The 57671-nt window shown below is 70.7% G+C and carries 49 protein-coding genes and 3 pseudogenes (1 of these 52 running past the window's edge); 22 read left to right on the top strand and 30 right to left on the bottom strand.

Annotation, left to right across the window (positions count from 1 at the left end; genetic code table 11):
- On the bottom strand, positions 1–497 hold the 5' portion of the coding sequence (locus tag Manayef4_RS06420) for a hypothetical protein (RefSeq protein WP_070130973.1). 499 nt of this gene lie to the left of the window's left edge; the window shows 497 of its 996 coding nt (coding positions 1–497); it begins with the start codon at positions 495–497; its stop codon lies off the left edge, out of view.
- Positions 498–647: 150 nt separating this feature from the next.
- Between Manayef4_RS06420 and Manayef4_RS26575 the strand changes: the two are divergent.
- A pseudogene (locus Manayef4_RS26575) lies at positions 648–844 on the top strand (transposase); the annotation flags it as partial.
- A gap of 202 nt (positions 845–1046) precedes the next feature.
- The gene (locus Manayef4_RS06415) at positions 1047–1499 is read left to right on the top strand and encodes a hypothetical protein (protein ID WP_083282302.1); all 453 of its coding nucleotides are present in this window, start codon (positions 1047–1049) and stop codon (positions 1497–1499) included.
- Between the two features lie 117 nt (positions 1500–1616).
- On the opposite strand, the gene speB is transcribed toward Manayef4_RS06415, so the two are convergent.
- Entirely contained in the window at positions 1617–2639 is a 1023-nt protein-coding gene (speB, locus tag Manayef4_RS06410; RefSeq protein ID WP_070130971.1) for an agmatinase, read from the bottom strand.
- A 170-nt stretch (positions 2640–2809) separates the two neighbouring features.
- Between speB and Manayef4_RS06405 the strand changes: the two genes are divergently transcribed.
- A complete protein-coding gene (locus Manayef4_RS06405) occupies positions 2810–3295 on the top strand; it encodes a DUF2752 domain-containing protein (RefSeq protein ID WP_083282307.1) in 486 nt (161 codons plus the stop codon).
- Positions 3296–3305: 10 nt separating this feature from the next.
- On the opposite strand, the gene Manayef4_RS06400 is transcribed toward Manayef4_RS06405, so the two are convergent.
- Positions 3306–4163, bottom strand: coding sequence for an RNA methyltransferase (locus tag Manayef4_RS06400; RefSeq protein ID WP_070130996.1), 858 nt, complete (start codon positions 4161–4163; stop codon positions 3306–3308).
- A gap of 197 nt (positions 4164–4360) precedes the next feature.
- On the opposite strand from Manayef4_RS06400, the gene Manayef4_RS06395 reads away from it, so the two are divergent.
- Together Manayef4_RS06395 and Manayef4_RS06390 are read left to right on the top strand one after the other, a co-directional pair.
- A complete protein-coding gene (locus Manayef4_RS06395; RefSeq protein WP_070130995.1) occupies positions 4361–5872 on the top strand; it encodes an 8-oxoguanine deaminase in 1512 nt (503 codons plus the stop codon).
- Between the two features lie 350 nt (positions 5873–6222).
- On the top strand, positions 6223–7602 hold the full coding sequence (locus tag Manayef4_RS06390) for an aldolase/citrate lyase family protein (protein ID WP_070130970.1): 1380 nt from the start codon (positions 6223–6225) through the stop codon (positions 7600–7602).
- Between the two features lie 23 nt (positions 7603–7625).
- On the opposite strand, the gene uraH is transcribed toward Manayef4_RS06390, so the two are convergent.
- Complete coding sequence (uraH, locus tag Manayef4_RS06385; protein ID WP_023841201.1) at positions 7626–7952, bottom strand: hydroxyisourate hydrolase; 327 nt, start codon at positions 7950–7952, stop codon at positions 7626–7628.
- 122 nt (positions 7953–8074) lie between these two features.
- On the opposite strand from uraH, the pseudogene Manayef4_RS06380 reads away from it, so the two are divergent.
- Positions 8075–8359: pseudogene (locus Manayef4_RS06380) on the top strand (hypothetical protein); the annotation flags it as partial.
- 40 nt (positions 8360–8399) lie between these two features.
- Here the strand turns inward: Manayef4_RS06380 and Manayef4_RS06375 are convergent.
- The 7 genes and pseudogenes from Manayef4_RS06375 to Manayef4_RS23965 all read right to left on the bottom strand — a co-directional run.
- A complete protein-coding gene (locus tag Manayef4_RS06375) occupies positions 8400–9950 on the bottom strand; it encodes an allantoicase (RefSeq protein WP_070130969.1) in 1551 nt (516 codons plus the stop codon).
- A gap of 246 nt (positions 9951–10196) precedes the next feature.
- Positions 10197–11558: an allantoinase AllB gene (gene allB / locus Manayef4_RS06370; RefSeq protein ID WP_070130968.1), complete on the bottom strand. Its 1362-nt coding sequence runs from the start codon at positions 11556–11558 to the stop codon at positions 10197–10199.
- Entirely contained in the window at positions 11555–13915 is a 2361-nt protein-coding gene (gene pucD / locus Manayef4_RS06365; protein ID WP_070130967.1) for a xanthine dehydrogenase subunit D, read from the bottom strand. Before pucD ends, allB begins: the two co-directional genes overlap by 4 nt.
- Positions 13912–14514, bottom strand: coding sequence for a (2Fe-2S)-binding protein (locus Manayef4_RS06360; protein ID WP_011435290.1), 603 nt, complete (start codon positions 14512–14514; stop codon positions 13912–13914). The genes pucD and Manayef4_RS06360 overlap by 4 nt, the downstream gene beginning before the upstream one ends.
- Positions 14511–15398, bottom strand: a complete 888-nt coding sequence (locus Manayef4_RS06355) for an FAD binding domain-containing protein (RefSeq protein ID WP_049761047.1) — start codon at positions 15396–15398, stop codon at positions 14511–14513. Before Manayef4_RS06355 ends, Manayef4_RS06360 begins: the two co-directional genes overlap by 4 nt.
- Before the next feature lie 536 nt (positions 15399–15934).
- Positions 15935–17725: an adenine deaminase C-terminal domain-containing protein gene (locus Manayef4_RS06350; RefSeq protein WP_254665491.1), complete on the bottom strand. Its 1791-nt coding sequence runs from the start codon at positions 17723–17725 to the stop codon at positions 15935–15937.
- A gap of 238 nt (positions 17726–17963) precedes the next feature.
- Positions 17964–18056, bottom strand: a pseudogene (locus Manayef4_RS23965) (ABC transporter permease); the annotation flags it as partial.
- A 381-nt stretch (positions 18057–18437) separates the two neighbouring features.
- Here Manayef4_RS23965 and Manayef4_RS06345 point away from each other — a divergent pair.
- From Manayef4_RS06345 to Manayef4_RS06325, 5 genes are all read left to right on the top strand, one after another.
- Positions 18438–18740 carry an urease subunit gamma gene (locus tag Manayef4_RS06345; RefSeq protein WP_035732629.1) on the top strand — a complete coding sequence of 101 codons (303 nt, stop codon included), beginning with the start codon at positions 18438–18440 and terminating at the stop codon, positions 18738–18740.
- Positions 18737–19117 (top strand): urease subunit beta, encoded by a 381-nt coding sequence (locus tag Manayef4_RS06340; RefSeq protein ID WP_011435286.1) that lies wholly within the window; start codon positions 18737–18739, stop codon positions 19115–19117. The genes Manayef4_RS06345 and Manayef4_RS06340 overlap by 4 nt, the downstream gene beginning before the upstream one ends.
- The gene (locus tag Manayef4_RS06335) at positions 19114–20841 is read left to right on the top strand and encodes an urease subunit alpha (RefSeq protein ID WP_070130965.1); all 1728 of its coding nucleotides are present in this window, start codon (positions 19114–19116) and stop codon (positions 20839–20841) included. Before Manayef4_RS06340 ends, Manayef4_RS06335 begins: the two co-directional genes overlap by 4 nt.
- A 235-nt stretch (positions 20842–21076) precedes the next feature.
- Entirely contained in the window at positions 21077–21766 is a 690-nt protein-coding gene (locus Manayef4_RS06330; RefSeq protein WP_070130994.1) for an urease accessory UreF family protein, read from the top strand.
- 142 nt (positions 21767–21908) lie between these two features.
- The gene (locus Manayef4_RS06325; protein WP_070130964.1) at positions 21909–22868 is read left to right on the top strand and encodes an urease accessory protein UreD; all 960 of its coding nucleotides are present in this window, start codon (positions 21909–21911) and stop codon (positions 22866–22868) included.
- Positions 22869–23147: 279 nt separating this feature from the next.
- Here the strand turns inward: Manayef4_RS06325 and Manayef4_RS06320 are convergent, their stop codons facing one another.
- Positions 23148–24620, bottom strand: a complete 1473-nt coding sequence (locus Manayef4_RS06320) for a glycosyltransferase (protein ID WP_254665490.1) — start codon at positions 24618–24620, stop codon at positions 23148–23150.
- Between the two features lie 466 nt (positions 24621–25086).
- Between Manayef4_RS06320 and Manayef4_RS06315 the strand changes: the two genes are divergently transcribed.
- Positions 25087–25764: a TetR family transcriptional regulator gene (locus tag Manayef4_RS06315; protein ID WP_070130962.1), complete on the top strand. Its 678-nt coding sequence runs from the start codon at positions 25087–25089 to the stop codon at positions 25762–25764.
- A gap of 194 nt (positions 25765–25958) precedes the next feature.
- Here Manayef4_RS06315 and hpnH read toward each other — a convergent pair whose 3' ends face one another.
- Positions 25959–26963, bottom strand: coding sequence for an adenosyl-hopene transferase HpnH (hpnH, locus tag Manayef4_RS06310; protein ID WP_070130961.1), 1005 nt, complete (start codon positions 26961–26963; stop codon positions 25959–25961).
- A gap of 313 nt (positions 26964–27276) precedes the next feature.
- Entirely contained in the window at positions 27277–27852 is a 576-nt protein-coding gene (locus Manayef4_RS06305) for a PaaI family thioesterase (RefSeq protein WP_011435279.1), read from the bottom strand.
- Between the two features lie 59 nt (positions 27853–27911).
- On the opposite strand from Manayef4_RS06305, the gene Manayef4_RS06300 reads away from it, so the two are divergent.
- A complete protein-coding gene (locus Manayef4_RS06300) occupies positions 27912–28277 on the top strand; it encodes a helix-turn-helix domain-containing protein (protein WP_070130960.1) in 366 nt (121 codons plus the stop codon).
- 86 nt (positions 28278–28363) lie between these two features.
- Here the strand turns inward: Manayef4_RS06300 and ispH are convergent, their stop codons facing one another.
- The 8 genes from ispH to Manayef4_RS06260 form a co-directional block, all read right to left on the bottom strand.
- Complete coding sequence (gene ispH, locus Manayef4_RS06295; RefSeq protein WP_023841192.1) at positions 28364–30190, bottom strand: 4-hydroxy-3-methylbut-2-enyl diphosphate reductase; 1827 nt, start codon at positions 30188–30190, stop codon at positions 28364–28366.
- Positions 30187–32412: a terpene cyclase/mutase family protein gene (locus Manayef4_RS06290; RefSeq protein WP_070130959.1), complete on the bottom strand. Its 2226-nt coding sequence runs from the start codon at positions 32410–32412 to the stop codon at positions 30187–30189. Before Manayef4_RS06290 ends, ispH begins: the two co-directional genes overlap by 4 nt.
- Positions 32413–32512: 100 nt before the next feature.
- The gene (locus Manayef4_RS06285; RefSeq protein WP_070130958.1) at positions 32513–33529 is read right to left on the bottom strand and encodes a polyprenyl synthetase family protein; all 1017 of its coding nucleotides are present in this window, start codon (positions 33527–33529) and stop codon (positions 32513–32515) included.
- Positions 33526–35235, bottom strand: coding sequence for a hydroxysqualene dehydroxylase HpnE (gene hpnE / locus Manayef4_RS06280; RefSeq protein WP_011435274.1), 1710 nt, complete (start codon positions 35233–35235; stop codon positions 33526–33528). Before hpnE ends, Manayef4_RS06285 begins: the two co-directional genes overlap by 4 nt.
- Positions 35232–36146 carry a presqualene diphosphate synthase HpnD gene (hpnD, locus tag Manayef4_RS06275; RefSeq protein ID WP_070130957.1) on the bottom strand — a complete coding sequence of 305 codons (915 nt, stop codon included), beginning with the start codon at positions 36144–36146 and terminating at the stop codon, positions 35232–35234. The genes hpnE and hpnD overlap by 4 nt, the downstream gene beginning before the upstream one ends.
- Positions 36143–37234: a squalene synthase HpnC gene (gene hpnC / locus Manayef4_RS06270; protein WP_070130956.1), complete on the bottom strand. Its 1092-nt coding sequence runs from the start codon at positions 37232–37234 to the stop codon at positions 36143–36145. The genes hpnD and hpnC overlap by 4 nt, the downstream gene beginning before the upstream one ends.
- A gap of 439 nt (positions 37235–37673) precedes the next feature.
- The gene (locus Manayef4_RS06265) at positions 37674–38453 is read right to left on the bottom strand and encodes an SDR family NAD(P)-dependent oxidoreductase (protein WP_083282306.1); all 780 of its coding nucleotides are present in this window, start codon (positions 38451–38453) and stop codon (positions 37674–37676) included.
- Between the two features lie 994 nt (positions 38454–39447).
- Positions 39448–40392 (bottom strand): TetR/AcrR family transcriptional regulator, encoded by a 945-nt coding sequence (locus tag Manayef4_RS06260; RefSeq protein WP_082456726.1) that lies wholly within the window; start codon positions 40390–40392, stop codon positions 39448–39450.
- Positions 40393–40550: 158 nt separating this feature from the next.
- Between Manayef4_RS06260 and Manayef4_RS06255 the strand changes: the two genes are divergently transcribed.
- Positions 40551–42827: an MMPL family transporter gene (locus Manayef4_RS06255; protein WP_070130954.1), complete on the top strand. Its 2277-nt coding sequence runs from the start codon at positions 40551–40553 to the stop codon at positions 42825–42827.
- 281 nt (positions 42828–43108) lie between these two features.
- Here the strand turns inward: Manayef4_RS06255 and Manayef4_RS06250 are convergent, their stop codons facing one another.
- Positions 43109–43711 carry an NUDIX hydrolase gene (locus tag Manayef4_RS06250; RefSeq protein ID WP_254665488.1) on the bottom strand — a complete coding sequence of 201 codons (603 nt, stop codon included), beginning with the start codon at positions 43709–43711 and terminating at the stop codon, positions 43109–43111.
- A gap of 398 nt (positions 43712–44109) precedes the next feature.
- Between Manayef4_RS06250 and Manayef4_RS06245 the strand changes: the two genes are divergently transcribed.
- A complete protein-coding gene (locus tag Manayef4_RS06245) occupies positions 44110–44313 on the top strand; it encodes a hypothetical protein (protein ID WP_023841186.1) in 204 nt (67 codons plus the stop codon).
- 131 nt (positions 44314–44444) lie between these two features.
- Positions 44445–45542: an NAD-dependent epimerase/dehydratase family protein gene (locus tag Manayef4_RS06240; RefSeq protein ID WP_070130992.1), complete on the top strand. Its 1098-nt coding sequence runs from the start codon at positions 44445–44447 to the stop codon at positions 45540–45542.
- 449 nt (positions 45543–45991) lie between these two features.
- Here the strand turns inward: Manayef4_RS06240 and Manayef4_RS06235 are convergent, their stop codons facing one another.
- From Manayef4_RS06235 to Manayef4_RS06225, 3 genes are read right to left on the bottom strand one after another with little or no spacing between them, the layout of a single operon-like run.
- On the bottom strand, positions 45992–48220 hold the full coding sequence (locus Manayef4_RS06235; protein ID WP_011435266.1) for an FtsX-like permease family protein: 2229 nt from the start codon (positions 48218–48220) through the stop codon (positions 45992–45994).
- Positions 48217–48903 carry an ABC transporter ATP-binding protein gene (locus Manayef4_RS06230; protein ID WP_011435265.1) on the bottom strand — a complete coding sequence of 229 codons (687 nt, stop codon included), beginning with the start codon at positions 48901–48903 and terminating at the stop codon, positions 48217–48219. Before Manayef4_RS06230 ends, Manayef4_RS06235 begins: the two co-directional genes overlap by 4 nt.
- Entirely contained in the window at positions 48900–49424 is a 525-nt protein-coding gene (locus Manayef4_RS06225; RefSeq protein ID WP_070130953.1) for a PadR family transcriptional regulator, read from the bottom strand. Before Manayef4_RS06225 ends, Manayef4_RS06230 begins: the two co-directional genes overlap by 4 nt.
- Positions 49425–50063: 639 nt before the next feature.
- Here Manayef4_RS06225 and Manayef4_RS06220 point away from each other — a divergent pair.
- From Manayef4_RS06220 to Manayef4_RS26570, 3 genes are all read left to right on the top strand, one after another.
- Entirely contained in the window at positions 50064–50243 is a 180-nt protein-coding gene (locus tag Manayef4_RS06220; RefSeq protein WP_035732570.1) for a helix-turn-helix domain-containing protein, read from the top strand.
- Positions 50244–50326: 83 nt separating this feature from the next.
- Positions 50327–51268 carry a hypothetical protein gene (locus Manayef4_RS06215; protein ID WP_023841184.1) on the top strand — a complete coding sequence of 314 codons (942 nt, stop codon included), beginning with the start codon at positions 50327–50329 and terminating at the stop codon, positions 51266–51268.
- Positions 51269–51289: 21 nt separating this feature from the next.
- Complete coding sequence (locus tag Manayef4_RS26570) at positions 51290–51760, top strand: antirestriction protein ArdA (RefSeq protein ID WP_070130952.1); 471 nt, start codon at positions 51290–51292, stop codon at positions 51758–51760.
- Here the strand turns inward: Manayef4_RS26570 and Manayef4_RS06205 are convergent.
- The 3 genes from Manayef4_RS06205 to Manayef4_RS06195 form a co-directional block, all read right to left on the bottom strand.
- Entirely contained in the window at positions 51739–52356 is a 618-nt protein-coding gene (locus Manayef4_RS06205; protein ID WP_157902412.1) for a nucleotidyl transferase AbiEii/AbiGii toxin family protein, read from the bottom strand. The genes Manayef4_RS26570 and Manayef4_RS06205 overlap by 22 nt on opposite strands.
- An 8-nt stretch (positions 52357–52364) precedes the next feature.
- Positions 52365–52874, bottom strand: a complete 510-nt coding sequence (locus Manayef4_RS06200) for a helix-turn-helix transcriptional regulator (protein WP_070130951.1) — start codon at positions 52872–52874, stop codon at positions 52365–52367.
- Positions 52875–52973: 99 nt separating this feature from the next.
- Positions 52974–53900: a DUF4037 domain-containing protein gene (locus Manayef4_RS06195; RefSeq protein WP_023841181.1), complete on the bottom strand. Its 927-nt coding sequence runs from the start codon at positions 53898–53900 to the stop codon at positions 52974–52976.
- 656 nt (positions 53901–54556) lie between these two features.
- On the opposite strand from Manayef4_RS06195, the gene Manayef4_RS06185 reads away from it, so the two are divergent.
- Positions 54557–55498, top strand: coding sequence for a hypothetical protein (locus Manayef4_RS06185; protein WP_070130949.1), 942 nt, complete (start codon positions 54557–54559; stop codon positions 55496–55498).
- Positions 55499–55519: 21 nt separating this feature from the next.
- A complete protein-coding gene (locus Manayef4_RS06180) occupies positions 55520–56050 on the top strand; it encodes an antirestriction protein ArdA (protein WP_070130948.1) in 531 nt (176 codons plus the stop codon).
- A gap of 38 nt (positions 56051–56088) precedes the next feature.
- Here the strand turns inward: Manayef4_RS06180 and Manayef4_RS06175 are convergent, their stop codons facing one another.
- Positions 56089–56805 carry a hypothetical protein gene (locus Manayef4_RS06175; RefSeq protein WP_139140020.1) on the bottom strand — a complete coding sequence of 239 codons (717 nt, stop codon included), beginning with the start codon at positions 56803–56805 and terminating at the stop codon, positions 56089–56091.
- Between the two features lie 232 nt (positions 56806–57037).
- On the opposite strand from Manayef4_RS06175, the gene Manayef4_RS06170 reads away from it, so the two are divergent.
- Positions 57038–57529, top strand: coding sequence for a hypothetical protein (locus Manayef4_RS06170; RefSeq protein ID WP_070130946.1), 492 nt, complete (start codon positions 57038–57040; stop codon positions 57527–57529).
- Positions 57530–57671 lie beyond the last annotated feature (142 nt).

Below are 57671 nucleotides of genomic sequence, written 5' to 3'. Positions count from 1 at the left end.
ACCTCGGCGGCCGGCTCGGCGGGCACGTCCACCGGCTCGCCATCGACCGCCTGCTCATCGGCGCCTGTGGCCGTGACCGCCTCGGCTGCGGCGACGGCAGGCTCAGACCCCGCAGAAGCACGTTCAACCGACGCGGAGACGTCGGGAACAGGCTGGGCCGACGGGAACTCGACCGACGCGGACGCATCGGGAACAGGCTCGGCCACGGCGGGAGAAGTGACCTCCTCGACGAGCGCTGAGGGGACGACATCGGCCGAGGGGACGACATCGGCGGATTCCGACTCCTCGGGCGGCGAGGTCGCCGCGAGCGTCAGACGGTTGAGAATCAGGCCGTCGGGACCCTGCCCCCGGTCCAGCCGCCCCGCCTGCGCGAGCTTCCGGCAGACCTGGTTCACCGTGCCCCGGCTCGCCCCGATCGCCGCCGCCAACCTGCCGTCGTCCAAACCCGCGGGAACTTTGGCAAGCTGGTCGAGTATCCGGTCAGCAACAGTAGCCACAAAGCGGGACGGTATACGCCATCTCCTATTCGCCGACAAGCGGGGTCACCCCACGCGGTAACCGTGTCCGTCCCGCTGCCGATGGCACTCGCAATGCCACTCTCGGCGGGCGCCCGGTCCGCGGCGGCACACACCCCCACCCGGTCGCCTGATCCACGTCGTTCACGCCGCGACCGGCAGCGCCTCGCCCGGGCGCAGCGGGAGCTGTCCCGCACGCGGCAGGGTCGGTGAAGCGGACGAAGGCCCGGGCGAAGGTGGCGCGGATCCACGGCCGGATCCGCGACCGGCGCCGGGATCATCCGCACACGCCGTCCACGAGGATCATCCGCGAGAACCAGACGGTGGTCGAACCATGGGGCCACGGCGAGCAAGGACCACGGCGGCGGGCTTAGCCCGGCCGTCGCCGGGAAGGTCATGCGGCGAGGCGTGCCGGGAGCGGCCCGGGACGCACCGATATCAACAGTGGCCGGACTCGCTTTGCTGGGCGGAATGTTGCGGGATGTCCCAAGCAGGCCRCGCCGCGTCCGTGGGCCGGTCAGGGAGACAGYCATGGCGCAGCCAGCCTCGGGTTCCGAGCAGTTCGACCCTGGTTCCATCACAGCCGACTCCGAACAGCCGTGGTACCGCGAGGATGCTCCCCTGGAACCCGCGGAGATGCTCGACAGCGACGATCTCGGMTCGACGGATGCCGGCCGAGATCCATTGGACGACAGTTGGGACGCGCCCGACAGACCGAGTGCCGGCGTCCGCTATCCGAGCACACCGCGTGAGGAGCGTGYGGGGCCGTCCTTCGATCGGCAACTCGCCGCGGAAACGCCGGACGCCGACCCCTACCTGGAAGCCGAGCGGCGGGAGTCCGGGGCTGTTCTCGATGCGGACGCGTACGGCGAGGGGACGACGACCCTCGCGGAGGATTACGACGCGAACTTCGCCATTCCCAGCATCGTCACGCCGGACGTGGATGCACGCACGGCTGAGGAGGGCGCACTGCACCTGGAATAAGGGCGCTCTGCGTACTCGCGGGAATACGAAGCACTCGCGGGAATACGAAACGCCGATGGTTCGGTCGACGGTCCAACCGACTCCCGGTTGCCACGGACGGTTACCACGGAGGGCGGCTCAGGCCGGGGCCGACCCGGGCAGGTCCGGAACGCCACCGGCGGCTTCCCGCCTGCGGTAGGCAAGTCCCGCGAAGACCTCCATGGCGACGCGATGGGCGCTGTTGACCGTCGTTTCCGCGTGGTCGTACGGCGGGGAGACTTCGACGATGTCGGCGGCCACAAGCGGCGTGTCGAGCGCGATCTGACGGACCGCCCGCAGCAGGTCGGCCGGGGTCAYCCCCCCGGGTTCCGGGGTGCCGGTGCCCGGCGCGAACCCCGGATCCAGGACGTCGATGTCGACCGACAGGTACATGGCCCGGCACCCGTCCGTGGCCTGCGCGATCGCGTCCACGACGACGTCACGGCTGCCCCGCTCCCAGATCTCGTGCATGAGATGCCAGGTCATCTCCTGCTCGCGCATCCAGGCGAAAACGTCCGGCGGCGGCCAGTAGCCGCGCAGCCCCACCTGGACAAAGTTGCGTCCACGCACGGCACCGGACTCGATGAGCCGTCGCATCGGAGTGCCGTGCGAGGCGAGGTTGCCGTCGATGACGTCCGCGGTGTCGGCATGCGCGTCGAAGTGCAGCAGACCGAGTTCACCCCAGCCCACGGCGTCGGCCACGCCGGTTGCGGCCGGCCAGGTGATCGAATGGTCGCCACCGATGACGAGCGGGATCGTGCCGAGCCCGGCGATCCGCGCGACCTTGGCCCGGATGTTGCGATGGGACGCCTCGGTGAGCCCATGCGGACAGTGCGCGTCGCCAGCGTCAACGACGTCGAGCCAGTCGAAGATCTCGATACCGAGGTCGAGATGGTAGGTGCCGGGGTTGTAGGCGTTGGCCCGCATCGCCCGAGGGCCGAACCGGGCGCCGGGACGGTGGGTCGTCGAGATGTCGAACGGAGCACCGACGACGGCAACGTCGGGCCGGCGGGCCGCCAGCGCCTCCGTCCCGGGCAGCCAGGGCAGTCCGCAGAAGGTCGCGAGCCCCGCGTAGCCGGGCGCGTCCGGACCCGGCTCACGATCGCCGTTTCGTGCCGTCATCCGTCCCTCCGATCGGGCCCTTCCACTGTCCCACGGTCCGCCACCCCCGGTCCGCCACCCCCGGTCCGCCACCCACTGGTCCGCGCCCCGGTTACGCTTCTCCGGTGGAGGTCGCGGCACCGCACCCAGACCACCCGGCACCCACGGCGTCGGAACCGACCGGCGCGGCCATGGCTCTGCGCACCCCGGGCACCCCGGGCACCCCGGGCACCCCGGGCACCCCGGGGACGATTATCGGCGCGGGCCGGGTCTGGTCACCGCGGGCCCGGTTGGCGGGTTTCGCCGTGCTCGGTGTAGCCGCCGTCGGCGTCTGCGGCCGGGTGTACCTCGTCGACCCCGCCCAGCCGGGCCACTACCCTATGTGCCCGTTCCGGTGGGCCACGTCCCTGGACTGCCCTGGTTGCGGCACCCTCCGCGGCCTGCACCAGCTCCTGCACGGACACCTCGCGGCCGCGGCCGACTACAACGTCTACTTCGTCATCGCCGCCCCGATGCTGGTGTTCGGCTGGATCGTGGCGGTGGCGCGGGCGGCCGGCTGGCGCCACCCGTTGCCCCGGGTACCGGCCCGCCTGCTTCCCGCCGTTCCGATACTGATCATCGCCTTCTGGGTGCTGCGGAACCTGCCGTTGCCCGGCTGCCGCTGGCTCGCATCCTGAACCCGGCGGCTCAACGGCGGCCCAGCAGGTAGCAGGCGATGGYGGCGGTCGCCGCGACGTTCAGCGAGTCGACCCCGTGCGCCATCGGAATCCGGACCCGGGCCGTCGCCGCGGCCTGTGCCGCCGCCGACAGCCCGGCGCCCTCCGTGCCCAGCAGCAGCGCGACCCGGGCCGCCGCCGGCACCGGCGCAGGTGCGGGCGCAGGTGCGGGCGCAGGTGCAAGCGCGGGCGCGGCGCGGGGGGTGAGTCCGGCCGCGAAGGAGCCAAGATCCTCGGCGTCCGCCGCCGGAGTCAGCGCCAGCAGCGTGAACCCGGCATCCCGCAGCAGACCAAGGGCCTCCGGCCAGGGTTCGAGCCGGGCGTAGGGGACGGCGAACACCTCCCCCATCGACACCCGCACGGAACGCCGGTAGAGCGGATCGGCGCAGCGCGGGCTCAGGAGCACYGCGTCCATCCCGAGTCCCGCGGCCGAACGGAAAATCGCCCCCAGGTTGGTGTGGCTCACGATGTCCTCACACACCAGTACCCGCCGGGCATCGACCAGGAGGTCGGCGGCGGCGCGSGGCGGCTGGCGGCCCATCGCCGCAAGCGCCCCCCGATGCACCTCGAAGCCGGTGATCGCCGCGAGCACGTCGGGTCCCGCGACGTACACCGGGACGTCAACGCCGAGGTCCGCGGGCACGGCCGCCAGGCGCGCCGGCGAGACCAGGACCGAGCGCGGCCGGTAGCCGGCCCGCAGCGCCCTGGTTATCACTCGTTCACCCTCGGCGATGAACAGCCCGTCGGCCGGCTCCCGCCGACGGCGCAGCGCGACGTCGGTCAACGAGATGTAGTCGTCGACCCGGGGATCACCCGAATCGTCGATCATGATGACTGGTGGGGTGGCCACGACCGTCACGCCGACCGTCACGCCGACCGGCCCGCCAGCCGACCCCGCACACCTGCTCACGTCACCTGGCACGCCACGACCTCCCGGGCACGGACGCTTCACCCGACCGTAACGTGCCGGCCGCAGAATCAGCGGCCATGGCCGATCCGCAGAAGGCCCCCACGCTGACGTCCGCCATGCCCGCCATGCCCACGTCCGCCACGCCCGCCGTCTCCCGTCCCGTCGCCGTTCCCGTTCCCGCCGACCTGGTCGTCGTCGGCGCCGAACTGGTCGCGACGGTGGACGCCGACCGCCGGGAGATCCGCGGCGGGTGGATCGCAGTGACGAACGGCCTGGTCAGCGCCCTCGGCGGTCCCGACGAGCCACCGCCTCCCGCCGTGCGCACGTTGCGGGCGGACGGCTGCCTGATCACTCCCGGCCTGGTGAACACGCATCACCACATGTACCAGAACCTCACCCGCGCGTTCGCTCCGGCCCTGAACGGCACGCTGTTCACCTGGCTGTCGACCCTGTACCCGCTGTGGTCCCGGCTGGACGAGGAGGCCGTGCACGTCTCCGCCTACGTCGGGCTCACCGAGCTCGCCCTCGGCGGTTGCACGACGACCACGGACCACCTGTATGTGCATCCGCGCGGGGGCGGAGACCTCGTCTCCGCCGAGATCGCCGCGGCGACGGCGCTGGGCATGCGCTTCCATCCCAGCCGCGGATCGATGTCGCTGTCGGTGAAGGACGGCGGACTGCCGCCCGACTCGGTGGTGCAGGACGACGACGAGATCCTCGCCGAGTCGGCCCGGCTGGTGGCCCGCCATCACGACCCCTCGCCGGGCGCCATGGTGCGGATCGCCCTGGCGCCCTGCTCACCGTTCTCGGTCAGCCCGGAGCTGATGCGGGCCACGGCGGAGCTCRCCGAGTCGCTCGACGTGCGGCTGCACACGCATCTCGCCGAGGACCCCGAGGAGGACGAGTACTGCCTCGCGCGGTTCGGCCGGCGTCCCATCGACCAGTTCGCCGAGGTCGGCTGGGGCGGCGACCGGGCCTGGGTGGCGCACTGCATCCGCCCGAACCCCGCCGAGGTGGCCCGGCTGGGCGCCTGGGGCACCGGGGTCGCGCACTGCCCGAGCAGCAACATGATCCTCGGCGGTGGGCTCGCCCCGGTCGCGGAGCTGCGTGCGGCGGGGGTACCGGTGGGACTGGGCTGTGACGGCTCGGCGTCGGCGGACTCGGCGTCGCTGTGGCTGGAGGCCCGCACGGCGATGCTGCTCGGGCGGCTGCGGCACGGCGCCGCGGCGATGTCGGCCCGGGACGCGCTGGAGATCGCCACTCGGGGCGGGGCCGGCTGCCTCGGCCGGGCCGGGAAGATCGGCGAGCTGTCCGTCGGGGCGGTGGGCGATCTGGTGGCATGGCCCCTCGACGGGGTCGGCTTCGCCGGGGCGCTGTCCGATCCCGTCGAGGCGTGGCTGCGCTGCGGCCCGGTCGCGGCCCGCCACACGGTGGTCGCGGGTCGCGCGGTCGTCCTGGACGGCCATCCGGTGCATCCCGACCTGTCGGCGATGCTCGCCCGCCACCGCGAGCTCGCCGCCGGCATGCAGGCAGCCTTTGACGATGCCGGCATCGCTGATGCCGGAACCGCTCCCGGCGCCGGGCGGGCCGCGGGTACGACGGGAGCCAGGGCGGCCGGGGCCCGGTGAACGCCGACGGGACCGACCCTGGTGGGATACCTCCGCGAGGTGTTTGATACAAAGCAATGGGCCAGTCCGGGTCGGTTGGCGACGTCACCCGTTCGGCCCCGGCGATGGCGTTCCGGCGACACCCGCCGGGACGTCACCCCCCAGCAGCCGCCGCCGGTGCCGCGTATCGACCCCCCCGATCGGTGCGCATCGCACCGGCGGCGGCCTCGACCGGTCCAGGACCAGGGCGGCCGCGGGCCGGATGAACTGCGCGCCTTCGCCGTCCGCGTGGGCGTGCAGCTGTAGAAGCGGACAGGGGCATCCCGCCGGGGGAGGTATCCGGCGGTGTACGTGAGGCCGACACTGGGGGCATGCCGACGTTGCCGACCGATGTCGTCGCCCGTCTGACCGCCGCGCTCGCACCGATCGATACGGCGGTCATCGCTCGTCATCCCGGTGATCCGGGAACCCGCCAGCCGGTGCACACCTGCTACCTGCCCGCCGACCGGATGCGCCCRGACATCGTGCTGGCCTGGGGGGRGGCAGCCCGGGAGCTCCTGGCCGCCCGCGGCACCGACCCGGCCAGGCTCGCCGCCGCCACCGGGGGCGACCCGGACCCGGTCATCGCCGAGCCGGTCCACGCACACGTGCTGCACGCGCTGACCGTTGAACCGGTGCAGGATCTGCGGATCGACCTGGAGGACGGCTACGGCGTCCGGATGGACGACACCGAGGACGCCGACGCCGTCGCGGCGGCCGTCGCCCTGCGCGCCGCCGCGGCGGCGGACGCCCTGCCCGCGTCCTACGGCCTGCGGATGAAGTCGCTGGACCCGGCCCTCCGGGACCGGGGACTGCGCAGCCTGGACCTCTTCCTCACGGCGCTGGCCGGCGACGACGGCCCACCCGCCGGGTTGGTGCTGACCCTGCCCAAGGTGAGCGCCGCCGCGCAGGTCGCGGTCTTCGCCGATCTGCTCGCCGAACTAGAGCAACGCCTCGACATCGCCCCGGTGCCCTTCGAGGTGCAGGTGKAGACCCCGGCCGCGGTTCTCGCCCTGCCGGCGCTGGTCGAGACCGGTCTTGCACTGGGCCCTGGACGCCTCGTCGGGCTGYACGTCGGCACCTACGACTACTCGGCGGCTCTCGGCATCACCGCCGCGCACCAGGCCAGCGACCATCCGGCGGTGGAGTACGCCRCCACGCTGATGCAGCTCGTCACCGCCGGCACCGGAATCCGGGTCGCGGACGGGTCCTCGAACCTGCTGCCGATCGAGAGCCCGACGGACGCGACGGAGGGCACCGCAACTACGGAGGGCACCGCAACTACGGAGGGCACCGCAACTACGGAGGGCACCGCAACTGTCGAGGACACGGCGGGCCGAGGTGTCCACCGGGCCTGGCGGCGGCACGCCGAACTGGTGCGCCGCGCCTGGTACCGGGGCATCTACCAGGGCTGGGATCTGCATCCGGGTCAGTTGGTGAGCCGGCACGCGGCGGTGGCCGGCTGCCTGCTGGCCGGGCTCGACGAGGCGCTGGGCCGGCTTTCCTCCTATGCCACCGCGTACGCCACCACGTACGCCACCGCCCGGCATCCGGGAGCGGTCGCCGACGAGCCGGCCACCGGCCGCGCGCTCGCCGGGCACGTCCTGCGGGCGCTCGACGCCGGCCTGCTGGACGACGCGAGCCTGACCGCGGCTGGTCTCGRCCGGGTGACGGTCAACCGCTTCGGCGGCAGACCGGTCGCCGCGGGTTGACGACACCCGCCATCCAGGGCGGGTCAGCTCCCCCGATAGGTCGAATAACCGAACGGAGCGAGCAGCAGCGGGACGTGATGATGACCCGCCGGGTCCTCGATCACGAACGCGATGGTCACCTCGGGAAAGAACGCCGAGCGGCTCGCGGTGTCGAAGACGAGCCGCCAGGGGCCTGGGATGGTCGCCGGCAGATCCGCCACCCGGCCGTCGTCGTCGGTGACGGCCTCGGTGACCGCGATCCAGCCCGTGGTCGTGCCGTCAAGGGTACGCACCGCCCGTTCCAACCGGAGCGGCAGCCCGGCGGCTGGCCGCCCCGTGGCCGTGTCCAGGACATGGGTGGACAGACTCACCACGCCTCCTCGGTCGCGTCCTCCGTCGCCGCGGCCCGGGTCGGGCCTCGACCATCCCACCATCCGGGCTGACCATCGCACCACACCGCTCCTGGTCGACCGTGGTGGATACGCCGGTACCCCCGGCTGTCGGCGCCTACTGGAACCGCTCCAACACTGTCGAGATCGACGTCGTCGGCACCGACCGGGAACCGGTCGCCAAGGAGCTGTACTTCCTCGGCTCCGTCACATGGCTGGAACGCGCACCGTTCGATGACCACGACCTGGCGGCACTGCGGAAACACCGGGCGGCGCTCACGAACCTTCCGCTGCCATTGGTCGCCATCAGCCGCAGCGGAGTTGCGGCCACCGGTCTCGCCGCATCCTACGGCCCAGCCGAACTCATCACCGCCTGGCAGCAAAGATGAACAGTATTGTGCCACGGTCGTTCGACCTAGGCGCCGGTGATCAGGCGCCGGTGATCAGGCGCCTGATGCGCAGGGCCGTGATCTCAGCCTGCTGACCGGCCGCGATGCGCAGCTCGTCCGCGGGATCGTTGTCCAGCCGTGCCCGCAGCAGAGCGAGCATCTCCTCCGCGTCGCGGCCCGCCGCCCGGACCAGGAAGATGTAGCCGAAGCGCTCCTCGTAGGCCGCGTTTCCCTGCTCGAAGGCCGCCCTGACTTCCGCCGTCGCCTGGTCCATCGCCGCCTGCTCCCGTCGGGGGGCGTCGAGGGACACCACGGTCGCCCTCGCCGTGGTGGGCGGGGCGGGCGTGTGGGCCGGGCGCTCCCCGATCCGGGGATGCGCGGTGAACGCCTCCAGCCAGGCCGATGCGGGCAGGTTCCACCATTCCTGCTCGGCTGCCGGCAGCAGGGCCGCGAGGGTCCCGAAGGGCCGACGGGCCGCCACGGCCGCAGCCCAGTCCTCGGACTCGCAGCAGGCCAGCAGCTCCTCGCGAGCCGCGTCCGGGGACAACGCGTCGAACCAGCGCATCGCGAGCGCCTCCCGCCCGACGGGCGTCGGAGCGCCGGTGAGCCGCAGCCTCGCCAGCCCGCCGTCGGGTATCGCGTCGACCCGCACGTGGGTGGCCTGGATCGGGACCTCGAGATCGAAAAGGTGACGGGTGTTCGGCTGCACCCGGGTCCGCGGCAGCATCGGGTACCACTCGGTGATCGCGGTGACGTCGTCGGGGTCGAGAAGGTCGGGGTTGTCCGCCGCCCAGAGGGCCACCGCCCGGGGCGCGTTGCCGCGGAAGTGCCGGGTGTCAACCTCGGCCCGCACGATCGTGCCCTGCGTCGCGAGCCGGACCACCGCCCAGTCGTGGCCGTCCCCACGGCGCCGGCGGGTCTCCCAGCCCTCTCCCATCGCCCGGGCCTCACCCGAGGCGTTCAGGTTATGGCGGTCACCGTAGTGCATGTCGCTGGCGGCCACCACGACACCGCCCAGGTAGGCGGCGGCGAGATCGGAGGTCACCCGGTCGAACATCCGGKGGTCCGGCACCACCGTGCCATGCACGCGCAGCCGGGCGACTCCGCCATCCGGGTGGATGGTCAGGCGCAGATGGGTGATGCGGGTCCGGCCCTGGTCAGCCACCGGCAACACGTTGGCCGCGTCCGGCACGATCGGCGTCCGCGGCACCAGCGGGACCCAGGCCACGGACTCCTCGGCGACCTCCGCCGCGGAGGGATACCCGGGCAGGKTGGCGCCGTGCACCTCGACGGCCCCGGGAGCGTTGCCGGTGAAGTGGGTGGTGTCCACGGTCACCGCGTGGGCGATGCCGGGTGAGCCCAGCCGGATGATGGCCCAGTCGGATCCGGGAAGATCCCGCCGCCGACGGGTCTCCCAACCGTCGGTCCACTGGCCCCGTTCGGTGAACACGCCCGGCCGCACGATCGGCGGTTCGGGCAGCAGCATCCGTTCGGCGAACGCGAAGAACTCGTCGTTGACGGCCACGACCGTACCGCCGAAGCGGGCCGCCGCGAGATCGACAAGATTCGTCAGGTCGGGCGCGTCGCTCATCGGGTCCTTTCACGGGGTCAACCAGCCGTACGAAACCGGACTGTTCACGTGTCGTCGGGTGGCCGCACGGCCCGTCACCACCGTGCGGACCGGATCAGGTCAGGACGGGACGACGTGTTAGCGGGGCGCAAAGCGTACTTCGGGCCTGCTCCCTCGGGAGTGGTCCGCGTCGGTGGGTGCATCGGATCACATCCGTGGGGAGGGCTCCGGTACGCCGGACGGTCCCGCGRCCCGGCCGGGTGATGCCTACCTCTCTAATAGCCGCCCCCGCGGAGGACGATCCCCGTCCGCTCGCCGCCCCYGCAGATAGGTCGCCAGCACCACCCCGTTCAACACGCGTCCGGCATAGGGGGTGAGCGGGTGGCGGTGGCGCAGCATCGAGGGCTCCACCAGGAACGACGCATCCGCGTCGAAGATCACCAGATCGGCGTCAGCGCCGATCGCGATGCGCCCCTTGCCGGCCAGTCCTACCAGGTCGGCCGGTCCGRCACACATCCAACCGACGACGTCGGTGAGGGTGTGHCCCCGCGCCCGGGCCTGAGTCCAGACCGCGGGTAGCCCGATCTGGACAGACGCGATGCCACCCCACGCCGCCGCGAAATCACCGGCGTCGATCTGCTTCAACGCGGGAGTGGACGGCGAATGATCAGTGACGATCCCGGCGAACAGGCCCTGGGCCACCCCGTCCCACAACCGGYCCAGATTCCTGCTGTCCCGGATGGGAGGTGCGCACTTGAAGACGGTAGCTCCGTCGGGGACCTCCTCGGCCGTGAAGGTCAGGTAGTGCGGGCACGTCTCCACCGTCATCGGCAACCCCGCGTCCCGCGCCGCGAGCACGTCGTCGAGGGCATCGGCCGCCGCCAGATGCAGCACGTGCAGGCGGGCACCGCTGGCGGCGGACAGCGCCGCCAGCGCGGCCACGGCCTCGGTCTCCGCGGCCGGCGGGCGCGACGCCAACCAGCTGGCGAAGGCCCGCCCCACGGTGGGAGGTGCCAGGGCGAGAACGGAGGGCGCCTCGGCGTGCACGACGGTGAGGGCCCCCATCCGGGCGGTGCGCCGGGCGGCGGCCCCGAGGACGTCCATCGAGACGTGCGGGAACTCCTCGACCCCCGACGGGGCCAGGAAGGCCTTGAATCCGAAGACCCCGGCGCCGTGCAGGGCGGCCAGATCATCGAGGTTGCGGGCGTCGGCGCCGATGATGCCGCCCCAGAAGCCGACGTCGACGGCGACCTGGCCGGCCGCCACCGCACGTTTGGMGGCCAGGGCGGCGAGCGAGGTCGTTGGCGGAACGGAATTCAGCGGCATGTCGATGATCGTGGTGACACCACCGGCCGCGGCGGCCCGGGTCGCGGTCGCGAACCCCTCCCACTCGGTCCGCCCCGGTTCGTTGATGTGCACGTGGGAGTCGACCACGCCGGGAAGCAGAGCCAGCTCGCCGAGGTCCGTGACCAGGGTCCCGGGAGGGATCTCGTCCGCGGCGGTGATCGCGGCGATCCGGCCGTCCGCGACGTGCACGGCTGCCGGACGCTCGCCCCCGGGCAGCACGACTCGCCGTGACCGTAGCGCCTGTGGCCGCTCCGGCAGAACGTCCGCGGTGGGCTCGTTCATGCCGCCGGAACACCTTGTCCCGGCGTCGTCGGAGGCGCGGTCGTCGGAGGCGCGGTCGTCGGAGGCGCGGTCGTCGGAGAGATGGTGACGAGGTCCTCGGGTCGCACCGGAACGCGCCGCAGATCCCGTCCGACGGCGACCCGGATCGCCGCGATGATCGCCGGGGTCGCGGTACAGGTAGGCGCCTCCCCCACGCCCTTCACCCCGTAGGGCGCATCCGGCTGCGGATGGGTGACGGCGACGAAATCGAGGTCCGGGACGTCGGCGATGGTCGGCAGCAGATAGTCGTGAAACGTGGGATTGACCACCACCCCGTCCACCGTGACCAGCTCCTCCATGACGGCGAGGCCCAGCCCCTGGGCAGTTCCCCCCTCGACCTGACCACGCAGCGCCAGGGGGTTGAGCACCGTACCGCAGTCCTGGGCCAGCGCCATCGACACGACCCGCACGAGACCGAGGTCGACATCGACATCGACAACCGCGCGGTGCGCCGCGGCGGCGAAGGCCACGTGCGGATCGCCCTGTCCGTCGGCGTCCAGCGCGGAGGTACGCCGGTGGTGGAAGGTGTACTCCGCTTCGATCGGCCCGTCGGCCAGCGCCTCGGCGAGCGGAACCCGCAACCCGGCCTCCACCCCGACGATCTCCCCGGCGTTGACGGTCAGCGTCCGTCGAGGTGCCTCGACGACCTCCGCGGGCAGCCCCGCGACCCGGGCGACCCGGGCGAGCAGGCGATCGGCGACCGCGGCGCAGGCTCCGCGCACGGCGCCTCCGCTCATCCAGGTCTGCCGGGACGCGCTGGTCGATCCGGCACTGCCGACCGCGGTGTCCGCGGGCGCCAACACGACCTGTTCGACGCCGAGCTCGGTGCGGGCGATCTGCCCCGCGATCGTCACAAACCCCTGGCCCACCTCGGCGCACGCGCTGTGCAGCCGGACCCGTACCGTTCCGTCCTCAGCCAGCTCCAGGCGGGCACGGGCGACGGAGGAGTCGTCCATGCCCTCCGAGAAGAGCAGGTTCTTGTAGGCCAGGGCGTAGCCGACCCCCCGACGGACCCGGCTCGGTTCGGCCGCGGCCGGTCGGCCGCCGGGCAACGCGGTCACCGCGACGTTCGCCGGCATCGCCGGCGGGAGCGGACGCGAGGCCACCGCCTCGATGACCTCCCGCGCCGGCAGCGGTGCGCCCATCACCTGACCGGTGGGCAGCACATCCCCCGGTCGGACGGCATTGCGGACGCGCAGGTCCACCGGATCCATGCCGAGGGCGTCGGCCAGCCGGTCCATCTGGGCCTCGTGACCGATGGTCACCTGCGGCACCCCGAACCCCCGCATGGCGCCGCACGGGGGGTTGTTGGTCCGCACGACGRCTCCGTGCAGGTGGGCGTTCGGGACCCGGTACGGACCCGCGGCATGGGTGACCGCGTTCGCCAGCACCGCCGGCGAGGACGACGCGTAGGCACCGCCATCCAGCACCAGCCGTGCCCGCACGCTGACCAGGTTTCCGTCGGCGGTGGCGCTGTGCTGGAACCACATCCGGGCCGGATGCCGGTGCGGATGGCCCAGGAAGGACTCAACCCGGTCGTAGGCGATCCGCACCGGAAGCCCCGTAGCCCGGGCGAGCAGGGCGCCGTGGATCTGAAGGGTGACGTCCTCCCGGCCGCCGAAGGCACCCCCCACACCGGCCAGGGTGAGACGGACGAGCTCCTCCGGGAGACCGAGGCAGGCCGCGATCTGCTCCCGGTCCGAATGCAGCCACTGGGTCGCCACCCGCAGGTCCACCCCACCATCGGCGGCCGGCATCGCCAGGGCCGCCTCGGGAGCAAGAAACGCCTGGTCCTGCATCCCGACGAGGTACTGGTCCTCGACCACCACCGGGCCGAGCGCGTCGGGATCCCCGTGGCGCAGCTCGATCTCGCGGTACAGGTTGCCCGCCGGATGCAGCGGCTCGGCATCCGGCTGCCATACCCGGTCGGGGTCGGTCGAAGGTGCCAGCGGCTCGTAGTCCACCTCGATCGCGGCGAGCGCCCGGCGCGCGGTCCGGACGTCAACCGCGGCCACGGCGGCGACCGGCTCCCCTGCGTACCGAATCTCGGTCGCGGCGAACACCGGCTGGTCGGCGACGATCAGCCCGTAGGTGGCCATGCCGGGGACGTCGGCGGCGGTCACCATCCCCACAACGCCKGGCAGCCGGCGCGCGGCGTCGACGTCGACGCGCCGGATCCGCGCCCGGGCATGGGGCGATCGCAGGGTGCGGGCGTGCACCATCCCCGGAACACGCAGATCACCAACGTAGGAGAAGCTACCGGTCACCTTGTCCGGCCCATCCGGACGACGCACCGGACGACCGATCCCCAGACTCATCGCCCCACCCCCCGGTGGGGCGGAGCAGGTGCATCCCCCGAAAGTAGGGTGCCCCGCTCAGCCTGCACTGTTCTGATGGCAGCGAGTATCCGGCCGTAACCCGTGCACCGGCAGATGTTGCCGGCCAGCGATTCCCTGATCTCCTCCTCGTCCGCATCCGGCCGCCGGGTGAGCAGGTCCGTCACCGCGACCACGAACCCGGGGGTGCAGAAGCCGCACTGCACGGCACCCTCCTCGAGGAACGCCGCCCGCACGGCCCTGGCGGGTCCCGCCGTCCTCAGACCGGCAACGGTGCTCACCTGGGCGTCGTTGGCGTCCGCGGCGAGCACCGTGCAGGACGCCACCAACCGGCCGTCCAGGAGAACGGAGCAGGCACCGCAGCGCCCCTGCTCACACGCGTCCTTCACCGAGGTCACCCCGATGACGTCCCGCAGGACGGTGAGCAGGGAGTCCCCGATCCAGGCGCCGGCCACCGTGTGCAGGAAGCCGTCGACATGGAGGTGATATGGCGCGACGACGCCGTCGTCCGGCCAGGACGACCCGGCCGGCGGTCCGGCCGGCGGTCCGGCCGGGACTTCCCTCGCGAAACGGGCGGTCATGGCCGGACGTCCCGCTCGACTCGGGGGTCCACCGGCGCCCCCGCGGCATCCAGGCATCGGGTGAACGCCCGGGCGGCCAGCACGCCGGCAGCATGCCGGCGGTAGTCGGCGGAGACCCGCGGACCCGCCGCGAGCTCCGGCCCGACCCGCGAGACCGCCTCGCTTACCAGCTCACCGAACCGGCGGGCCGCCGACGAGGACGCGGCCCCTGCGGACCAGTCCACCGCGTCGTGTGCGAACCGCTCGGCGACGGTCATCCGGATCGGCAGCCGACCCACCCCCCCGATCGCGCAGGCCAGTCGATGGCGCATCCGGTCGACGAGGACGGCGCACGACACCAACGCCTGGTAGGCGGCCTGCCTGCCCCCAATCTTGAGATAGCTCTGCGGTCCGGCCGGCCGCGGCAGCCTTACCGCGGTGACCAGGGCGTCGGGGGCGAGCCCGTCGGCGAGGAACGCGGGCAGCGTCATCCGGCCGGGTCCGCGCGGCGAGGCCACGAGGATCTCGGCGTCCGCGGCGGTGAGGAAGGTGAGCAGGTCACCGGTGGGACGTGCCGAGCCCAGCGCGCCACCGACCGTGCCGAGGTTGCGGATCTGCGCGGAACCGACCACCCGGGCGGCGAGGGCGAGGCCGGGCGACAGTGACCAGCCCGCGAGGTCGGTGTAAGTCACGCCCGCACCGACGGTGAGCGAATCCGCCCCGGCGCCGCGGACCCGCAGTTCCAGGACCCGGCGCAGGGCGACTACCGCCCCCGGCCGACGCTCGCCGGACCGGAGGGCGGGGACGAGATCGGTGCCGCCGCCCAGCAGATCGACCGCCCTGCCAGCGTCATGGGCGGTCGCCAGCATCTCCACTGCCTCCCCTACCGTACGTGGACGGAACATGACGGCCGTCGCACCGCTAGTCGTCACAGYGGCCTCCCCCGCCCGATCCGACCAATGGTCCGACCAGTGGAAGGAAGCGCGGGAGGGGATGACGCGGGAAGCCAGCCGGCGATCCGGGGGTCAGGCAGGCGGACGAACGCTGCATAAGAACCGACCATAACGGCGGAAGGTTACGTGGATGTTCATCAAGACAGACGCTCAGTGACGTAGTTCTGATCTTGCTTGGCGGCAGCGTTCATCACCTCACCTGCGCTATCTCACCCGTGTTATCGCCAGCTTCCACTCGCACCGACCCAGACCAACACCCCCAACGTCACCCAGTGTTACTTTACCGATGCTGGCGCGAACTGTGGAGAGGGATGCGACAGGTTTGAGGTGGACATGTCGCGCCGTCTATCGACCCGGCGCTGCGGCACGGCTGGCGCTTCGTGGCCTCKGGTGAGTGCACCACGCTCCCCGCCCTGGGCCCCGGAGCGCCMGCTGATCCAGCGACGCCGGTCAGGGCCGGGTGTAGAGGTCAGGGTCGGGTGTGGAGGTCAGGGCCGGGTGTAGAGGGCGCAGCCCCATCCGGCCAGCGTGCGCAGCGGGAACGGCAGCCGGCAGCCGAGATCGGCTGCGGCCGTGTCCACCGCGGCCAGCTCTCCCAGCACCGCCTCCCAGGGTGCGTCACTCATCACCCCGAGCAGGGGCAGCGCGCACGCCGCCCGCACCCAGCCCTGGTCGACCACCACGTAGCCCCCGCCCATGCCCTCGAGGGCCCGAGCGGCGGTCACCATGTCGTCGTCCCGCGCCCCGACGACGATCAGATGCCCCGRCGGCTCCGCCGTCGTGACCGCGAGCGCGCCCCGGGTCAGCCCGCACCCGCGGAGCAGCCCGACGTCGATCTCGTCCGAGGAGCCGTCCCGACCGAAAATTGCGATCTTGAGAAGGTCCCGAGACGGATCGGCTACCGCCCAGCCGTCCCGCAGGGTGGGTTCCACCCGCACGGTACGGAGTCCACGCGGGTGGGAGAGGCCGGAGACCTGGCCCGTCCCGGTCATCCGCAACGCCCGCGCTGGTCCACCGACGGGCGGCGCCGTCCCCGGGTCGCGGGGGGGATCGACGCTCACCACGACCACACTGGCATCCTGYCGGTGGGACCGTCGCAGGCCGAGTGATGTGAAGGAGCCGGCGTGYAGGTTCGCCGGGAGTCRTGTCCGGCTGGTGGCCCAGGCGGGCGAGATGTCGAGGTTGTCGAACAGGGGTCGGCCGCATTCCGCGGCGATCCGGCCACCCGCCACCACCACGTCGGGCGGCGCGGTTCCGGCCAGGGAGGAGACGACCTGGAGATCAGCGAAGCGGGTGGGCGCGATTGACCCCAGGGTGGGTTCCAGATCGTGCCTGCGGGCGGGGAGCAGGGAGAACCGCCGGATGGCGTCGATCTGGCCCATCCCCCGACCGACCGCGAGTCGCACGTCGTGATCGAGATGCCCGACCGTGGCAAGCTCCGCGACCGATCTGGCCCTGCCCCGGACCGGCTCGGCCCCGCTGCCGGCCGCCCACAGCAGACCGCCGGCCTCCGTGGCGGACGACTTGACGGGCGYCGCCCCTACCGAGGACAGCGCGGTCAGCGCGGAGGCGGGCGGTATCGGAGGCACCTCGACGACCGGGGCTGCGGGCGCCCCGGTCCCGGGGACCTGCCTCCCGGGCACCTGCCCCGCTCGGACCAGCACCCGCAACGGGGTCGAGGATCCCGTCACCAGATCCACACCGCGCAGACCGCCCAGCGCGACCAGGACGGCCGGGTCGGTCACCAGGGTGACGGTTCCCCGCGGGACGATCAGGCGAGCCAGTTCCCCCGGAGTGAGCAGCGTCTCCTCGACACGCAGGCCGGCGTCGACATAGGCCGGCAGGACGAATCTGCCGGCGGCGTCGAGCGAGCGCCGACCCGCCAACGTTCCCGGCTTCGTGACCGCGGCGATGTAGCACCCCACGATCAGGATGTCCCGCGCGGCCACGGCACCGCTGTGGACGGCGACGACAAGCCCACCGCGTATGACGAGGTCGGCTTCCTCCTCACCCGCGGCCACCCGACGCAGTCGAGCGAGCTGTGCCTCGGACGGACGCAGCAGGTCCGCGCCGACCACGGGTGCCTGCCCGGTCGGACCAGGAGCCGCCGCCGGATCACGCGGGTCGACCGCGGGAGCGGTGGTGGAGGTCGTGCCCGACGCCGCCGTGCGGGCCGGGGTCGCCGATCGGTGGGGCGTGGCAGAGGAGACGGTCGGCTGGGACGCTCCGCCGGACACCGTCATCAGTCGGGGTCCCCGGCTGGAGCGTTCGGCGTTCATGGCGGCCTCTCGTCTGCCGGTCAGCACCGAGTCTGCATCCGATGGCGGCACGCCCGGAACGGGATCACGTATGACCAACGGCGAAATCACCCCCATTACTTCCTTTACTCCAAGACAAGCCGGGTGTCCCCGGAGTCGGCGGACCGGCACCACCCGCCGGGAGGGCGGCGATGGCGTGATTGTTGTTTGCCACGTGTCATTACCCACCATGCGCCGGAGCCAGCCGGTAACGCGGGTGGAACACCATGTTGACCAGGGACGGGAAGAACACGACGATCCCGGCGATCATGCCGACCGCGGCGCGGCCCCGCCCGAAGACCAGTGTGAGCAACCGAACCCCTGTCAGCCTCATTCCGGGCGTACCCCCACCTGCCGGTCGGTCCGACCGGCCCGAGCGGTTCCCCGGACGCCAGAGCGGTTCCCCGGACGCTAGAAAGGATGCGTATCGGTCCCATCGCGCCCGGGTGAATTACCAGTAACTCCATTCTTACTGTTGACGGAACCACGCTCCCGCGGCGTCCCCGGCAATGTCGGGACAGAAACCTGGACGAAACTTTTCTTGGGTTGCGAGAGCGTCGCCGTTCACCTGACCGTCACATTGCGCCCCGATATGTCCGACGAGCATCGGGGCCGGAGCGTCGCCGGCATGTCGTGGACCGCGCCGAACCGAACCAGGCCGGCGGCATTCCCCGACCTGCTAGGCTTCGCATTCGTGCTGCTGAGCCCCCATGAACAGGAACGACTGCTGATCCATGTGGCGGCCGGGCTCGCCCGTGAACGGCGAGCCCGTGGGCTGCGGCTGAACCATCCCGAAGCGACCGCGATCATCACCTCGTTCCTGCTGGAGGGCGCGCGGGACGGTCGCGGCGTCGCGGACCTGATGAGCGCCGGGCGAACCGTGCTCACCCGGGACGACGTCATGGAGGGCGTGCCGGAGATGCTCGGCGAGGTGCAGGTCGAAGCCACCTTCCCGGACGGCACCAAGCTGGTCACCGTCCACCGGCCGATCCCGTGATCCCCGGGGAGATCCTGACCGGCGACGATCCCGTCGAGATCAACGCCGGACGCCCGGTACGCACGGTGCTGGTCCGTAACATGGGCGACCGGCCGGTGCAGGTCGGCTCGCACTACCACTTCGCCGCGGCGAACCCCGCTCTCGACTTCGACCGGGCGAGTGCCTGGGGCCACCGGCTCGCGGTGCCCGCCGGCACCGCGGTCCGCTTCGAACCCGGCGTGGAACGCGAGATCGAACTGGTGCCGCTGGCCGGCGCCCGGGTCGTGCCGGGCCTGCGGCCGGAATCGGCCGGCCCGTTGGACGCCGCGAGCGGCACCCGGATTGCGGACACCGCGACGATCGAGGATATATCGGGCTTTCAGGGAGAGGGTTCGTGAGCCGACTCGACCGCTCCCGCTACGCGGCGCTGTACGGCCCCACGGTCGGCGACCGTATCCGGCTCGCGGACACCGACCTGTTCATCGAGGTGACGGAGGACCGCAGCCGCGGGCCGGCGGGCACCGGGACCGGTGACGAGGCCGTCTTCGGGGGCGGCAAGGTCATCCGTGAGTCGATGGGGCAGTCCCTGGCAACCCGCGCCGAGGGTGCGCCCGACCTCGTCATCACCGGCGCCGTCGTTCTCGACCACTGGGGTGTGGTCAAGGCCGACGTGGGGATCCGCGATGGCCGGATCGTCGCGCTGGGTAAGGCCGGCAACCCGGACACAATGGACGGCGTCCATCCCGAGCTGGTGATGGGGCCCGGCACCGAGATCATCGCCGGTAACGGGAAGATCCTCACCGCCGGCGCGGTGGACTGCCACGTCCATCTGATCTGCCCGCAGCAGGTTCCGGAGGCGCTGGGCGCCGGCATCACCACGCTGATCGGCGGCGGCACCGGCCCGGCCGAGGGCACGAAGGCGACGACGGTGACGCCCGGATCCTGGAACCTGGCGCGGATGCTGTCCGCGCTGGACGACTGGCCGGTCAACGTTGTCCTGCTCGGCAAGGGCAACACGGTCAGCGACGAGTCGATGTGGGAACAGCTGCGCGCCGGGGCGGCCGGCTTCAAGCTGCACGAGGACTGGGGGACGACGCCGGCCGCAATCGACGCCTGCCTGCGGGTCGCCGACGCCGCCGGCGTCCAGGTTGCGCTGCACTCCGACACCCTGAACGAGGCCGGCTTCGTCGAGGACACGCTGKCCGCCATCGCCGGCCGGGCGATCCATGCGTACCACACCGAGGGGGCCGGCGGCGGGCATGCCCCGGACATCATCACGGTCGCGGCCGCCGGCAACGTGCTGCCGTCATCGACGAATCCGACCCGCCCGCACACCGTCAACACCCTCGACGAGCACCTCGACATGCTGATGGTCTGTCACCATCTCAACCCCAGCGTGCCCGAGGACCTGGCCTTCGCCGAGAGCCGGATCCGGCCGTCGACGATCGCCGCCGAGGACATCCTGCACGACCTGGGCGCGATCTCGATGATCGGTTCGGACTCGCAGGCGATGGGCCGGATCGGCGAGGTCGTCCTGCGTACCTGGCAGACCGCGCATGTGATGAAGCTCCGGCGCGGGTCCCTGGCCGGCGACGATCGGGCCGACAACACCCGGGCCCGACGCTACATCGCCAAGTACACGATCTGCCCGGCGGTGGCGCACGGCCTGGACGCGGAGATCGGCTCGGTGGAGCCCGGCAAGCTCGCCGACCTGGTGCTGTACGACCCGGCGTTCTTCGGGGTGCGGCCGTCGCTGGTCCTCAAGGGCGGGTTCATCGCCTGGGCCGCGATGGGCGATGCGAACGCCTCCATCCCGACCCCGCAGCCGGTGCTGCCCCGGCCGATGTGGGGAGCCGCCCGTGGTCCGGCCGCCGCGTCGTCGTTGATCTTCGTTGCCCCGGCGGCGATCGAGGACGGGCTGCCCGGACGGCTGGGGSTCGCCACCCCGGTGGTGCCGGTCGCGGATGTGCGCCGCCGCGGCAAGGCGGATCTTCCCGAGAACACCGCGACACCGGACATCCGGGTGGACCCCGACACGTTCACCGTCACGGTGGACGGTGAGGCGATCGAGGCGGATCCGGTGAGCGAACTCCCGATGACCCAGCGCTACTTCCTGTTCTGAATGTTCTGATTCTGAGTGTTCTGACGGTTCTTACCACGGCTGTCACTGCGTATCCAGAGGCTTCCGGGCCCGATGAATGTAAACGCCACAGCGGTTCGGACACTGACTAACGCCGGGAGCGGCTACGGTGACGATTGAGGGCGATACCGCACGGGACGGCGGGACCGAGGACGTGGCTGGTCCGACYGGGCGATCCGGACGGCGGGCGACGCTGCTGGTCCTCGCGGACGGCCGGATGCCCACGGGAGGTCACGCCCACTCGGGCGGTGTTGAAGCAGCGGTGACGGACGGGAGTCTGGCGAACCTGTCCGACCTGGCGGCCTTCCTCGTCGGACGGCTCACCACGACCGGCCTGGTCGCCGCGGCCTTCGCGGCCGCAGCCTGCCGGGCCGGCACGCAGCCGGGTCCCGCGACGCGGGCGCCACACGCCGACCACGTCCCCACCRCATCCGTCACACCCGTCACCATCGTCACACCCACCACCATCGCCACCTTGGACGCCGAGCTCGACGCCCGGATGCCCTCCCCCGCCCAACGCGACGCGAGCCGGGCTCAGGGGCGCACGCTGCTGCGAGCGGGCCGGGCCGCCTGGCCCGTGCCGCCCGGTCCACGTGCACCGCACCACCCGTGCGCACTAGGCATGGTCGCCGCGGGCGCGGGCCTGCGTCCCTCGGACGCCGCCCTGGTCGCCGCCCACACCACGGTCACCGGACCCGCGACCGCCGCGACCCGCCTGATGGGGCTGGACCCCTTGGCCGTCACCGCCGTGCTCGCCCGGCTCGCCGACGAGGTCGAGGCGATCGCGCTGGCCGGCGCGGAGGCTTCCCGACGCCCGCCCCGGCTGCTGCCCGCCGTCACCGGTATCCGCCTCGATCTCCTGGCCGAACGGCACCGCACMACGGCGCTACGGATGTTCACATCCTGACCGGTGCCCGCCGACTCGTCGTCATCGGTCCCAGACCCGGCCCGTCGGCTACTCGCATGGTCGGCTACTCGGCCGATCGCGATCGCGCGGCGCCGGGTGGACCCGCGGGCGCCGGCCGATCCCGTCGCCCCCGGCTGGCACCATGGCAGCCATGAGACGGGGGGTCATCCTGGGCGGGGTCGCGGCCGGGCCGGAGGGCCCCCTCGTCACGGCCGCCCGAACGGGCCGCACGGCCGTACGGGCACGGGCCGTCATCCGGGTCGAATCGGCTCCGGACGGCACGGCGAGGCTCATCGAGTTGCGCTCCGACGTGCCGATCGTCCTGCGCCAGACCGGAGCATCCCCTGGTCGGACCAGGGCCCCGTCTACGGTGCCCGCGCTATCCGCGGACGCGCTGCCGACCGCGACGGTTCACCTGGTCAACGCGACCGCCGGACCGCTGGCGGGTGATGATCTGGGACTCGACATCTCCGTCGGCAGCGGGGTGCGCCTGGTGGTGCGTTCGGTGGCCGCGACGGTGGCCCTGCCCGGTCACGGGCCCGGGCCGTCCCGCTTCACCGTGTCGGCACGGGTGGCCCCGGGTGGCGCGCTGGACTTCGCGCCGGAGCCGACCGTCGCGGCGCGGGGCTCGGACCATCTCCTGGTGACCRATGTGCACTTGGCGACCACGGCCTGGCTACGGCTGCGCGAGGAGATCGTGCTGGGCCGATTCGGGGAGACGACCGGATCGATACGTAGCACCCTGCGGGTGGACATGGACGCCCATGCGGAGGTGGATCCGCCATCCGAACCGACCCCCCTGCTGCGCCAGGATCTCGTCCTCGGTCCCGAGATACCTGGCCTGACCGGACCAGCCCTCCTCGGCTCGGCTCGTGCCCTCGGGTCGCTCCTCGTCRCGGGGCCCGATCCGGTGGGCTCTCCGGCAGCCYGGCGGGAGTCCGTGCCGGCAAAGAGGGCGGAATCCGGCGCGCAAGCGGCCGTCGCGGACGGGGTGGCGCTGCTTCCCCTGGCTGGTCCGGGTTATCTCATCTCCGCCCTTGCCGAGAATGCGGTTACTCTCCGACGTCGTCTGGAACAAGGGCCGGCTCCTGCCACGGTCTGACTCGGACGGGCAGTCAGGCGCGGGTGCGGTGCCGTAGAGCCGATAGAACAGCGCGACCGCCTGTCCGGCGCGGGCCCGGCGGTTACTGTCGCGGTCCAAGCCGGAGGCCGACCCAGCAGGGCGACGATCTGCCTGTCGCGGATGGTGAGGCCGACCGCCAGCCGGTCCTGTTCGACTGTCCCGGCCGGGATGGATGACTCACTCACGCGACGGAGCGTTCCTAGCCACCGCCCTCTACCGACTCGGCCACGGCACCCCGTCCTAGCTCGGGACCACCGGCTAGGTCCGGGGCTGATCGGTCGATCCGCCCCGGACCGGCGGCGAGGCCGATGACGATGCGGGCCACCGCGTGGGAGTGGGCGTCKGTATGGACGTAGGCGTGGGGGAAGCCGGCBCCACGGCCGGCGCGGGGACCGCCGAGGATGTCGCCATTACCAGGGGTGTTGCGGGCACCGTGGACGAGGCGGATGGCAAAGCCGATSAGCCGCCGGCGGAGGCCGATGAGCCGCCGGAGTCGGGCGGCCCGGCCACCGAACCCTCACGCCGTTCACCCGGGCCGTTCGGATACTCGGGGGCGGCGGCCGGGGCACCGTGATCCTGGTAGGTACGTCCCTTCCAGGCCGCTCCCCGCCCGGCCCGCTTGAGCCGCGCCGAGTCCACCGTCATCGCGAGGTACAGCACGGCCACTCCGGGGAGCAGCAGGGCCAGCGGCAGCGGCTGACAATAGTAGCKGGTCATCGGCAGATAGGTGACAGTCATGATCAACCAAGCGATCCCACCGACGAGAGCCGTGGCGACGTCGCCGGTCACGATGCCCACGATGGTCGCGACCACTGGGATGACGAAGACCAGGCTCAGTCCCAACACGGTCCCGACCAGCAGCGACGGGGAGTGCCGCAACTGCGCATAGGCGCTGCGGGACACCATCTTCCACAGATCCGCGAGCCGCGGATACGGGCGCTGGCTGTGGACCTGCTCGGCGAGTCCGAGCCACGTCCGCCCGCCCGAGCGCTTGATGATCCGCGCGATCGCCACGTCGTCGATGACGGCGCCGCGCACCTCCGCCAGTCCACCGGCCGCCGCAAGGGCCTCCCGGCGGATCAGGGAGCATCCGCCGGCCGCGGCGGCCACCCGCGAACCCGGCCGGTTCGACCACCGGAACGGGTACAGCATCGCGAAGAAGTGCACGAAGGCCGGGACGATCAGACGCTCCCAGCCGGTCTGCACCCGTAGCACGGCCATCTGCGACACCATGTCCAGCTTCTGGGAGGTCGCCGACTCGACGAGCGCGGTCAGCGATCCCGGGCGGTGGGAGATGTCCGCGTCGGTGAGGAGCAGGAAGTCGACGTCGCCAGCGCACTCGATGCCCCGCCGCAGCGCCCACAGCTTCCCGGTCCAGCCAGTGGGGGGTTCGGTGGATGTGGTCATGGCCGGCGTCACGTTGGTCTCACCACGCGCGGCGGCCTGTTCCGCCAGGTCCCGGGCAACCTCCGTGGTCCCGTCGGTGGAACCGTCGTCCACCAGGATCAGCTGGACAGGACCGGGATAGTCCTGGGCAAGCAGCGTCGGAAGCGTCACGGGAAGCACGTCGGCCTCGTCCCGAGCCGGCACGACGATCGCCACACTGGGCCAAGCGGTCGGCGCCTGCCGGGATGGCAGGCGCTGATCGGTCCGCCAGAAGAACCCATGGCCGACGGTCAGGTAGAGCCAGGCGAGCAGAGAGGCAACGGCGACCCACAGCAGCACTGTCACAGAAAGTGATACTGCCACGGGCCCCTCAAGGGCGTGCGGGCGCCCTGGGTAATGCGGGGTTACAAGGCTTCCGTCCCGGTCTGGCCGAGCCGGTATGGAGATCTCCCCCCCGAAACTCTCCTGCCGCGCCACCATGAAATCCCAGGCCTCCGGCCGGCGGCGGGGTAGCCGACATGAGCATCGACGATGGTGCCCACCACGCCCCGCGGCAACAATGAGCACCTCCCGTAACCTCATGATCGACAGGGGTGATCGGAGATACCCGGCTGCAACCAGTTGAAAACGAAAAGTGATCGGCGATGCGCGACGAACGGCTGGCGAGGGCGCGACCAGGGGGCGAGGCAACAGCCACGGATCGGCGTCCGTCGGCGGTTGCGGGTGCATCGGAGCAGCTTCGTCACGACCAGGCCCGCTCGTGCCGGGACGGTAGTGGGTACAACGGCCTCGGCTACACCATAATCAAGGGGTGACACGAAGCCGTCGTACCGAGCAGACGGCTGACACCCGTCAGGCCCTGATCTCCGCCGCCCGCCGTCGGTTCGCCGAACAGGGGTTCGCCTCCACCGGCACCGAGGAGATCGTCGCCGACGCGCAGGTCACCCGCGKCGCGCTTTATCACCACTTCCGCGACAAGGCCGCACTGTTTCGCACCGTGATGGAACAGGTCGCGACGGAGGTGGCCGAACAGCTCGTCGCCGGTGAACTTGCCCGGGACGCGGARCTTCCCAGCGACGCCTGGACGCAGCTCCGGTCCGGGTTCCAGTCCCTGCTCGACATCTCCACCGCGGACAGCGACTTCCAGCGCATTGTCCTCGTCGACGGTCCGGCCGTGCTGGGCAACGACGCCTGGGATGCGCTCGTTGAGAAGCACGGCTACCGGCTGCTCTCSGAGTGGCTGGAGCGCGCGATGGCCGAGGACCGCATCGACCCGCTGCCAGTGGTCCCGCTGACCAGGCTGGTCGCCGCCCTGCTGTCGGAGGCGAGCATCTACACCGCCGGCGCCGCGGACCCGGACACCGCCCGCCTCGAGGTCGGCACCGTGCTCGACCGGCTGCTGCGCGGGCTCGGCCGCGGTGGCGATCTCGCCGAGCAGCCGCCGGTCAGTGCCGACGGCGGCGCCGGCTCCCGCGGGACCGCCGGCTAAGGCCGGCTGGCGTCGTCAACGCCAGCGAAACCCTGCTCCCGCCGGCCCTGCTCCCGCCGACGCGAGGCGGGGCGGCACAGACGACGACCGCCCCGACCGGGTGAACCCGGTCGGGGCGGCGACCTGCCGGCCGGACGACGTCACCTGACGGTGACGGTGGCGCCGTGAGCCGGCTCAGACCACGATGAGCCAGCTCAGACGCTGCGGGCCGCTCGGATGGACTCCTTGAGGGAACCCATGGTGGCCAGCACCGCGGAGGTCTCATAGCCGCAGTGCGCCATGCAGTTCGCGCACCGCGGGTCCTTGCCACGACCGTAGGCGTCCCAGTCGGTGGTCTCGACGAGCTCCTTGTAGGACGAGACGTACCCGTCACTCATCAGGTAGCAGGGCTTCTGCCAGCCGAAGAGCGAGTAGCTCGGGATGCCCCACGYGGTGCAGCTGAGCTCCCTCTTACCCTCCAGGAAGTCCAGGAAGACCGGCGAGTGGTTGAGCCGGAACTTCTTGCGCCGGCCGTCCGCGAAGACCTTCGAGAACATCTCGCGGGTCTCCTGGACCCCCAGGAAGTGCTCCTGGTCGGGCGCCTTCTCGTAGGCATAGCCGGGTGAGAGCTGGATCTGGTCGACCTTGAGGTCGTCGTTGAGGAACGTCAGGATGTCGATGACGTCCTGCGGGCTGTCGTTGTTGAAGAACGTCGAGTTGGACCCGACCCGGAAGCCCGCGGCCTTCGCCGCGTGGAAGGCACGGACGCACTCGTCGAACGTGCCCTCCTTCTCCACCACCGCGTCGTGCCGCTCACGCAGACCGTCGATGTGCAGGACGAAGGTGAAGTACGGCGACGGGGTGAAGTTCTTGAGCTTCTTCTGGAGCAGCAGCCCGTTCGTGCAGAGGATCACGAACTTCTTGCGCTTGACCAGCTGGTTCACGATCTCGTGGATCTGCGGGTGCATCAGCGGCTCRCCGCCCGCGATCGCGACCACCGGAGCACCGCATTCCTCCACCGCGGCCAAGGCGTCGTCGACGCTCATCCGCTGCTTGAGCACGGACGCCGGATGCTGGATCTTGCCACATCCAGTGCAGGACAGGTTGCAGGCAAACAGCGGCTCCAGCTCCAGTACGAGCGGGAAGTGCTTGCGACGAAGCAGCTTCTGCTTCGCCAGGTAGGTCCCAATCCGGAGCTGGTACCGCCACTCGACCGCCACGGCTGGYCCCCTCTCGTTAGGTCACCAGTGGATGAGCGATGATCTCTGCATTGACCATACAGCGTGTACGTACAGACTGCATGTGGATCGTCCGATGAACTGCCCCACAAGGGTGTCCGTTAGCCGACCCCGCCGAGTTGCGGACACCGGGAAGACAAGGCCGGGACAGYGCGGACACGGGTTCGGGACAGTCCACGGACGATGTCGGGCCAGCAGCCCGACGACGTGCCCGTGGTCGCATCCGGCCCGGCCGAGCGTCGGGTCGGGTCTCCGGCCAGGCCGCGGAATCAGGCCATGGGATCAGGCCATGGGATCAGGCCGTCTCACCCATGATCAGACAGGTGCTRCTGGCGGTGGCCACGACCTTGCCCTGGTCATCCCGGACGTCTCCCTCAGCGAAAGCCACCCGCCGTCCCGGCCTGGTCACCCAGCCGTGCGCGGTKAGCCGGCTCGGCCGGCCGACGACGACGCGTACCGGCCGCAGGTAATTAACCTTGATCTCGATGGAGGTATACGCCACCGCGGCCGCCAGCGTGGAGTGCACCGCGCAGGCAGTCGCGGTGTCCAGGATCGTGCAGACCAGGCCACCGTGGACGAGGCCGATCGGGTTGTAGGCCGACTCGTCCGGCAGACAGGTGAAGACAACGTCTCCCGGCGCGACCTCGACCGGCCGGAAGTCGAACAGGCGGGAGATCGGGGGCGGCGGAATGCGCCCGTCACGCATCGCGGACAGGAACTCCAACCCGCTCAGCGACGCCGCCGCCGCGGCGACCGGCAGCGGGTCGTGCCAGGTGATCGTCTTGCTCCGCGGCTCGCCCCAGGCAGCCGGGTCGTGCGGGTGGCCTGAGGCGGATTCGGGCCGMGCGGATTCGGGCTCAGTCGTGGTCATGCCCGCAGCCTAGACTGGCTGCATTCAGGATACGTACCCAGTATCGATAGGATGCACCGATGCAGGAATCGTCCGACGGCCCGCGGGCCTGTCCGATCGCGCGGACGCTGGAGGTCGTGGGTGAGCSCTGGTCCCTGCTGGTCATCCGGGAGATCACGCTGGGGGTCCACCGCTTCGAGGGCATCCGGGCCGGCACCGGGGCGCCCCGAGCCGTGCTGGTCGAGCGGCTGCGGGCGCTGGAGCGCGCGGGGGTGCTGGAGCGTCAGCCGTACCAGGAGGCGGGCGCCCGGTCCCGGCACGAGTACCGGCTGACGTCCTCCGGCCGGGACCTAGCACCGGTCCTGCTGGCCCTGCGCCGGTGGGGTGAGCGGCACGCCGCACCGACCCGGCCGCCCGCGGCCGATCGCGGCGCCGCATCCGGCTGAACCGAACCCCACCGTGTCGCCCGGGCGACGCCACCGGCTTCGCCCTCGCCGGGCCGCACCTCGGGACCGCCCGGGAGCCGGGCGCACTATGGCCCTGGAACGGGCGCCGGGGCCGGTCGGCGCAGTTCCTTGGGCAGGTGGAAGGCGAGCGTCTCGGTGCCGACGGAACGCACCGAGACGTCCGTCGCGCCGAGACCCGACAACGCGGTCAGGAGCTCGTTGACGAGGGACGGCGGGGCCGAGGCGCCGGCCGAGATGCCGATCGTGTCCACGCCGGCAAGCCAGGACAGATGCACGTCCCCGACGTCCCCGACCAGATGCGCCTCGACGCCGTCGCGCCTGCTCACCTCGACGAGCCGCACGGAGTTCGCGCTGTTGGCCGAGCCGACGACGAGGACGAGCTGGGCCTCCTCGGCAACCTTGCGGACCGCGTTCTGCCGGTTCGAGGTCGCGTAGCAGATATCGGTGGAGCCCGGCCCGACGATCGCCGGGAACCGCTCCGTCAACGCGTCGACGACCTCCGCGGCCTCGTCCAGGGCCAGCGTGGTCTGCATGAGGTAGGTAACGCGCTCGGGATCGGGAACGTCGAGGGAGCCGACGTCGGCCGAGGACTCGACCAGCGTGATGCGGCCGGGCGCCTCGCCGAGGGTTCCGTCCACCTCCTCGTGGCCGGAATGGCCGATGAGCAGCACGGTGTCCCCGCGGGCGGTGAACCGGCGGGCCTCGGTGTGCACCTTCTCCACCAGCGGACAGGTGGCGTCGATAACGGACAGGCCGCGCTCGCCCGCCTGGTCCCAGACGGCCGGGGCCACTCCGTGCGCGGAGAAGACGACCGTCGAGCCGCCGGGCACCTCGTCGAGCTCCTCGACGAAGATCGCTCCACGGCTGGCCAGGTCGGCTACCACGTGGGCGTTGTGCACGATCTGCTTACGGACGTAGACCGGCGCGCCGTAGATCTCCAGGGCGCGCTCGACGACCTCGATCGCCCGTTCGACGCCGGCGCAGAACGCCCGCGGCTCGGCGAGCAGAACCTGGCGACGGCCGACCGCGGCGGCCCACGCCTCGATGGGGCGCCCGAGCGGACGCATCGTGCGCAGACCACGGATTCCGCGGCGGGCCAGGTCGATACGTCCCAGCGGCTGCGCCGCCGTGTCGACGATGACGCGGACGGCGGCGAACGGCACGTCGCCGACTCCCGCCGCCAGCTCCGCGGACTCCATGTCGACGGCAAGGGCCCCGGTCGCGGCGAGTTCCGCGCGGGCCGTGCCGCCGACGAGCCGCGGCACGGTGACGATCGGGCCGACGTGCACGGTGAGCCCGAGCCGGCGCAGGTCGCCGGCCAGCAGGGGCGCGGCCGCGCAACGGCCGGCGACGGTGCCGTCGGCGTTGCGGATCTCGCTGGCCACGACGACGTCACCGGGCTCGATCCCGGCCGCCAGTCCCCCGGAGAGACCGACGAGGGCGACGGCGTCCGGGCCTGTGTCGCGCACCAGCCGGGCGGCCTTGCGCGCCCGTTCCGGACCCATGCCGGTGCGCACGATGACGGTGTCCGCGCTGAGGCCCGACCGACCGGCGGCCATTGCCTCGACCCGCAGGGCCGCCGCGACGACCAGCCGCGCCCGACCGCGCACGGGGGTTGGCTCCTGCTCCGGGACGACCGCCGCGGCCGGCCGGTGGACCGACGCCGGGAGCGCGGCCGACGGCAGGGACGGCGACGACGACTCCTGCGCCGGGATCTCGGTGGGGGAGGCCGGAACGGTCCTGATCCCGGCACCCGCGGCCGCGGCGACGGCCCTCTGAGCCGCGCTCGTCGTGGCGGCGGACGCGCCGTCCCCGGCGGACGCGCCGTCCCCGACGTCCCCTGCGCCCCCGGCGTTCCCGTCGCCGCCGGCCGCGGATGCGAAGATGTTCATGGCGTGGCCACCCCGGTGAGGGTCACGTACCGACCGAGCGCGGTCAGCGGGAAGACCAGCCGGTACAGGTGGTAGTTGAGGTAGAAGTCACCGGGGAAACCGGTTCCGGTGAACTGGGGCTCGTCCCAGGTCCCATCCGGCCGCTGGGTCTCGCACAGCCAGCGCACTCCCCGTTTGACGGCCTTGCTGTGCGGGTCGACAGCCAGCAGCGCGAGCAGGGCCCAGGCGGTCTGCGAGGCGGTGARCTCACCCCGACCGATCCAGGCCGGATCGTCGTAGGAGCGTGGGTCCTCACCCCATCCACCGTCGGGCGACTGGTGCTCCAGCAGCCAGCGCACCGCGGCTGTGATCGCCGGGTGGTCGRCGGGAACGCCGGCGGCGATCAGCGCCGGAACCACGGCGCCGGTGCCGTAGACGTGGTTGATCCCCCACCGGCCGAACCAGGAGCCGCCCGGTTCCTGGTTGTCCAGCAGCCATTGCACCGCCCGCCGGGTGATCGGGTGGTCGGAACGGCCGAGGTCGGCCAGCATCTCCACGATGTGGGCGGTGACGTCCGCCGACGGCGGGTCGACAACCTCGCCGAAGTCGCAGAACGGGATCTTCGCTGTCAGCGTCCGCACGTTGTCGGCGTCGAAGGCACCCCAGGCCCCGTCCGACGACCGCATGCCGACGCTCCAGTCGACCCCACGGGCCGCGGCCGCGCGCATCGCCCCGGCCAGCTGCGGGTCGACCGCCGCGAGGCCGCGGGAGGCGCGGTCACGCGCGGCCGGCGAGAGCTCGGCGGTGCCGCCCGGGGTGACGCTGCCACTCGGGGTGACGGTGCCACCCGGGGTGACATGGCTGCCACCGAGCAGGCGACGCAGCGCCAACACGACCTCGGCGGTGTCGTCGGTATCCGGGTAGAAGTCGTTGTCGAACTCGAACGCCCAGCCGCCAGGGGCGAGCGCCGGACGGCGGACCGCCCAGTCCCCGGCCACCCTGACCTCTTCGTCGACCAGCCAGCGGCCGGCCCGCACCATCGCGGGATGGTCGGCGGGGACGCCGGCGTCCGAGAGCGCGACCACCGCGAGCGCGGTGTCCCAGACCGGCGACTGGCATGCCTCGATCTGGGCGGTCGGCCCCTCCGGGGTCTCGCGCCGGATGATGTAGCGTTCCATTCCCCGGAACGCCGTGGCGATCACCGGGTGGTTGAGGGGGTATCCCATGAGATGCAGCGCCATGACGGAGTAGATCCACGGCGGCTKGATGCCCCCCCAGCACCCGTCGGCCTCCTGGCGGGCGACGACCCACTCGGTGGCCCGGCGCAGCGCCAGGGTGCGCAGCACCTTGATCGGCCGGCGCTCATAGCGGTGCAGGATCGCGTCCAACCGCTCGAAGGCGCCTTCCCAGCTGTGCAGCGGGGCCGGCTTCGGCGGCGTCACGGGTGCCGCGACCTTGATCTCGTCGATGCTGAAGCCGAGGTCGCGCACGGGCCGGAGCGACCCGACGATCGTCAACGCGACGATCGTCTGGCGGGCCCAACAGCCGAAGTCGTAGACGTTCAGCGGGAACCAGGACGGCAGGAAGATCAGTTCCGGCGGCAGGACGGGCACGTCGTCCCAGGACCACTCGCCGAAGGTCGCCAGCCAGATGCGGGTGAACACCCGGGCGGCCGCCACCCCGCCCTGGGAGCGGATGAGCGCGGCCGCCGCCGCCATGTGCGGGGCGTCGGGCTCGTCACCGGCCAGACGCAGGGCGATGTACGCCTCGACCGTGGTGGACAGCTCGGCCGGTCCGCCGTAGTACGTGGCCCAGCCGCCGTCCGCGAGTTGCTGGGACCGCACCCACCGGGCGATCGGCTCGGTCTCCTCCTCGGTGCGGATGCCGAGGAACTGCTTCATKAACAGGTGTTCGGCGTCGATCGTGACGTTCGTCTCGAGGTCGCCCTTCCACCAGCCCTCCTCGGACTGCAGCCCGAGGAGGTGGTCCCGAGCCTGGTTGGCCGCGGTCATCGCCGCGGCCAGGTCCGGATCGACCGAGGTCTGCGTCGTGGGCGGGGTGCCGTCGGCGGTCGCCGCGCCACCGCCGGACACACCACCGCCGGACACACCACCGCCGGACAGCGGTGGCGAGGACCGGGAGATCCCGTAAGCGTCGGGCGTGGCGGGCGCGGGAATGTTAACGCGCTTCGAGCTCTTCGCGGCCTTTGGAGCAGCCGGGGACGGGTCCGAGGTCAGGCTCATCGACGACTCCCCTCGTCGTACATGCGATGGTCATGAAGACGATCAACGTGCTGATCGCCGGGCCGGGCGGGAACGGCGACTGCACTCACCCGTCGTCTCCTCAGCGGTCTCGTTCGGTCACGAAGCGCGCGAGGGCCAGCAGTTCCGCCTCGATCTCGGCGGGCATCGACAGCGAGCGGAGCACGTTCTCGCAGGCCTTCAGCTGGCCGTCGGCCTCGGCGGTGGTCCAGTCCCGCCCGCCGGCCCGCTCGATCAGGTCCGCGATGTGCGTCAGCTCCGCCTCGGTGGACTCCCCGGTGCCGGTGAGGAACGCCCGCAGCTCCTCGGCCGCGGCTCCGCCGGCCTCCAGGGCCACCACGACCGGCACCGACTTCTTGCGGGAACGCAGGTCCGACAACACCGGCTTGCCGGTCACCGAGGGATCACCCCAGATACCAAGCAGGTCGTCGATGAGCTGGAACGCGGTGCCGAGCCGGGAGCCGTACTCGGCGAGGGCGTTGACCATGTCGTCACCGGCCCCGGCGAGCACGGCGCCGAGGGAGGCCGAGCAGGCCAGCAGCGCGCCGGTCTTGCCGTCCTCCATGTGCAGCGTCTCGGCGACGCTGACGTCCGACCGTTTCTCGAACATCAGGTCCTCGGCCTGGCCACGGACGAGGTCCTGGACGCCCGCGCCCAGGATCAGCGCCGCACGACGGCCGGGCTCCCCCTCGACCTCCAGCAGGACCTGGGTCGCGAGGCCGAGCAGCGCGTCCCCGGCGAGGATCGCGCCGTCGGCACCGAAGATCGTCCAGGCCGTGGGCCGGTGGYGGCGCTCGGTGTCGCCGTCCATAAGATCGTCGTGCAGCAGCGAGAAGTCGTGCACCAGCTCGACGGCGACCGCTGCCGGCAGCCCGGTCTCCGCCGGGGCGCCGGCGGCCTGCGCCGACAGCAGCGCCAGCGCCGGGCGTACCAGCTTGCCCCCGCCGCCGGACRGTGGCGCGCCCTCGGCGTCGACCCAGCCGCGGTGGTAGGCGACGACGTGACGAAGTCGTGGGTGGAGCCGATCCACCGTGGCGCGCAAGGCAGGCACGGTGAGGGTCCGCCCACGCTCGATCGCATCCGGAACCGTCATGGTCATACCGGGAATCCCCCTGTGGATGTGTGCCTTGGCTGGCCGGACGGAAGCGGCCGGACGACCGCCGCCGATCCGGCGGGAACCGCGTTGTCCCCTCGTGGATCCTGTGGATCCCGCACCTGCGCGGCCGTGGCGCCGCCGCCCGGTGCGCTCACCGATTCAGTGCCTACCGGTACCGACTCACCCACCTGCTCGGGGAGCCGTCCGTCCGTCCTTCGGGCCTGCGGGCCCGGCCCGCGTGGCTCGTTGACGTCGACCCCCATACCGGCCAGGTTCTCACGGACAGCAGTGAGTCCGCTACGCACGGCCGACTCCATGGTCGCCGGCCATCCGGTGTCGGTCCAGGTTCCGGCCAGGGCGAAGCCGGTCAGGCCGGTCGACGCGCCCGGACGCAACGCGAGCGAACCGGGCACCTGCCGGAAGGTCGCCGTACGTTCCCGAGTGACGAAAACCTCCAGTGGCCCGGCCGCCCGCGCGGCCGGGAACAGCCGGGCCATCTCCTCGACGAACAGGGTCCGCAGCTCGTTCGCCGGACGATCGACCCATGGCTCCGCCGCGGACTGCGACAGCGCCAGGTACTGGGCACCGGGCGGGCCGGCAGCGGCGAGCCCGGAGGAGACCGTGCGATCGAAGATCCATTGAATGGGCGAGTCGACCACGGCCAGGAACGGACCGTCGATCACCGGTCGAGGATAGATCATGTGCACGTTGATGATCGGCGAGTCGCCGAGCTCACGCAGCCGGGCCGCCTCGGGTTCGGCGCCGGCTGGCAGAAGGGACGCGGCGGCGGGCGGCGGCACCGCGAGCACGACCGCGTCCGCCCGCAGCACGCCGCGGTCGTCGGTGCCGGGCACCGCCGCGCCGCGACCGGTCCCGCCCGCGGTGACGGCCAGTTCCCATCCGCTGCCCGCGGCGGTGATGGACCGGACCTTCACCCCGGTGCGCACGTCGGCGCCGGCCGCGGTGAGCGTCTCCATCGCCGCGTCGCCGTGCAGTCGGGACAGGGGGACCTCGGCCCAGCCGAGGTCCCCGGCGGCGGCGCCCTCCAGCAGACCGGTCCGCACGACCTTGGCTGCGAGGCCGAGGGAGGCGTCGGCGGCGGGCACGTTCAGCGTCGCGACCGTCAGCAGTTCCCACAACGCCTTCGTCGCCGCGGGGCCCTGGCCGTGGGTGGACAACCAGGTGCCGAACGACTGCTCGTCCACCGCCGGGGAGCGCTGGTCGAGCCGCCCGAGCTGAAACGCCGCGAGCCCGGCCCGCAGCCGTTCGGCGATCGGCAGCGCCTGGTACCCCAGCAACGCCGGGGCCAGGTGCAGTGGCGCCGGCAGCGGGACCCTCGTCCGGCGCAGCCGGGTCCGGGTCAACGAGTCGCCGAGCAGCACCGGCACGTCCAGCCGGGACTGCAGGGTGGTCAGGTGTTCGACGCCGAGTCGCTGCAGCAGCCCACGGTAGGCCGTGCAGCACCGCATGAACACGTGCTGGCCGGTGTCGATCCACAGCTGCCCGCGCCGGAACGACGTCGTCGCCCCGCCGAGGCGGGGACGTGCCTCCAGCAGGGTCACGCGGGCCCCGCTGTCCACGGCCAGCAGCGCCGCGGCCATGCCCGCGAGCCCGCCGCCGACGACGGCGAGATGCGGGCGTTCGTCCGTCCGCCCGGCGGGCCGCGTCCCCCATGCCGGCGCGACGTCCGCACCGGCACCCGTGGTCATGCCGCCCTCATCTCGGGCCGCCCCGCGAGGCTGCGGGCGGCGACGACCGCCTTCTCCCAGCCGGGCAGCGCCAGCCGACGATCGAGCACCGCGGACGGATCGGTCTTGATCCGCCGGTTGAGCCGCAGGTAGATGCCGGCCATCGCCCCACAACAGGCCGCGCTGCGCCGGTCGAGCAGGTCGAGCAGGACGAGCCCACGCCCATACCACTCCTCCGCTCGCTGCGCCGACGTCCGCAGGTACGCGATGAGCGCGTCGGGGGGGCCGCCGAGGCGACCGGTCGCGTCCACCTCGAGTTCGACGCCGGCGGCCTTCAGCTCCTGGCGCGGCAGGTAGATCCGGCCGCCGAGCAGGTCCTCGCGCACGTCCCGGAGGATGTTCGTCTGCTGGAGTGCGACCCCGAGGGCGTCCGCGACCCCCGAGGCGTCGCGGTGGGAGGTGGCCCGCTCGCTGCCAAAGATGCCGAGCGAGAGACGCCCGATCGTCCCGGCGACCAGGCGGCAGTAGCCGACGAGATCGTCGAACGTGTCGTAGGTGGTGCCGCGCACGTCACTCTCGACCCCGTCGGYGAGTTCGATGAACGCCTCCAACGGGATCGGGAACCGGCGGGCGGCGTCGGCGAGGGCGACGAAGACCGGATCATCGGAGCTGTTCGTCCCCAGCTCCTCGACCTCCGCGCGGACCTGCGCCAGCCCGGCGAACTTCGCCTCCTCGGGAAGATCGCCGTCGCCGATGTCGTCGAGGCGGCGGGCGAGCGCGTAGACGGCGCTCAGCGCCCCCCGCTTCTCGGCCGGCAGCAGGCGAATGCCGTAGGAGAAGTTGCGTGCCGCCTCCTTGGTCACGGCCTCGCAGGCGGCATACGCCTCCGCCACGGTCGGCCGGCCCGCGGGGAACTGCGCCGCGGTACTCATCGAACCTCACCCATCTCCGGAAGAACGGACTGTGCTGCGGGGACGCCGGCCTGGGTACTCGTCGCGGCGGTGCCGCCGTGGGCTGTGGAACCGGAACCGGAACCGGAACCCGAACCGGAACCCGGCCAGGCCCCGGCCGCGCTGGTCGCGGTGGCGACGGCGGCCGCCGTGTGCGCCACCGCCGACGCTCCGGGAGCCAGCGACCGGGCCAGCGCCGCCAGCGCGAACTCGGCGACCCGTGGCTTCGTCGCCTTCGGTGGCCCACCGAGYACGTCGTAGTCGGCGCGCCGGATCGCGTCCAACGCCGCCCGGCCCCCGCCCACGAAACCGGCCAGGGCCAGCCGCAGCCGCCCGGGCACCATCGACACCAGGGGAGCGCCCTGGTCGATCACCGTACGGGCCCGAGCGACCTCGAAGGCCATCAGATGGCGCACGGCCGGACTCGCGACGGAAGCCCGCAGATCGGCCTCGGTCACCCCGAAGGTGTCCAGATCCTCCAGCGGCAGGTAGATCCGGCCGGCGGCGAGGTCCTCGGCCACGTCCTGCCAGTGCTCGGCGAGCTGCAAGGCGGTGCACACCCGGTCCGACAGCACGACCCGGTCGGGGGTCGCCAGCCCGAAGACGCCCAGCACCATCCGTCCGATCGGATCGGCCGAGAGCGTGCAGTAGCGGACCAGGTCGTCGAAGGTCTCGTAACGGGTGACCCGCTGGTCCTGCCGGTTGGCCTCGACGAGGCGCTGGAACGGTTCGGCGGGCAGGTCACAGTCCCGCACGGTCCGCGCGAGCAGGCGCAGGACCGGCAGCTCCGGCTGCCCACCTGTCCAGATCACCTCGAGGTCCGCCGACAACCGGTCGAGCAGGGCGAGCCGGTCGCCGGCCGCCTCGTCGCCGAGGTTGTCGACGAGCCGGCTGAAGGCGTACAACGCGTTGAAGTGGAAACGAACCGCCGCGGGCAGAACGAACGGCGAGACCGGGAAGTTCTCCGCCGGGGCGGCGCGCAGCAGCTGCTCGGCGGGAGTTGCCAGGCCCGTCGCGGCCGRCTGGGCAGGCGTGCGTGATGGGCTGGTTCGGGCGTCGATGGCTGTCATACGCCTCTCCTTCGATGGCGGTCTGCACTACGGACGCGGTCGGGTCGGATCCCGCATCCCCGGATGCCACGACCGGCGCGGACGTACCCGCAGAGCCCGGGTTCGGAAGGCTCTTCGGAAGGCTCCGCGGTGGGGGTGGCTGCCCGGGTCTCGCCGAGGCGATCAGGATGCGGATCGCACCGGGTGGTCATGGGCACGATCAGCGCGGGCCGGTACGGGAGATGGGCCGGCCCTGGGCCGGTATCGGGATGAGCTCCGCCTGGCCGGCCCCCTTCGGTTGGTCCTCACAGGTCCGTGGGCGGAATGATGCTCCGGCGGCACCACCTGGGCGGCCTGCGGCCGGTGGCCGCCCGTCGGCCGCGGCACTCTCATCGTCGGTGTCGCTCACCCCCAGGGCCGGTCGGAGAGCCGGAAGCGGCCGGGTAGACCACGCCGCGGATCATCCGAAGACACCCGCCAGCCTGCGGTAGACCGACGGGATCGCACCGTGGACCCRCACCGCGCCGAGTAACCAGCGTGGCACCCAGATCTCAGCGTCGCCGCGTCCGGTGGCCGCCAGCATGCGCTGCGCGACAAGCCCGGCCGGTATGGGCCGGGGCCAGCGACGGACGTAGGGCGCGCCACGGCGGTGGAAAAATGGTGTGTCGACGACACCAGGTAGACACAGGGTCACCGTCACACCGCGACCGGCAACCTCGGACCGCAACGCGTCGGCGAAACCGAGCAGAGCGGCCTTGGTTGCGGAATAGGCGACCTCACCGCGCACTCCCAGCGCGCCGGCGATGCTGCCCACCAGCAGGATGCGCCCCTGGCCGCGGTCGAGCATGGCCGGCAACATGGCCCGGACCAGCATCATCGGCGACAGCACGTTGACCGTGACCAGCTCCGCGATCGCGGCCGGGGACATTACCTCGAACGGGCCCGCCGCCCCGAGGCCTGCCGAGCACACCAGCAGGTCGACCTCGCCGAGAAGCTCGGTCGCCCGGGAGGAGACCATCAGTTCCGAGCCGGGACTAGACAGGTCGACCGCGATCCGGTGCCCCTCGGTCGCCGCGGCCACCTCGTCAAGCGCGGCCCCGTTGCGACCGACCAGCAGCGACCGGCATCGGTCCGCGGCCAGCAGCAGCGCGGCCTCCCGGCCGATACCGCTGGATGCTCCCGTGATGACGGCGGTCCGGGGCGGCCAGGTCGAGACGACCGAGCCGGCCCGTAGGGCCAGCCCGGTGAGAGATGTAGACACTCCGTTACCGAAAGCGGGGCGAGACCGGGTGCTCACGACACACCGCTTCCGGTCATTCCCCTCACGCCGTTCTCCCCCGCGGGCACTGGTTGCACGTCACCTACAACTTTCCCTACTCGTCGCCCCGCGTTGCGAGGTGGTCCGACCGAAGGTGATTCGGTGTGGTCCGCTGGCACGAACTCRCCGGCCKGATCGTTGCGTCGGCCACCCTGGCGGGCGGCACCGATCCGAACAGCCACTGCTCATCTCATCAACGCCGGGCTCCGGATCCGCGGCGCGTTGGTAACTCCGCGCCACCGGGCTCACGACTGCCACCATTCCACCGTCCCGTCGCCGGATCGTCCATGGTCAGATGGGCGACATCGGACGGCGGGGGCCTAGCGCGACTCCRGACTCCCTATCACACTCCCTCATCCCGACCGTCCGGCGTCGCCCGATATGACAGCGGTCCGATCGATTCGGAATCTGCTCTCGGAGACCTTCTTCCGGGGACTTCGAACTGGCTCCACATCGACGACTGGGTATTGCGGACTATTTACAACCGCATTGCCTCCGGAGGAAGGACGCGCCGACGACACCTTGCCGACTCGATGCCGGTACACGGCGTCAGGGTCATGGTCGGCCTGCTCCGACGCCAACACCCTCCCGTCAGTCCGATCCGGTCACCACAGGATCACCGGTCGCGACGGAGGCAAAGCCGCCGAGACCTACCTCCGGCGGCAGATGTGTCGACCCGTCCGCGGCGTGCGCCGGACAGGCGGAAGGCTCATCATCCAAACGCTGATCCATCCTCCACACGCGACCACCCTACCGCCCCAGACAAACAAGAGCGAAAGCGGCATTTGCCACGACCAAATAGACGGACCACCATCTACGAACGTCTGAAGAGTGAGATGAGGCACATGAACCGCGAAGGTGGGTGGATACGAAGGGGTGATGCACCGGATCGCTCACGGTCCGGCGCATACAGTCGTCAGTGGAGCCGGACGGAGGCCAGGTCCGGCGCGGGAGACCGGTGAGGCGCCGCGGCCTCCCGGCACGCGGGACGTTCTTCGTGCGCCGGGCAGGATGTCTCGACCGGACCCGCGTCGGCGACCGGAGCATCCCGTGACCCGGTCAGGTCAGCACCGGAGGGAGACCTGTCACTTTCATGCCCCTCATCACCCACCGCGCCGCAGCCGCCGGAACCAGCGGCGGAGACGGAGACGGAGTCGGCGGGATCGTCACCGAGAGCGGCGAGGGCGGCAGCCACGATCTCCCCCTGCTCCGCGGCGGAGACCAGCGGGGTGAATGTCCTCGATACCTGCGAGACAAGGACCCGGATGCGCTCGGAGCAGGTGACCGCCTCGCCCGCGCCGCTGCGGCGCTCCTCGTCGGCGCTGGTGGACTGCCTGGCGGCGGCCTGGGCACGTTCGATCGCCATCCCGATGATCCCCCCCCGCAGGGATCCGACCGCGCAGTACGCGCGCAGCAACCCGAGATGGGTGGGAGCCGGCCCCGCGAGCCCGTGCACGAGGGCCTGCTGCAGGGACAGTATGTCGCTCTTGCCGATCTTACGGTGAATCACCGAAGGGTCGTCGGCGAAGACGAGCAGCACGCCACCGGGGCCCGCCAGCGCCTCGACGAATCGCTCGATGATGATCCGGGGGGGCGGCGGCGGGGACTGCCGAACGAGATCGACAAGTCGACCCAACTCGGACACGAAGGGCTCCAGCAGAGCGTCGAGGATCGACTCCTTCGACGGAAAGTGGTAATAGAGCGCCGCCTTCGTCACTCCCAGCCGCTCGGAGATGTCCCGCACCGAGGTGCCGGCATACCCCTGTTCGCTGAAGAGGCTCATGGCGGCGGCGAGGATCCGCGATCTGGTATCGCCCCGTGGATCGAGCGATGCCGGATCGGGCGATGTCGGCTCGGTCATGGCGGCCATACACCCCCCCGATCGAGTCCGCGACGGATGTTACCCTCAACTCTACCTACTGAACGACCGGTAAGTTTCTCGGTAGCAATCAGCAGCAAATCGTCAGCATGACGTCGCAGGTAGCGACACCACCGATCACCAACGCCCGAGGGGAAACCGTGGCCTCGCTCGCCCGCTGGTGCTTCCGGCACCGTCGGCTCGTCCTGTTCCTGTGGATCGTCGCGCTGCTCGGGCTCGGCGGCATCAGCCAGGTGGCCGGAAGTAGTTACAAGGACGCCTTCTCCCTGCCCGGCACCGATTCGCAGAAGGCCATCGACCTCCTGCAACGCGACTTCCCGGCGGCGTCGGGAGACAGCGCCACCATCGTGCTGCACAGTGACAAGACTCGTATCACCAACCGTGCCATCTCCGATCGGGCCAGCGAGATGCTCGGCGAGCTCRCCAAGGTCCCGCACGTCACCGGGATCACGAGCCCATACGGGCCGCGGGGCGCCGCCCAGATCAGCAAGGACGGGCACACGGCCTTCGCGACCGTCGACTTCGACCTGCAGGGCATCGAGCTGCCCAAGGACGACATCCAGCGGTTCGTCGACACCGCTCGAGGCTACGGCGGCGACGACCTGCAGGTGGAGGCGACCGGTCAGATCGTCTCGATCATCGAGCAGCAGCAGCAAAGCTACAGCGAGCTGATCGGCATCATCGCCGCGGCGATCATCCTCTTCGTCGCCTTCGGCTCGTTGCTGGCCGTCACTCTGCCCCTGATCACCGCCATCATGGCCCTCGGGGTCGGCAGCATCCTGATCATCCTGCTCTCCCACATCCTCACGATCGCCGAGTTCAGCCCGGTCCTCGCGACCTTGATCGGACTGGGCGTCGGCATCGACTACGCCCTGTTCATCGTCAACCGGCACCGCATCGGCCTACGCGCAGGCAAGAGCCCGGAGGAGGCCACGGTCACYGCGGTCAACACCTCCGGGCGCGCCGTGCTCTTCGCCGGCATGACCGTCTGCATCGCGCTGCTCGGCATGTTCGCGCTCGGCGTGAGCTTCCTCTACGGCGTGGCGATCTCGGCGGCGGTAGCCGTGGCGATGACGATGACCGCGGCCGTCACCCTGCTGCCGGCCCTGCTCGGCTTCTACGGCATGAAGGTGCTCAACCGGCGCGACCGGCGCAGGCTGGCTGAGGAGGGCCYGGTGCACGAAAGCACCTCGGGCTTCTGGTGGCACTGGGCGAAGCGGCTGGAGGGGCGGCCCCAGTTGTTCGCGGTGGTCAGCGCGGTGGTCATCGCCGTCATCGCGATCCCGTTCCTCTCGCTGCGGCTCGGCTCGTCCGACCTCGGCAACGGCGACACCGCCAAGACCACCAAGCGCGGCTACGACCTGCTGGCCGAGGGCTTCGGACCGGGGTTCAACGGTCCGTTCAGCATCGTCGCCGAGATCCATTCGCCGCAGGACACGGCAAGCCTCCGCGCTGTGGTGGCGGCGGCCCGCGCGACACCAGGCGTCGCCTCCGTCTCGGCCCCGCGGCCGAGCCCAAACGGGCAGGCGGCGATCGCCACCCTGTACCCGACGACGAGCCCGCAGGCCGAGGCGACCTCGAAGCTGCTCAACCAGCTGCGCGACCACGTGATCCCGCAGGCGAACCAGGCCGGCACCGGCATCTACGTCGGCGGCATCACGGCCACCTTCGAGGACTTCTCCAGCACGCTGTCGGGCAAGCTGCCGCTGTTCATCGGGATCGTGGTTCTCCTCGCCTTCCTGCTGCTGGTAGCGGTGTTCCGCAGCCTGCTGGTCCCGTTGACCGCCTCGCTGATGAACCTGCTCGCGGTCGGGGCGRCCTTCGGCGTGGTCGTCGCGGTGTTCCAGTGGGGCTGGGGCGCATCGCTGTTCARCATCAGCGGCGGCCCGGTCGAGGCGTTCATCCCGGTGATCCTCTTCGCGATCCTGTTCGGCCTGTCCATGGACTACGAGGTGTTCCTGGTCAGCCGGATGCACGAGGAGTGGACCGCGCGCCGGGACAACCGGATCGCCGTCTCGCTCGGCCAGGCCGAGACCGGCCGGGTCATCTCCGCGGCTGGCGCGATCATGATCCTGGTCTTCGCCTCGTTCATCCTCGGTGACGAACGAGTGATCAAGCTGATGGGCCTCGGGCTCTCGACGGCGATCCTCATCGACGCCTTCATCATCCGGACCGTGCTGGTGCCCTCGCTGATGCACATCTTCGGCACGGCGAACTGGTGGGTGCCGGCCTGGCTCGACCGGGTCCTGCCGCGGATCTCCGTCGAGTCCGCCGAGGATCTGGAGGAGATCCGGCACACCCCGCTGCCCGAGGACGCCGTCGCGGGCCGTCCCGCGGCCGGGGGGCCGGTCCGCCCGCTTCCCGGGCAGGCAGCCCGCGAGGAGCGGAGCTCACGCACCGGCGAGCCCATGCGCTGATCTTCACGGGACCACCCGAAACACTGCGGGACCACCCGAACAGTGACAGCCCGCGGGGCGTCCGCCTGGCCGGCGGGCGCCCCGCGGCGCTTGGCCTGCCGGGATCGGCCAGGATGGTGAGCCGGCCGAGGACACGTTCGTCGCCATCGAAGGAACCACGAGCGCGACCGCGACGGTACTGGGCACGTTGTTCCCCTGTGCCCGGGCCCGGTTGGGGGCGTGGGTGCGCAACCGTCACGCCAAACCGGCGGTGCGCCGGATCCTCACCGAGACGCCGGCGGTCATGCCTCCATCACCTCGTTCGCCAAGCTGGACATCATCACCGCACCACATGCGGGTGGCCCCGCGAGCACCTGAGCCGCGCCCGCGCCCCGAGCATCCGGTTCACCGAGCGACGCGACGCTCACCGAACCACCGACGGACTCGGGAATCTGATTACCGAACTCCAGATATCCGCTACGCTGCGGCACCCCCCGCAGGGCCGCGGCGGCACGGACCCGTCGCGCGTGCGGGGACGGCAGCAACCCGCCCACCTCGTCCACGGAGACGAACGCGCAGTTGATGATCTCGTCCATGTCCAGCCGGATGCGCTCCCGCCATGAGGCAGGCAGCACACCGCCGTCGAAGACGAAGGCCAGCATCTCGCTGTCGAGCCACCCGTCGTTAAGACATGGCGCCCAGTCGATCGCGAGCAGACCACCGATCGGTGGGGCGATACCGAGCTCCTCGGCGACCTCCCGTACGCACGCCGAGTAGGGCGATTCCCCCGGTTCGACAAAGCCTCMCGGAATGTCCCAGCCCGGCTTGTACGACGGTTCAACGAGCAGTATGCGGTCTTCTTCATCGAAGAACAGGACACCCGCCGCAGCGTAGGGTCGCGCCATCGGAGGTCGGTTCAAGCTCGCCTCGGTGCCGTGGTCAGGACGCTGCCGTGGGGTGGCCGGCGGCTTCGAGGACATCGCCGACCGCAGCATCAGACCGTCACCGGGTACGCCGRCCGGGTCCGACAGAGCCCGGTCGACTAGGGAAAAGTCAAGATCCTTCTTCATATTATCACACACTTCACATAGTACTGACGAACGGAATTGATGTTCCTGCCGCCGAGTGGTGGGCGACGCGGTGGACCACTAACGATAGGCGACCACGAAGGGACGCGACCCGCCAGCGTTTCGCGGAACTAAGGTAAAAATAATAAAGACGAACCGGCAAGGAGGGCGGGTGCGGTTACCCCGCCGATCCATATCCGCAACRCGGACCGGACGACGATACGACAGAAAGAATTGTGTCGATAGCGGTCGGTGACAGAGATGACCGGTCAACGCGGAACGGACCGGGAGAACGGGCCGAGGCGGAGCGCGGACCGGCCGTCTTCACCCACCTGCGCCGGCCGGCCGCCGAATGGGTCTCCCCCACGGTGATGGACGACCTCGCGGCAAGACCGGCCGCCTCCCTCGCGGCCGCCTCCCTCGCGGCCGCCTCGGAGTGACGGACGGCGCACCGCAACTCATCGAGAGCTGAGGGCTGCATCTGGACGCCCGTCGGCGGGTATCCGTTCCTCCGAAGGGAGACCGCTTCCCCCGACGGGGGATTCCCGGCCGACCGCAGGAGGTGGATGAGGTGGATCAGGTGACGCCGACCCCGAGCAACCTGAAGATCGTCGTGGTGGKAGCCACGGGGAATGTCGRCACGAGCGTGCTGGCAGCCCTCGGCCGGTCGGCCGAGGTCGGCTCCCTGGTCGGGGTGTCCCGCCGCACCCCGACATGGACGGCGCCGAAGACCCGGTGGGCACAGGCCGATGTCGTCACGGACGACCTCGCCCCGCTGTTCCAGGGCGCCGACGTCGTGATCCACCTGGCCTGGTTGTTCCAACCCACCCACAACCCCTTGACCACATGGCGGACCAACGTCCTGGGATCCATCCGCGTGTTCGAGGCCGTTGCCCGAGCCGGCGTGCCCGCGCTGGTGCATGCCTCGTCGGTCGGCGCCTACTCGCCCGCCGCCCGGGAAGGCATCGTTGACGAGGGATGGCCGACCCACGGCTGGCCCGAGGCCGCCTACACCCGGGAGAAGGCGTATCTGGAGCGGGTCCTCGACACCTTCGAACGTGACTATCCGGGCATCCGGGTGGTACGGCTGCGGCCCGGGTTCATCTTCAAGCGGGAGGCCGCCAGCCAGCAACGGCGCCTGCTCGCCGGGCCGTTGCTACCCGGCCGGGTGGTACGGCCGGCAGCGGCGCCCACGCACCCCGCGACGGTCCCCGTGCTGCCGGATCTGCCGGGGCTACGCTTCCAGGTGGTGCACTCCTCCGACGTCGCGGACGCCTACCGGTTGGCGGCCCTGACCGGGGCCCGCGGCGCCTTCAACATCGCGGCCGACCCGGTGGTCGACGTACCCCTGCTCGCCGACATCCTCAATGCGAGAATCATCCGGATGCCGGCCGGCCTGGCCCGGGGCGCTCTGGCTACCGCCTGGCACCTGCATCTGGTGCCCGCCTCCCCGCAGCTCTTCGACGCCGTCCTGCATCTACCGATCATGGACACCACCCGGGCCCGGACGGAGCTCGGCTGGTCGCCCCGCCACGACGCCCGCGCCGCGATCGGCAGCTTCCTCACCGGCCTGCGCGAGGGCGCGGGCCTGCCCACACCCCCGCTCACGCCAAGCACCGCGCGGAGCCGGTGGGAAGAGGTCCGCACCGGCATGGGGCAGCGGGCCTGACGCGGGGCGCTACCCCYGTCGTAGGGGTTGACGGCCTGTTGGCGGTGGTCACGGTCGTGCGGCGACTGTGTGAGGCCCGGGCCGAGGTGGGCGAAGGAGGTATGTGGTGTCCGCAGAGGCTGCCGTGCCCCCCAGAGCCAGGAAGCACCGGCGAGCGTGCCGTCTTGGGAGGCGTTCCCGGAGGTGAACCGGGTGGTCGTCGGGCGTCTGCTGGGGGATGTGGACGGTGTCCACAACCCGGCCGAGTACAACGACCGCGTDCTCCTTGTACTCCTCGGTGAATCTGCGGCGTGTCGCGCCCATCRCTCGCTCTCCCGACGGATCGGACAGCTAATCCGGGTGTCCACCGAAGCGGGAACGGTCCAGGCGTCGCTCATCCACCGAATCCGGACGACAGACAGGGCAGGCCACAGTTGGRCTCCGTCGCGATGGGGGCGTGGCGGGAAGCATCAGCTGTTACGCGCGGTCTCCGAGCCTGTGATCCGCCTGAGCAGTGGAAGGGTCGAGGTGATGATTCCCAGCGCCGCGGCCAGACCGAGGACGACGAGCGTGTAGTACGCCTCGCCTGGCAAGATCAGATCGTATTTCATCTGGGATTTCAGGAACATGGCCGCCGCCGCGAAGCCTGTCCCGATCGCGAGGGCGGCTCCTGCCAGCAGCGGCAGCGCGCTTTCCAGGCCGATGACTCGTTGCAACAGCCGTAGGGGCGCGCCGGTGAGCCGCAGGATCGCGAAGGGGCGCCTGCGTTCGGACAGGCCCGCGACGATGCTGACGGCGAGGCTGGCGCCCGCGATCGGCAGGGTGGTCAGCAGCACCACGTTGGCCAGCTGGCGCCAGCTGGCCAACTCCTGTTGCTGGTGGGAGCCCCAGTCGTTGACCGTCCGGGCCATGTAGTTCGGGTAGGTCCTGGTCAGCAGGGTCCGGGTCTGCTCCATGGCCGCCGTCGACCCGTCGGTGGTCACGTAGAGCATCTGTACGGGCAGCGTGGCGGCCTGCTCCCGGGAGATCGCGGCGGAGGGCCACTGCTTGACGTTGTTCGACTGGACGTCGAGGAACGTGAAGAGCGGGACGGCCGCGACGCCCACCCCGGGTGGGCAGCGGCCGATGACCGGGATTTGCACCAGGTCGGTGCAGACCACCAGGCCGGGCGCCCATGGCCGGGGATCCGCCGGGTCCATTCCGATCCTGTGGGGGTTGGCGTGGACGATGCCGAGGCCCCGGAAGCCCGGGACTGCCCGGATGTCCGCGAGGAGCCGGTCCGGCACGGCGCCTGTCATCGGCGGGTCACCGGGCTGCGCACCGTCCACTACCGCGACCCGGGTCTGCGGATCACCGCTGAGCACCCCGCGGTTGTGGTTGATGGTTCCGATGACACTGACCGTCGCCGTGGTGACGAACAGGGCCAGGACCAGTCCGCTGACCGAACGGAAACCAGCCTTCGGGTCGTCCGCGAGCCGGCGCGCCGCGATCAGAGTCGCCGGACGGCTGGTACGCCGTGCGACTACCCGGGCGGCGGCCATGGTGAGCCACGGCCCCCCGACCACCAGGCCCAGCATCACCAGCAGGAAGCCGCCGAGGTAGGCCGCTGTCTGACCGTTGGTGGTCGCCGGGCGGCGATCGACGAAGAAGGCAAGTTCCCCGAGACCGGCCAGCAACGGGACCGGCCGCCAGGCCCGGGGCGGACGTGGGGTCACCCGGCGGGTCACGCCCAGCGGGGAGATGATGACCCGGCGCAGCGCGATACGAGCCGCGATCGCCGCTGCCACCGGGACACCCAGGGCGACCCCCAGAGTCTGGGACGCGGTGAGAGTCAGATCCTCGGCGAAGAAGCGGCTGCCGGTGAACGGCACGGTGGCGAGTACCGGGCGCAGCGCGAGGTAGAGGCCGAAGCCGGCGGCTGTGCCAGCGGCGGCTGCCAGTGCGGACTCGACCGCTGCGATCAACGAGATCTGCCCGGGAGTGGCGCCGACAAGTCGCATCGCGGCGTACCGCTGCTCCCGCGTCGCGGCGGACAGGCGGGTCGCAGTCCCGACGAAGATCAGAACCGGGAAGATCAGCGCGGCGGCCACCACCGAGAGGATGAGGGTCATGGCGTCACCGCGCACGCCCTCGCCGAGACATGCATCGTCGCAGGCGGGCGGCAGCGTGCCGGCGATGGTGGTGACCGCTCGTGCCCCGGGCGCGGCCTTGACCTCGGCCGGGGCGCGGCCGATGACCGCCACCAGCGAGTCCGGAGAGGCAAGCGCGGCGTTACCGATCCTGCCGACCATCCGGCCCGGGATGCGGTCGCCCAGCTGGGCCGCCGGGGTCTCGCGCAGCAGCGTGGCAAGCGCCGGCGAGGCGTAGTACTCGCCGGGGGCCGGAAGCCTGCGCAGACCCGGCGGGACGGGTGAGGTCGGTCCGGTGGCTGCGACGTCCACCTCGATGAGCGACCTGCCGTCGTAGAAGTCGCGGTGGGCCCGCCACCACAGAGGGTCCACCGAGGCCGTCTCGGTCCGGCTGGCAGCGCCGGTGTTGTACCAGAGTTGCCGGGCGTTCGACCGGTCGACGGCGCCCAGGCTGGCGAGCGTGGACAGCAGCAGCCCCACGCCGATGGCGACGGCAGCGATGATCATCACAAGCCGGGCGAGGGCGTGGCGGCCGCCACTGACGGCGAGGCGGAACGCGAAGGGGATCACGGGGCGATCCGTTCGGCCGCGAATGTGCTGGCCCTGCCGTCCCGGACGACGGCCTCCCGGTCGGCGTAGGCGGCGACCCGGGGCTCGTGGGTGACCAGGATGACGGTCGTGCCCTGCTCGCGGGCCGTACCCACCAACAGTTCCATCACCTGTTCGCCGGTGAGCGAGTCGAGTGCGCCGGTCGGCTCGTCGGCGAAGAGCACCTGGGGCCGGGCGACCAGGCCACGGGCGAGCGCGATGCGCTGCGCCTGGCCTCCCGACAGTTCGCCGGAACGGCGCCGCTGCATGCCGTCCAGGCCGAGCCGGGCGAACCAGGGCCGGGCCTGGGCGAGTGCTCCTGCCCGGCTGGTGCCGCCGAACAGCAATGGCAGAGCGACGTTCTCCTCRGCGGTCAGCTCGGGGACGAGCTGACCGAACTGGAAGACGAAGCCGAAGGTACGCCGGCGCAGTTCGCTGCGCCGGGCCTCGTTCATGGTGTCGATTCGTCGGCCGTTGAAGTGCACCTCCCCCGAGTCGGGGGTGAGGATGCCGGCCAGACAGTGCAGCAAGGTGGACTTGCCGGAACCGCTCGGGCCCATGATGGCGAGCACCTCGCCGGCATCGACGGTCAGGCTGGCGCCACGCAGGGCAGGGGTCTCACCGAAAGTGAGCGCAAGATCGCGGGCCTCGATCAGGACGGTCATGAGCGCACCACCTCGGCGATCGCGCCCAGCCGAGCCGTGGTCAGGTCGATCCAGCGCAGATCGGCTTCCAGATGGAACAGTCCGTAGTCGGCGAGCAACGCGTCGACGAGCGGGCCGGTACGCCGTAGCTCGGTCAGCTCGCGCATCCGCCGCAGGTGGGCAGCGCGCTGCGCGTCGAGGTACTGCTGGGCGTCGCGGCCGAGCATCAGCGCCAGCACGACCTTGGTGAACAGCACCGTCCGCAGGGAGGGTTCGGGCGCCACCGGCTCGGTCAGCCAGCTCTCGAACTCCRTCGCCCCTGCCTCGGTGATGACGTAGCGCTTGCGGTCGGGCCCGTCGCCGGGCTCCGCCTCRCCGACCATGACCTTGCCGTCGCGCGCCAACCGGCCGAGCGTGGCGTACACCTGCCCGAACGGCAGTGGCTTGCCTCGGCCGAAGAACTCGTCGTAGACGCGCTTGAGGTCATAGCCGTGACTCGGCTCCCGCTCCAACAGCCCCAGCAGGGTCAAAGGAACACTCACGAGGGCACTGTACGCTAGGAATATACTTCAAGTGTATACCTCGCGAGGATGCGGCGGTGGCCTGCGGCGAAGCGGACACCGGCATCGCTACAGAGGTGCAGGACGGGATGAAGTCGCCGGTGTGACCGGGGTCAGGTTCCCATCGTCGCCCGGCAGGCAGCCGCGTAGCYGCCAGTAGCGGGTCAGCAGCTCCGTAGTCGGCTCCGCTACGTCATCGCAATCTTTGGTGATCTCCGGACGTAGCGCGCCGCGGACAGATGGAGTTCCCAGACCGTGCCACCACCGCCGATGACGCCATGATCCCACCGCCCTGCCACCGGATCGCGCCCGCAAGGTCCCGGAGGCTCACCCAGGAGACCCACGCCCCGGCTACACCACCTGACCACCCCGGGCCAGCTCCACGCCGGCCGGACGGGGGGCTCGGGGGGTCGCCCCCCGGAAAACATCGCGGCCCGCCGGGAAGCCGACCAAAGGTCGGCAACCACGACGGGCCAGCTTGTGGACCTCCTCCGGAGATACTCCAACCCCTCTTGTGGGTACCTCCGCGATCTTCGGACCCTCTGCACCGTCCTAGACGAAGTCGACGAAGGCCCTCAGCCCGGCTTGCCGGGCAACACCGGCCGCGGGCGTCGTCCCACCGTGCGCAAGGTCACAGAGCGGCTCTCCCCCGCTGACATCGAGTCCCTGATCGATCTCTACCGGGCGGGCACGACCGCCCAAGCGCTCGCGGAGAAGTTCTCGATCGGCCCGACCTCCGTGAAGGTCCTGCTGCGCGAGCGGGGCGTACGACGAGGCGGCACCTCACCAACAGCAACCTGACCCGGCCGCGGAAGCCCGGCTGCCCTCGTGGCGGCCGGGCTTTCTGCTGCACCAGCAAGGTCAACTAAACAGGAACCACACCCATGGAACACGCACCATCACACGAAAGGATCATCAACCAGGAAGGCGCCCCACCCGCCGAGCAGTCATACGACGAGCGCCTGATCAGCCGAGGCATCGAGGCCGCCGCCCAGGAGAAGCGGCCCATCGACGACCGCACCGCGCGCTACATCGCCGGACAGCTGCACGGTGGTCAGGTCAGCGCCCTCTACAGCCTGGCCAGCACCGGCAACATTATCGAGGACACCGTCTACCACGAGTTGTACGAAGACCTCGAATCCCAGACGCCGGAAGTCGCCTCGTGGGTCGAAGCGCTGCGAACCTACTGCCAGGCCAGGCCCGACAAGGGTCCGGTGAGCGGCTGGGCCGAGCACGCCGCTCTCCTTGACCGCATCGAGGCCACGCGGGAGCGCACGCGGATGCTCGGCGGGATCGCCGTCGCCCCCGAACTGGCCGAAGCCGACGAGACGTCCAGGAAAGATCATTTCCTGCATCCAGACCGACTGAACGAACTGTTCGGCGAACCGCCGGACGAGGAGATCGGCCGCGCCGAGGAGCTGGGCTGGTTCGGCCTGATCGTCGACCACGGCACCGGCGGCGGCACGATCATCTCCCAGGACGAGCAGGGCTTTCGGTACGTCTGGGAGACGGAGGACGGTGAAGCCCTCGACCAGCGGTGGGAGGCCGTCCTCCGGGAGTACCGACGCTACGAAGACGCTCTTGTCCAGCTCGAACGACACGAGCAGGACGACCGGTGCGAACGGGTCGGCTACGCCTGCCCGGAGTGCGAAGAGCAGATCATCGAACACTCGGTCGGACTTGACGAGTCCACCTGGACGCACCAGGACGGCGGACCGCTGTGCCCCGTCGTCGGAGACGGCGGCTACCAGCCGGCGCAACCAGGCCTCTGGCGGGACGGCGAGATCGTGCCCCTGGCTGAGCAAGCTGACGGGGACGACGCCTAAGGTGACGGACCCCGCGTCTACGTGGCCAGCCTCGCCGACTACACCAACGGCGAGCTACACGGCCGCTGGATTGCCGCTGATCATGATGTCGAAGACCTGGAGGGCGCCGTTGCCCGCATCCTGGCGACCTCACCAGCCCGGCGGCACGGCGAGGYGGCCGAGGAATGGGCCATCCACGACTACGAGGGCTTCGATGAGGAGGTCACGTCCACGCTGGGCGAGGGCCGTCGCTACGACCGTTTGACCCCGCCACCGTTCAATCTTGGTGCAGGGTCCCGAAATCACTGTCCGCCCAGTCGCCAAGCGGCTCCTGACCAGGGACGATGCCCAGTGAGTCTCCGACCGACAACATCATCCACCGAGCCGAACATGTGTTCCGTGGCTCTGGTGGGTCCGGACACCGCGGTCCGTCTGGTGACCGCGATCATGGGCACGGTCGAGCTGGAATCCGGATGGGGACCGGTCGTCACTCAGCCGCCGGTGATTTCCTGACGCCAGGCGGAGAAGAAGTGGCGTAGCCGGTCGGCGGCCGGGCCGGGCAGCCCCAGGTCGTCGTCGGTGAACCGGCCGATGGTTCCGATCATGTCGGCGAACACCCGCAGGTCGAAGCCGCCATCCTGGGCCTGGGCGAGGTGGACGAGCTCCTCCTTGGCGAAGACGTTCACCAGGTCGTACACGTCGGTGAAATCACGCGCCTCGGCTCGGCCGAACAGAGCGAGGGTCTTGCGGGCCGCCAGGTCGTGGGCGCTGAGTGTCGGGCCGAGTTCGGTGAGGGTGGGTGGTTCGTCCGGCGGGCTGTCGACGCCAAGATCCACGATCAATACCTCACCATCTGTCTCGACGACAAGTCTGGCGAAGCTGTCCGTGAGCTGGACCCGCCGAACGGCCCAGCCCTGCGAAGCCGCTGCGCGTTCGAACGCCGCCGCCGTGTCGGGGATCGATGCCGTGGGCGGGAGGGCGGTGAACAGATCGACGTCGCGGGTTTCGCGGTCGACGAGATCACGCACGATGAGCGCGGCGCCGCCCGCGACCGCGAAGCCCGCGCTCTCGGGCAGCCCGAAGAAGATCCGCGCAACCGCCCGCTGCAACGATGTGATCATCTGAAGGCAGCCCGTTCCCAGGCGCGCCGGATCGGGGCGGGAAGGACGAGCTCCGGCCAGGCGTCGGCGAGCAGTGCCCCGTCGACGTAGGCGAGGATGTCATCCGCCGTCCCCTCTCGCAGGACGATCTCGTACAGCCTGTGGCGCTGTCGGYGGTCGGCGAGGTCGTAGGTCCGGTCGGGGTTGGACCAGTTCAGATGGACAGGCAGGCGCACCCGTGCCAACGCCTGCCGTATCGGGAGCCGAGGCAGCCGATCCGGCACGGTGAACGGTCGCCCCCGCCCGTCCACCACGACCTCGAACGAGGGCACCGGCACCGCGTCGAGCCGGAAGCCCGCCGCCGCCAGCAGACGCGTCGCGGTCTCCAACGTCGGTGACTTCACCCCGTGCTCATAGGCCGCCAACGTCGGCCGTGACGTGCCCGCCCGCCGCGCGAGCTCAGCCCCGGACAGGCCCGCCTCCAGCCGCGCGGATTCGATCAGTCGGCCTGTCAGCGAATCCGCCATRCCCCCTCCACTGCGACCCCCTCCGCTACGGTCCTCTCCATCACGACACCAAACGTATCCGATGAGATACGCTACCCGTCTTTCGGTCCGTCCGCCGGCTCATTCGGCGTGGACCGTCATAAGCCACGCCGCCAGGCGGCCCGACGCGCCMGGGAGATGGCCGAGTAGGCCGTCAGGTCGATGTCCGAAACCGGTGAGGAGGGCTCGCAGCTGCGGATCRCTGATCGCATCGGTCAACGCACGGGTGAGGCGGTCAGCGCCGAGTATCTGGATGTCCCGGGTGTGAAAGCGGCGCGGCGCAGGGTCGACAGGCTCAGCCAGACCCAGCCGGTTCGTGACGTCGGCGAGGTGACTGGCCGCGGCACACAGCGCCGCCTCACGCTCCCGCCACCGCATCGCGCGCAGCGCACGGTGAAGGTACCGACCGACCTGGCCGCCGAGGGCCAGCTGCGCGAACGCGGTCATCAGCCACTTGTTGTACGGGGCCCACCGGCATTCGAGCAGAAACCCGATCCGGGCAAGGTCACGGGCCACCCGGGCCGCAAGCACGCGCGAGCCAAGATCGTCGTCCCGGCCGCCGGCGCGGCCGACGAACGGCTCCTCCTGGCTGACCCGCAGCCAGCCGGCCGCCAGGACATAGCGCCAGACATCATCGGGATACCAGGCCAGCGCCCGGCGCCGCGCGGTAAGAAGAGCGAGCGGGTCATGCAGAACCACGCCGCCCGTGAGACTCGCCAGGATCTGCGTCGGCGCCAACAGCCAGTCCGCCAGACCCATCCCGTCGGCGGGGTCGACACCGAGTCGATCGACGAAGAACGCTCGCGTGGTCGTCACCTCCACCTGGTGGTGCGGCCGGCCGTCATGTCGGTCGCTGTCCGGATAGATGACCGGGAAACCCTCGAACCGAGCCGGCAGCCTCTCCAGCGTGACGTTGACCGGCTCGGTGTCAAAGCCCGGCGGGACGAACAACTGCACACGAGGGCCGAAATCGTGGTCCGGGGAGACCTCGTCATCGAAACCGAGCACCTCGGAACCCTCACCGAGCAACGCCGCGGCATGAGGCACACCCGGCACCAGCGGCCGAACCGCCAACAGATCGCGCCCGCGGGGTTCCCGGAGGCTCGCCCCAGGAGGCCCCGGCCTTGGCCCACCCGGACACCACCGAACAGCCGCCCACCAGATCCATGCCGGTCGCACGGGGGTCCGGGGGTCCCTCCCGGAAAACATCGCGGCCCGCCGGGAGGCTGACCAAAGGTCGGCAACCACGACGGGCCGGCTCGTGGAGCTCCTTCGGAGATACTCCAACCCCACCACTGGCTATCTCCGCGATCTTCGGACCCTCTGCGCCGTCCTGGACGAGGCCGACGAGGATCCTCAGCCCGGCTTGCCCGGCAAGACTGGCCGCGGACGCCGACCCACCGTGCGCAAGGTCACAGACCGGCTCTCCCCCGCCGACATCGAGTCMCTGATCGATCTCTACCGGGCCGGTGCGACCRCCAAGGCGCTGGCCGAGAAGTTCTCGATCGGCCCGACATCCGTGAAGGTCTTGCTGCGCGAGCGGGGCGTACGACGGGACAGTACTCCAGCTACATCAACCTGACCGGCTGCGGAAGCCCGRCTGCCCTCGTGGCCGCCGGGCTTTCTGCTGCATCAGCAAGGTCAACTAAACAGGAACCACACACATGGAATACGCACCATCACACGAAAGGATCATCAACCAGGCAGACGCCCTACCCGTCGAGCAGTCATACGACGAGCGCCTGATCAGCCGAGGCATCGAGGCCGCCGCCCAGGAGAAGCGGCCGATCGACGACCACACCGCGCGCTACATCGCCGGACAGCTTCACGGCGGTCAGGTCAGCGCCCTCTACAGCCTGGCCAGCACCGGCAACATTATCGAGGGCACCGTCTACCACGAGTTGTACGAAGACCTCGAATCCCAGACGCCGGAAGTCGCCTCGTGGGTCGAAGCGCTGCGAACCTACTGCCAGGCCAGGCCCGACAAGGGTCCGGTGAGCGGCTGGGCCGAGCATGCCGCCATCCTTGATCGCATCGAGGCCGCCCAGGAACGGGCGCGGATGCTCGGTGGGATCGCCATCGCCCCACAGCTGACCGGCAGCGACGAGGGACCGGGAAACGATCATGTCCTGCATCCCGACCGACTGGACGAACTGTTCGGCGAACCGCCGGACGAGGAGATCGGCCGGGCCGACGAGTTGGGCTGGTTCGGCCTGATCGTCGATCACGGCACCGGCGGTGGCATGATCATCTCTCAGGACGAGCAGGGCTTTCGCTACGTCTGGGAGACGACTGACGGCGAAGYCCTCGACCAGCGGTGGGAAGCCATCCTCCGGGAGTACCGCCGCTACGAAGACGCCCTCGTCCAGCTCGAACGACACGAGCAGGACGACCGGCGTGAACGGGTCGGCTACGCCTGCCCGGAGTGCGAAGAACAGATCATCGAGCACCCGGTCGGGCTCGACGAGTCCACCTGGACGCACCAGGACGGCGGGCCRCTGTGCCCGGTCGTAGGGGGYAACGGCTACGAACCGGCCAAGCCGGGCGTCTGGCGAGACGGCGAGATCGTGCCCTTGGCCGACGAAGCCGACGGTGATGATGCCTAAGGTGATGGACCCCGGGTCTACGTGGCCAGCCTCGCCGATTACATCAACGGCGAACTACACGGCCGCTGGATTGCCGCTGATCGTGATGTTGAAGACCTGGAGGGCGCCGTTGCCCRCATCCTGGCGACGTCGCCGGCCCGGCGGYAGGGTGAGGCGGCCGAGGAATGGGCCATCCATGACTATGAGGGCTTCGAGGAGGAGGTTACGTCCAGCCTGGGTGAGTGGCCGTCGCTCCAGGATCTGAGCCAAGTGGCCAAGGGCATCGCCGAGCATGGCCTGGCGTACGGCGCGTGGGTGGYGTACGTGGGCCGCGCGAGCGATGAGCTGGCGGACCGCTTCGAGGATTTCTACCGCGGCGAGTGGGGATCGATTACGGATTACGCCGAAGACTACCTCCGGGAGACGGAAATCTACCGGGTCCTCGACGAGTTGCCGGAATATATCAGTCACTACGTCAGCATCGATGTGAAGCAGTATGCCGAAGACCTGACGAGCACGATGCACGTGGCGGATACGCCGGAGGGTGGGGTGTGGGTGTTCAGCGTCTCGTAGAGAGAAGAAACCACTGATCACCCAGACCGCCGCATCTCCTAGAACGTTGCCCGCTGGTAGTTAGGCCGGATGCCCAGCCGCTGGCTAAACTCGTCGGCGATTTCCTTACAGCTCTGCCAGGCCCACTCGGCGCAACCGTGGCCGAGGACGCGATCAGGGAAGAGATTGCCAGTGCCAGCCATCAGTTTGTTGTGCGCGAAGCGCTGCTGGGTCGCGAAATCTGCATCAAGCTCGTGGGGAGTATGTGAACCGAGCGAACGCACCTTGTAGTGCACCAAGGCGTTGCGAAGCTTAATCACCAGATTCACGTCCTGGTAAGGCTGCTGGCCGGCAGGGAACATCGCCACATCGGCTGCATCGAGGATCACATTTAGTTTTGTCAGCGTCTTCGCCCTCTCAAGGTTCCCTCCGTTCCACAGCCATCGCATCCGAAACTTGGCATCGTCCGAAAGTGGAGCAGTGTAGGCGTCTGGGTGGCCGTCGTGCCCATCGACGACGTCGAGGAAAATCTCGTTGACGAATGCCTCAAGGAAAAAGCACGAGGAAGTGATGGCGTTTACCACAAACGCGCGGTGCTGGGCGTTGAAGATCGGCCCAGTTGTAGCGTCTTCCAAGCGACCGGCTTCTTCGGCGAAGAGTTGCGCGCTGAAGAGATAGTKCGAGGAGAAGTAGCTGCGCGTTGTGACAGACAAACTACTGGATGTTGTGGCAGCCAAGGCGGCGCGTGCCTGAATGACGGCGGGCTCCTCGGYCAAGATCCGATCTCCTTCTGCTCGACGCTGYCTCCGGTGCGTCCGGGATGCGTGGCATCCTACGTCCACAAGATCCACTCCAGCCGAGTGCGAAGAGGTCCGGGCGTACGTCGAGGCGCAGGCCCATGACGATGTTGCCCAYCTGGAGAAGGCCGCTTCGGAGCTGGTCGGCCTGAACCGACACGAGATCTGGGACGTTCACTGCCAGGGGAGCCGTTGGTGGGTCGTGACGAATATGACCAACCTCTACTCCCAGACGGACTTCAAGAGCCGGGATGTGGTGCTCACCTTCCACGTCGGGCTCATGACCCGACTCGTGCAGCAGCAGGAGCGGGACACGCCTGTGACACCGGACGCGGCGGCCATGCTTCCTGGCTCGTGGCGGCGCTGGGAGCAGGCATGGGAAACGTTCGACGCCGGAGACGAGGCCGAAGATTTCCAAGCCGTCGGCGCCGCCCGCCTGACGTGTAAGCAAATCCCAAGTTTACGCCCGCGGGCTGCTGACGTCCAGCAAGGCGCGAACGCGCATCTTCGGCCCCAATCCTACCGCTTCCTTGACGATCTTCCAGAAAGCATCCGCCACTACGTCAGCATCGATGTCGAGCAGTGTAAGTATTCGGCGATGGCGTGGAGGGGCTGGTTCCGCCGTGTGGCGGTGTCGTGGCTGTGGCGGGAGTCGGGCGGARTGTCCGCGGGATGCTGGTGGGGGGTTGTGGGCTCTTCGTGATACGTCGGGTGTAGTTCCTGATACCGAGGACGCTGGTGATGTGTCCTGGGTGGTGTGTCTGTTCTGTCTGTCACCGATGATGTCACCGAGGTGGCGTACTGGCGTGGGCGTGCCGAGCGGGCCGAGGAGTGTGCGGAGAAAG

This window comes from Frankia sp. CgMI4, from assembly GCF_001756285.1.
Classification (GTDB): domain Bacteria; phylum Actinomycetota; class Actinomycetes; order Frankiales; family Frankiaceae; genus Frankia; species Frankia casuarinae.
Note: the sequence above shows the minus strand (reverse complement) of the source record. Positions and strands in the feature narration are given on the sequence as shown.

Excerpts from the sequence above, each read along its gene's own strand:
- Manayef4_RS06405 (WP_083282307.1), top strand. The coding sequence starts at position 2,810 with ATGGCTCTGCGCACCCCGGGCACCCCGGGCACCCCGGGCACCCCGGGC.
- Manayef4_RS06360 (WP_011435290.1), bottom strand. The coding sequence starts at position 14,514 with ATGACCGCCCGTTTCGCGAGGGAAGTCCCGGCCGGACCGCCGGCCGGA.
- Manayef4_RS06355 (WP_049761047.1), bottom strand. The coding sequence starts at position 15,398 with ATGTTCCGTCCACGTACGGTAGGGGAGGCAGTGGAGATGCTGGCGACC.
- ispH (WP_023841192.1), bottom strand. The coding sequence starts at position 30,190 with ATGAACATCTTCGCATCCGCGGCCGGCGGCGACGGGAACGCCGGGGGC.
- hpnE (WP_011435274.1), bottom strand. The coding sequence starts at position 35,235 with ATGACCACGGGTGCCGGTGCGGACGTCGCGCCGGCATGGGGGACGCGG.
- Manayef4_RS06260 (WP_082456726.1), bottom strand. The coding sequence starts at position 40,392 with ATGACCGAGCCGACATCGCCCGATCCGGCATCGCTCGATCCACGGGGC.
- Manayef4_RS06215 (WP_023841184.1), top strand. The coding sequence starts at position 50,327 with ATGGAACACGCACCATCACACGAAAGGATCATCAACCAGGAAGGCGCC.